The sequence below is a fragment of the Candidatus Poribacteria bacterium genome, assembly GCA_026706025.1.
GTDB lineage: Bacteria > Poribacteria > WGA-4E > WGA-4E > WGA-3G > WGA-3G.
Window position 1 is genome coordinate 1 of sequence record JAPOZO010000035.1, and the last position, 57,671, is coordinate 57,671.

General features: G+C 47.2%; 50 protein-coding genes (1 of these 50 running past the window's edge). 17 read left to right on the top strand and 33 right to left on the bottom strand.

What is annotated here, in order from left to right; all coding sequences use genetic code 11:
• Positions 1 to 335: 335 nt before the first annotated feature.
• Positions 336 to 578 (bottom strand): hypothetical protein, encoded by a 243-nt coding sequence (locus OXH00_08040; protein ID MCY3740956.1) that lies wholly within the window; start codon positions 576 to 578, stop codon positions 336 to 338.
• Positions 579 to 637: 59 nt separating this feature from the next.
• Between OXH00_08040 and OXH00_08045 the strand changes: the two genes are divergently transcribed.
• From OXH00_08045 to OXH00_08060, 4 genes are all read left to right on the top strand, one after another.
• The gene (locus OXH00_08045) at positions 638 to 1,141 is read left to right on the top strand and encodes an ankyrin repeat domain-containing protein (protein ID MCY3740957.1); all 504 of its coding nucleotides are present in this window, start codon (positions 638 to 640) and stop codon (positions 1,139 to 1,141) included.
• A gap of 72 nt (positions 1,142 to 1,213) precedes the next feature.
• Positions 1,214 to 1,702, top strand: coding sequence for a GNAT family N-acetyltransferase (locus OXH00_08050; protein ID MCY3740958.1), 489 nt, complete (start codon positions 1,214 to 1,216; stop codon positions 1,700 to 1,702).
• A 116-nt stretch (positions 1,703 to 1,818) separates the two neighbouring features.
• Entirely contained in the window at positions 1,819 to 2,835 is a 1,017-nt protein-coding gene (trpD, locus tag OXH00_08055) for an anthranilate phosphoribosyltransferase (protein MCY3740959.1), read from the top strand.
• 3 nt (positions 2,836 to 2,838) lie between these two features.
• Positions 2,839 to 3,633 (top strand): methyltransferase domain-containing protein, encoded by a 795-nt coding sequence (locus OXH00_08060; protein MCY3740960.1) that lies wholly within the window; start codon positions 2,839 to 2,841, stop codon positions 3,631 to 3,633.
• 30 nt (positions 3,634 to 3,663) lie between these two features.
• Here OXH00_08060 and OXH00_08065 read toward each other — a convergent pair whose 3' ends face one another.
• Complete coding sequence (locus OXH00_08065; GenBank protein ID MCY3740961.1) at positions 3,664 to 5,790, bottom strand: hypothetical protein; 2,127 nt, start codon at positions 5,788 to 5,790, stop codon at positions 3,664 to 3,666.
• Positions 5,791 to 6,045: 255 nt separating this feature from the next.
• On the opposite strand from OXH00_08065, the gene OXH00_08070 reads away from it, so the two are divergent.
• The 5 genes from OXH00_08070 (at position 6,046) to OXH00_08090 (ending at position 10,852) form a co-directional block, all read left to right on the top strand.
• Complete coding sequence (locus tag OXH00_08070; GenBank protein MCY3740962.1) at positions 6,046 to 6,999, top strand: hypothetical protein; 954 nt, start codon at positions 6,046 to 6,048, stop codon at positions 6,997 to 6,999.
• Between the two features lie 92 nt (positions 7,000 to 7,091).
• Positions 7,092 to 7,685, top strand: a complete 594-nt coding sequence (locus tag OXH00_08075) for a DUF123 domain-containing protein (protein MCY3740963.1) — start codon at positions 7,092 to 7,094, stop codon at positions 7,683 to 7,685.
• 65 nt (positions 7,686 to 7,750) lie between these two features.
• Positions 7,751 to 8,863 carry an aminopeptidase gene (locus OXH00_08080; protein ID MCY3740964.1) on the top strand — a complete coding sequence of 371 codons (1,113 nt, stop codon included), beginning with the start codon at positions 7,751 to 7,753 and terminating at the stop codon, positions 8,861 to 8,863.
• Positions 8,860 to 9,345 carry a hypothetical protein gene (locus tag OXH00_08085; protein MCY3740965.1) on the top strand — a complete coding sequence of 162 codons (486 nt, stop codon included), beginning with the start codon at positions 8,860 to 8,862 and terminating at the stop codon, positions 9,343 to 9,345. The genes OXH00_08080 and OXH00_08085 overlap by 4 nt, the downstream gene beginning before the upstream one ends.
• A gap of 70 nt (positions 9,346 to 9,415) precedes the next feature.
• Positions 9,416 to 10,852, top strand: a complete 1,437-nt coding sequence (locus tag OXH00_08090) for a sulfatase-like hydrolase/transferase (GenBank protein ID MCY3740966.1) — start codon at positions 9,416 to 9,418, stop codon at positions 10,850 to 10,852.
• A gap of 64 nt (positions 10,853 to 10,916) precedes the next feature.
• Here the strand turns inward: OXH00_08090 and OXH00_08095 are convergent, their stop codons facing one another.
• Together OXH00_08095 and OXH00_08100 are read right to left on the bottom strand one after the other, a co-directional pair.
• A complete protein-coding gene (locus OXH00_08095) occupies positions 10,917 to 11,903 on the bottom strand; it encodes a hypothetical protein (protein ID MCY3740967.1) in 987 nt (328 codons plus the stop codon).
• Positions 11,904 to 11,993: 90 nt separating this feature from the next.
• Positions 11,994 to 13,010, bottom strand: a complete 1,017-nt coding sequence (locus tag OXH00_08100) for a hypothetical protein (GenBank protein ID MCY3740968.1) — start codon at positions 13,008 to 13,010, stop codon at positions 11,994 to 11,996.
• A 191-nt stretch (positions 13,011 to 13,201) separates the two neighbouring features.
• On the opposite strand from OXH00_08100, the gene OXH00_08105 reads away from it, so the two are divergent.
• From OXH00_08105 to OXH00_08130, 6 genes are all read left to right on the top strand, one after another.
• Positions 13,202 to 15,388 carry a hypothetical protein gene (locus OXH00_08105; GenBank protein MCY3740969.1) on the top strand — a complete coding sequence of 729 codons (2,187 nt, stop codon included), beginning with the start codon at positions 13,202 to 13,204 and terminating at the stop codon, positions 15,386 to 15,388.
• 166 nt (positions 15,389 to 15,554) lie between these two features.
• Positions 15,555 to 16,640 (top strand): YCF48-related protein, encoded by a 1,086-nt coding sequence (locus tag OXH00_08110; GenBank protein ID MCY3740970.1) that lies wholly within the window; start codon positions 15,555 to 15,557, stop codon positions 16,638 to 16,640.
• A gap of 149 nt (positions 16,641 to 16,789) precedes the next feature.
• Positions 16,790 to 18,001, top strand: coding sequence for a Gfo/Idh/MocA family oxidoreductase (locus OXH00_08115; GenBank protein MCY3740971.1), 1,212 nt, complete (start codon positions 16,790 to 16,792; stop codon positions 17,999 to 18,001).
• Between the two features lie 84 nt (positions 18,002 to 18,085).
• Positions 18,086 to 18,844, top strand: a complete 759-nt coding sequence (locus OXH00_08120) for a LamG domain-containing protein (protein MCY3740972.1) — start codon at positions 18,086 to 18,088, stop codon at positions 18,842 to 18,844.
• Positions 18,845 to 18,918: 74 nt separating this feature from the next.
• Positions 18,919 to 19,680 carry a LamG domain-containing protein gene (locus OXH00_08125; protein ID MCY3740973.1) on the top strand — a complete coding sequence of 254 codons (762 nt, stop codon included), beginning with the start codon at positions 18,919 to 18,921 and terminating at the stop codon, positions 19,678 to 19,680.
• 18 nt (positions 19,681 to 19,698) lie between these two features.
• On the top strand, positions 19,699 to 20,550 hold the full coding sequence (locus OXH00_08130; protein MCY3740974.1) for a phytanoyl-CoA dioxygenase family protein: 852 nt from the start codon (positions 19,699 to 19,701) through the stop codon (positions 20,548 to 20,550).
• Positions 20,551 to 20,636: 86 nt separating this feature from the next.
• Here the strand turns inward: OXH00_08130 and OXH00_08135 are convergent, their stop codons facing one another.
• The 8 genes from OXH00_08135 to thiE all read right to left on the bottom strand — a co-directional run bounded on the left by OXH00_08135 (position 20,637) and on the right by thiE (position 27,219).
• The gene (locus tag OXH00_08135; GenBank protein ID MCY3740975.1) at positions 20,637 to 21,116 is read right to left on the bottom strand and encodes a GNAT family N-acetyltransferase; all 480 of its coding nucleotides are present in this window, start codon (positions 21,114 to 21,116) and stop codon (positions 20,637 to 20,639) included.
• A gap of 41 nt (positions 21,117 to 21,157) precedes the next feature.
• Positions 21,158 to 21,394 (bottom strand): hypothetical protein, encoded by a 237-nt coding sequence (locus tag OXH00_08140; protein ID MCY3740976.1) that lies wholly within the window; start codon positions 21,392 to 21,394, stop codon positions 21,158 to 21,160.
• Positions 21,395 to 21,436: 42 nt separating this feature from the next.
• Positions 21,437 to 22,165, bottom strand: coding sequence for a type II toxin-antitoxin system VapC family toxin (locus OXH00_08145; GenBank protein MCY3740977.1), 729 nt, complete (start codon positions 22,163 to 22,165; stop codon positions 21,437 to 21,439).
• Positions 22,166 to 22,180: 15 nt separating this feature from the next.
• Positions 22,181 to 23,245 (bottom strand): sialidase family protein, encoded by a 1,065-nt coding sequence (locus OXH00_08150; protein MCY3740978.1) that lies wholly within the window; start codon positions 23,243 to 23,245, stop codon positions 22,181 to 22,183.
• A 194-nt stretch (positions 23,246 to 23,439) separates the two neighbouring features.
• The gene (locus tag OXH00_08155; protein MCY3740979.1) at positions 23,440 to 24,159 is read right to left on the bottom strand and encodes a hypothetical protein; all 720 of its coding nucleotides are present in this window, start codon (positions 24,157 to 24,159) and stop codon (positions 23,440 to 23,442) included.
• Between the two features lie 155 nt (positions 24,160 to 24,314).
• Entirely contained in the window at positions 24,315 to 25,112 is a 798-nt protein-coding gene (locus OXH00_08160; GenBank protein ID MCY3740980.1) for a methyltransferase domain-containing protein, read from the bottom strand.
• A 1-nt stretch (position 25,113) separates the two neighbouring features.
• Positions 25,114 to 26,568 (bottom strand): DUF2851 family protein, encoded by a 1,455-nt coding sequence (locus tag OXH00_08165; GenBank protein ID MCY3740981.1) that lies wholly within the window; start codon positions 26,566 to 26,568, stop codon positions 25,114 to 25,116.
• 21 nt (positions 26,569 to 26,589) lie between these two features.
• Positions 26,590 to 27,219, bottom strand: a complete 630-nt coding sequence (gene thiE / locus OXH00_08170) for a thiamine phosphate synthase (protein MCY3740982.1) — start codon at positions 27,217 to 27,219, stop codon at positions 26,590 to 26,592.
• 77 nt (positions 27,220 to 27,296) lie between these two features.
• Between thiE and OXH00_08175 the strand changes: the two genes are divergently transcribed.
• Positions 27,297 to 27,932, top strand: a complete 636-nt coding sequence (locus tag OXH00_08175; GenBank protein MCY3740983.1) for an SGNH/GDSL hydrolase family protein — start codon at positions 27,297 to 27,299, stop codon at positions 27,930 to 27,932.
• 25 nt (positions 27,933 to 27,957) lie between these two features.
• Here OXH00_08175 and OXH00_08180 read toward each other — a convergent pair whose 3' ends face one another.
• A complete protein-coding gene (locus OXH00_08180; protein ID MCY3740984.1) occupies positions 27,958 to 28,824 on the bottom strand; it encodes a tetratricopeptide repeat protein in 867 nt (288 codons plus the stop codon).
• A 250-nt stretch (positions 28,825 to 29,074) separates the two neighbouring features.
• Here OXH00_08180 and OXH00_08185 point away from each other — a divergent pair, with 250 nt between their 5' ends.
• Positions 29,075 to 30,235, top strand: a complete 1,161-nt coding sequence (locus tag OXH00_08185; GenBank protein MCY3740985.1) for a transposase — start codon at positions 29,075 to 29,077, stop codon at positions 30,233 to 30,235.
• A 216-nt stretch (positions 30,236 to 30,451) separates the two neighbouring features.
• On the opposite strand, the gene OXH00_08190 is transcribed toward OXH00_08185, so the two are convergent.
• The 20 genes from OXH00_08190 to OXH00_08285 all read right to left on the bottom strand — a co-directional run.
• Entirely contained in the window at positions 30,452 to 31,855 is a 1,404-nt protein-coding gene (locus OXH00_08190; GenBank protein MCY3740986.1) for an ABC transporter permease subunit, read from the bottom strand.
• A 279-nt stretch (positions 31,856 to 32,134) separates the two neighbouring features.
• Positions 32,135 to 33,670: an ABC transporter permease subunit gene (locus OXH00_08195; GenBank protein ID MCY3740987.1), complete on the bottom strand. Its 1,536-nt coding sequence runs from the start codon at positions 33,668 to 33,670 to the stop codon at positions 32,135 to 32,137.
• Positions 33,671 to 33,790: 120 nt separating this feature from the next.
• A complete protein-coding gene (locus tag OXH00_08200; GenBank protein MCY3740988.1) occupies positions 33,791 to 35,599 on the bottom strand; it encodes an ABC transporter ATP-binding protein in 1,809 nt (602 codons plus the stop codon).
• A gap of 38 nt (positions 35,600 to 35,637) precedes the next feature.
• Positions 35,638 to 38,445 carry a sigma-70 family RNA polymerase sigma factor gene (locus tag OXH00_08205; GenBank protein ID MCY3740989.1) on the bottom strand — a complete coding sequence of 936 codons (2,808 nt, stop codon included), beginning with the start codon at positions 38,443 to 38,445 and terminating at the stop codon, positions 35,638 to 35,640.
• A 347-nt stretch (positions 38,446 to 38,792) separates the two neighbouring features.
• Entirely contained in the window at positions 38,793 to 39,737 is a 945-nt protein-coding gene (locus tag OXH00_08210) for a tetratricopeptide repeat protein (protein MCY3740990.1), read from the bottom strand.
• Positions 39,734 to 40,228 (bottom strand): CvpA family protein, encoded by a 495-nt coding sequence (locus tag OXH00_08215; protein MCY3740991.1) that lies wholly within the window; start codon positions 40,226 to 40,228, stop codon positions 39,734 to 39,736. Before OXH00_08215 ends, OXH00_08210 begins: the two co-directional genes overlap by 4 nt.
• 38 nt (positions 40,229 to 40,266) lie before the next feature.
• Positions 40,267 to 41,346: a peptidase MA family metallohydrolase gene (locus OXH00_08220; protein MCY3740992.1), complete on the bottom strand. Its 1,080-nt coding sequence runs from the start codon at positions 41,344 to 41,346 to the stop codon at positions 40,267 to 40,269.
• 27 nt (positions 41,347 to 41,373) lie between these two features.
• Positions 41,374 to 42,030: an FHA domain-containing protein gene (locus tag OXH00_08225; protein MCY3740993.1), complete on the bottom strand. Its 657-nt coding sequence runs from the start codon at positions 42,028 to 42,030 to the stop codon at positions 41,374 to 41,376.
• A 16-nt stretch (positions 42,031 to 42,046) separates the two neighbouring features.
• A complete protein-coding gene (locus tag OXH00_08230) occupies positions 42,047 to 42,667 on the bottom strand; it encodes an RNA polymerase sigma factor (GenBank protein MCY3740994.1) in 621 nt (206 codons plus the stop codon).
• Positions 42,668 to 42,976: 309 nt separating this feature from the next.
• The gene (gene prmC / locus OXH00_08235) at positions 42,977 to 43,855 is read right to left on the bottom strand and encodes a peptide chain release factor N(5)-glutamine methyltransferase (protein ID MCY3740995.1); all 879 of its coding nucleotides are present in this window, start codon (positions 43,853 to 43,855) and stop codon (positions 42,977 to 42,979) included.
• 25 nt (positions 43,856 to 43,880) lie between these two features.
• On the bottom strand, positions 43,881 to 44,948 hold the full coding sequence (gene prfA, locus OXH00_08240; GenBank protein MCY3740996.1) for a peptide chain release factor 1: 1,068 nt from the start codon (positions 44,946 to 44,948) through the stop codon (positions 43,881 to 43,883).
• 163 nt (positions 44,949 to 45,111) lie between these two features.
• The gene (gene rpmE, locus OXH00_08245) at positions 45,112 to 45,339 is read right to left on the bottom strand and encodes a 50S ribosomal protein L31 (GenBank protein ID MCY3740997.1); all 228 of its coding nucleotides are present in this window, start codon (positions 45,337 to 45,339) and stop codon (positions 45,112 to 45,114) included.
• 126 nt (positions 45,340 to 45,465) lie between these two features.
• Positions 45,466 to 46,800 carry a transcription termination factor Rho gene (gene rho / locus OXH00_08250; protein ID MCY3740998.1) on the bottom strand — a complete coding sequence of 445 codons (1,335 nt, stop codon included), beginning with the start codon at positions 46,798 to 46,800 and terminating at the stop codon, positions 45,466 to 45,468.
• A gap of 1,096 nt (positions 46,801 to 47,896) precedes the next feature.
• Positions 47,897 to 49,873 (bottom strand): tetratricopeptide repeat protein, encoded by a 1,977-nt coding sequence (locus OXH00_08255; protein MCY3740999.1) that lies wholly within the window; start codon positions 49,871 to 49,873, stop codon positions 47,897 to 47,899.
• 196 nt (positions 49,874 to 50,069) lie between these two features.
• Complete coding sequence (locus OXH00_08260) at positions 50,070 to 51,206, bottom strand: Gfo/Idh/MocA family oxidoreductase (GenBank protein MCY3741000.1); 1,137 nt, start codon at positions 51,204 to 51,206, stop codon at positions 50,070 to 50,072.
• Positions 51,207 to 51,413: 207 nt separating this feature from the next.
• Positions 51,414 to 52,154 carry a succinate dehydrogenase/fumarate reductase iron-sulfur subunit gene (locus OXH00_08265; protein ID MCY3741001.1) on the bottom strand — a complete coding sequence of 247 codons (741 nt, stop codon included), beginning with the start codon at positions 52,152 to 52,154 and terminating at the stop codon, positions 51,414 to 51,416.
• Between the two features lie 211 nt (positions 52,155 to 52,365).
• On the bottom strand, positions 52,366 to 54,198 hold the full coding sequence (locus tag OXH00_08270; protein MCY3741002.1) for a fumarate reductase/succinate dehydrogenase flavoprotein subunit: 1,833 nt from the start codon (positions 54,196 to 54,198) through the stop codon (positions 52,366 to 52,368).
• 38 nt (positions 54,199 to 54,236) lie between these two features.
• Positions 54,237 to 55,055, bottom strand: coding sequence for a succinate dehydrogenase (locus OXH00_08275; protein ID MCY3741003.1), 819 nt, complete (start codon positions 55,053 to 55,055; stop codon positions 54,237 to 54,239).
• Positions 55,056 to 55,284: 229 nt separating this feature from the next.
• Positions 55,285 to 55,929, bottom strand: a complete 645-nt coding sequence (locus OXH00_08280; GenBank protein ID MCY3741004.1) for a type II toxin-antitoxin system VapC family toxin — start codon at positions 55,927 to 55,929, stop codon at positions 55,285 to 55,287.
• 210 nt (positions 55,930 to 56,139) lie between these two features.
• A protein-coding gene (locus tag OXH00_08285) for a WD40 repeat domain-containing protein (protein MCY3741005.1) crosses the window boundary here: on the bottom strand, positions 56,140 to 57,671 show its 3' portion. It continues 436 nt past the right edge of the window; only the last 1,532 of its 1,968 coding nucleotides appear in the window; its start codon lies off the right edge, out of view; the stop codon is at positions 56,140 to 56,142.

Sequence of the window (57,671 nt, forward strand, 5' to 3'; positions counted from 1 at the left end):
CGGGTGCCTGCACGAGCAAGTGTGTCCAGCGTCGGTGTTTGGATGGCTGGATGCCTGACAGGAAGTGCGTGAACGCCAGGACATCTGCTCCGGACTCACCCAGCACCTAGCAGTACGGTCCCCCAGAGGACGCTCCAAGAAGCTGTCCTCCACACGGTCGAGCTCTCCATAGATACGCGATACCTGACCCTTTGAGATGCTATCGCTCTCCAGGGCTTGACCAGACCGTCCACTCCACGCAGGTCTGCTGCACCGCCGCCAACAGTGCCTTCTCGTTCAGGCGTAGCAATTTCGGCTTGCAAAGAAGACCAAAATCCTCTGCGTTGCATGGTTAGTCAGGAAGCAAATAGGGACACTGCGTTGTCTTTCCAGAGTTCGATGTCACTCTGCCTCTCCGAATAGTAGCTCGTTTCGCGACGGTAACCATCGTCTACCTCGCCACGATAGGACAGCCAGTTAAAACTCCCCCACGCGCAGAAGATTTCGTCGCATATTACGTATTTTTCGTGGGTCTCGGCACGCATGGTCTCCAACTGACCCTTGAAGGCTGCAGGTATTTTCTTTCTTAACTCTGACAACGCTTCGTTCGCCTGCTGCCGGTTGCGGGAGTAAATATCTAATAGACTGTGGTGCTGATTTGGCAGCGCATGACGGTTACGCGATTCACTATGCTGGAGAAGTACCAGACAATAAGGAAGTCGTGTCATTACTCATTGCGTATGGAGGCTTGGATGCACATGCCAAGCCATCGAGCGAAACGGCGCGTCAGTTTATATACGCCGTTTTCTTAGCCAATGTACAACGAGTCAACGCAATGCTCCGTGACGAGCCAATGTTAGTGCAGGAGCGTTACGCCCGTGGTGATACAGCCTTGCACCATGCTGCGCGAAACGGTGACCAAGAAATTGTAGAACAGTTGGTCGGCAGTGGGGCGGATATCAATGTAACATCAGATCACGCGCATTTTCCCCTGTACTGCGCAGCCGGTCATGGACATGTAGAAACGACGCGGTATCTTGTAGAACATGGCGCGGATTTGCAAGCCAGACTTACGGATGGCAAAACAGTCGTTGAGTGGCTAAAACAATATGCCGATCATGATCGTCGCTTGAAATCTTGTCTTGATGTCTTGGAGAAATGATGTCTCAAATGCTGCACAACGATTGTATCGTATCACTGTTTCTACAAAGCCTTCAAAACAAGGAAAACCCTAATGAAAGTCCAGATCGCTACACGCGCTGATGTTCCGAGTTGGCTTGAATTGGCATTGGAGGTCGAATTTCTCTTCGGACCGATGGTTGACCAGCCTGATTTTCAGAACGCCCTACGCAAAAACATAGATCGAGGAAGTGCATATTGTGTTCGGGAACAAGATCGATCTGCTGGAGCACCGTTGATGGGAGGTTTGTTTCTGTCCTTCAGACAGCCTGAGTATCATATTCGTTGGCTGTCCGTGGCAGAGCAATGGCGTCGCAGGGGTATCGGCACAGTTCTCTTAGAACATGTATTTGATTTGATCAAACCACCTGCTGAGTTATTCGTTACAACATTCGGCGAGGATAATCTGGAAGGTCAGCCAGCGCGTCGATTTTACAAGAAGATGGGTTTTGAACCTTTTGCAAAGGCATCTCCAGGACCTGAAGGAGGATCCAGAGAAATCTTTCAAAAATCCTTTCTGTCAGATCCTGTTTGTTCTATTTGAGTCAATTGCCTGTTTATTGGATTCAGTTTCCAGTAATATCTACGCCAAAATCGGTTATGTGCCTGTTGGTGATGCATTGGCATTTGATTTCCTAACTTCAGCGCGGAAGGAAAATCGTGATCTCAGAATACATTGACAAAGTCAAAGTCGGTGGATCTCTACAAGTCAGTGAAGCCGAGCAATGTTTGAATACAATACTCGAAAAAGATGTACCGGACAAACAGATAGCAGAACTGCTTATAGCACTCTCTGAAAAAGGCGAAACTGCTGATGAGATTCTTGGGTTTTCAAGGGCATTGTTGGCGAAGTCGAGACCCGTTCCTCTGACTTCCAACGCCATTGATTCATGCGGCACGGGGGGTAGCGGTTTGGATCGGTTCAATGTATCCACCACCGCTGCATTTGTTCTGTCTGCTGGTGGCGTTCCAGTTATCAAACATGGCAATAAAGGTTCAAAGCGACCGAATGGAAGTTTTGATTTGCTGGAAAAACTTGGCTGTGAATTCGATTTTGAAGATAACCGATTAGCGGACATTTTCACCAAAACGAAAGTCTGTTTTCTCTTTGCTCGTACATATCATCCGGTGATGAAAGAGGTTGTAGCTGCCAGACAAATGGCAAATAGGAGAACCATTTTTAATCTCAGTGCACCGCTATGTAACCCCGCAAATCCGCAATATCAAATCCTCGGGACGATTGATGTAGGTATGGGCAGACAGTTGGCAGAAGTACTCCGCCAACTTGGGCGGAAACGGTTCTTAATTGTTGTTGGTGAACCTGGAATTGACGAGGTTTCAATTTCTGGAGCCACGCATATATTTGAACTCACTGACGGTGTTGTCAAAGAATATAACATTAAACCTTCGGACTTCGGGATTACTGAACGAGACTACAGCACCATTCCAGGCGGTGATAACGACGAGAATGCGGAAATCTTCCTATCTCTTTTACAAAACCAAGCACCCGAATCAGTCTTGGATCTGGTCTGTCTGAATGCGGGTGCAGCCTTCTACTGTTTTGGACGGACGGACTCGATCGGGGAAGGTTTTGATCTGAGCAAAAGCCTCTTCAGCAAAGGTTTCGTTCAAGAGAAGTTTCTTGAATATAAGCGTTTATCCGATGGAATGGATTGAAACATGGAAATCACAAGACCGCGACAATACTGGGACGATTACGCATCACGATTCAAAAACCGAAGCTTAGCAGAAACATACGAACTCCGACCTCCGTATCCAGATGAAACCTATGAGATACTTCTAAATTTGCTCGGAGAACCTCGCGGGAGAGTTCTGGATGTCGGATGTGGTCCAGGAAAGATTGCACGGGTACTCGTGGATCATGTAGAAGGCGTTGATGCGGTTGACTTCTCACAGGAAATGATCCGAGTAGGAAAGTCCCTCATCAACGGCTATCACCCAAACCTCCGATGGATCGTTGGACCTATCGAGGAGGTGCAGCTGTCCCCGCCCTACGATATGGTAACGGCTGGTGCCAGTATCCATTGGATGGAGTGGAATGTGGTTTTTCCAAGATTCAAGGAGGTGCTGACGACGGATGGGTATCTCGTAATCATTGATGGGGATCGTCCTATTGAATCACCTTGGCATGACGCAGAACTTTCACTAATCCATAAGTATTCCACTAATAGACATCATGAGCAGATCGATCTGATTCAAGAACTTGTGAATAGGGGGCATCTGGAATTGGTTGGAGATAAACGGACGACACCGGTGAGTTTCTCACAATCGCTTACAGACTATGTTCAGTCTTTTCATTCAAGGGAAAGTATGTCCAAAGAGCACATGGGAGAGGAAAACGTCAAAGCATTTGACACCGAACTGTCGCATATCTTGTCTGACTTTGTTGATGATGAAGGTTTCCTCAGTTTCCAGTTAGAAGCGAGGGTTACTTGGGGAAGACCACTGACATAAAACGTAAAGACTAAACATTCCACCGAATCATTATTCATCGGTTTCTTCAGGAAGACGAAAGTTCGGTCCGCCATCGGTTGATTGAATACTAAAGCCACTCCACCCCCACCTTTTGTATTTTCCTTTTCCACGGGTATATATCACCTGCGTTAGGTGTTCATCTGTAATCGTGATACTGTAACGCCTCTCAATCGTCTCATTTCCAACAGGAATCTGTAATCGTTGAATCTGCTTCTCACCGCCCGCAATCAGGTTTATCTCTAACGGCTCAGATTCGCTTGCACTGAAATAGCATGTCACTTCGTATACGCCGTTCGGAAGTGCCACTCGGAAAACGCCATCTGCTGTCCCCCAAATGCTATCCTCGTAGGGGTGTGGAACTTCAGACTCGTTTTCAAAGACCTCCCGTTCTGACTCCGTCAACCAACCGTATTGCCCATCGGTGTAAACCGTATCCACATATACGCCGATGTGTTCCGGTGCCGTCTGTCCATCATCCGGTTGCAAATCAAAGGCAACGGTGGTTCCACCACCCCACATTTCGGTATCCGGTGCTGCGCGTTTGCGGCGATAGAGGCGGTTATAGTCGTTGGAATCAAGGAGTTCATACTCTTCCTCCAAGCCAGCAACATCGCCATACTCCGTCCGCCAAATGATGGCATAATCAGCAGGCAATTCTTTTGCCGTGTATTGTTCTGTTTCCTTGTATTGCAGTGGAAAATGATCCGTATTTGCCTCGTAGTTATTGAGGTAACCGATCCCCTTATGCGTTGCCAATAGACACTCAATGTGCCCAAACGGTTCAACGTATTTCGGTTGAAAACCGAGCGAATCTGAAAAACCGCCCCACTCTCCCGGTGTGCTCATGAGGATCGTATCCTTTTCATCCATACCTTCTAATGAGAGCGCGTTGGCAATATCCCGATTCAGTAGGGTGTATGTGTGAACATTATAGCCAAGATGCCATAAGGATAGGACGATGATGATCCCCGCAACTCCATAGTTTATGTAGCGATGCCCGTTGACGGCGAAAAACGGGAGCAACACAAGGAATATGTACAGATGAAACCGGTCGTTTATCCAACCGCCGCTGTAACCCGACCATGGGGCTATGAAATACATCGCAGTGATGAGGACTGCCATGATCAAAAACCCATCCATTTGCGTCACAACGCGTGTCCAGACCCGTTCGCCAGTCTCTTTCCATTCCTCTGATTCGCGGAATTGATAATAATGCCGGATTCTATCGATAACTGTGAGGACAAAGGCGATAGCAAAAAAGACCAGTAACACACGTCCGATTAGTATGTGATCGTCTCGGAAGGATACAAGAGATTTCATACCGAAGAAATAGTCGTTTAGCCATTCAAAACCTTTATGGTTACCATCACCCCCGTGAGCGTTGATAAGGTAGAAATAGTAGGAGAACAAGATAAAGTAAGCAGGTATGAGACTCCCTATGAAAGTCAGGGCAGGTTTAAGTTTTGTCAGCCCCTCCTTGAAACGCTCTGCCAGTGGCTGTGATGTCTCCTTATAACCCCACATCCCGCGCAGGGCATCGTACGCCGCCCCGTAAAGAGAAAAGAACGTCAGCGACATGATCAGTAACGCATAAGAGTGGTAGTGCGTGAGGTAGGTCACCAACAGCAATATGTATATGACCACGATGTTTGTCAATCCGAGTTTATCTTTCACCCTCCACCAGTAGCCGAGTGTGAAGAAAAACAGAGACATGCTCAGGACAAAGTTGTAGAACCCCATGTGGAGTAGGTAGTTGTAGGCGAAGAGAAACCCAAGCAGCCCGAAGACCGTATTTCTCTTTTCGACACCGTTGAGGAAATACAAGAGTGAGAGCGGTAGGAGACTGATGCAGAGGGTAAGTACGATCTTTTCGCAAACGAGCGGTGGAAAGATGTATAACAATAGTAGCAGAAGCGCGTGGGAGGTCCAGTTCGGAAAGACAGTCGCATTCAGGTCGTAGACTTCGCGTAACCGGTAGTTTTCGTGGTTGTGATATTCTTTCACAACGTAAGCGTTATAGATATGACTTGCCCCGTCCTGGGTCGGGAAGTACTTGAAACCCCAAACCGGCAGAAGATGTAGTACTAACATCACAGTAACCGTGACATATCCGATAGATAATCGACCTATTTTCATTCTTGTAATTTTCCTTGCGGTTCGTTGAGGTAGGTATGGCAATAAAGTGCCGTTCCGTTTATTCAGCTCGCCGAAGTTGGGCTTAAGTGCGCTTGCTGTCGTAGGCGCGAGTGTTTTTGCTTGGGTGTTTTCCCACGCTCGCGATTCCGATGGGTAGTTTCCTCTTTTGCAATTCTAATAGATTTTCGTTTTTGTTTCAATACCCAAATTCTAAAAAAGTTGACATTCATCAACAAATAGGGGTATAATCTGGATATGGAAGATGTCTTAAACCAACGCCTTGAAGAATTACCGCACAATCGATACGATATTGTCAGCAAACATATCTTTGGAACGTTCACCGAAGATTTATTGCGGACCCTGACCAAAATACCAGGGCTGAAGTTCCTTGAGCAACTTGAGACTGAACTTCCCACCGTTGAGATACGCCGTATGGACGTTTTGGCGAAGACGCTTATTGAAGCGCAAGAAGTCTTAGTACATATTGAGTTCCAAGTTAGCAGGGAGACGAGGGCAGAGATACTCCAACGCAAGGTTGGCTATTTCGGGCGATGCTTTGAAAGATACGGGTTGCCGATTTTGTCTTACATCATCTATTTGAGTCCCGATGCGGGTCAGAATGACCCGGGCGGGTATAACCAAACGTTTCCGGGACACAAGATTGAGATAGAGTATCAAGCGATCCGCCTCAGTGAACTTGAGGGTCAGTCGATTTTTGAGATGGATCAGATTTCTCTGATGGCATTTGCTCCGTTGATGCGGCCGCGGGCAGGGGTATCAGCGGTTGAATGGGTTGAGGAATGTCATCAAATCACACGGGCACTGTCGTTGGAGCCAGAACTTCAGAAGGATTTATTACTATGGCAATGGGTTTTGAGTGGTTTAATCGTTGACCCTGCCGACATCCAACATCTAATGGAGGGACCTATGTTAGAATCATCGACTTACCAGTATATTCTACAACAAGGTATCGAACAAGGTATCGAACAGGGTATCGAACAAGGTATCGAACAAGGCAAAAAACAGTACGCAGTTGAAGCAATACTCACAGTGTTAGATGTCCGATTTGAAACGGAGGTCGCAGAAAAGTTAAAGCCTTTTCTGGGTGCCATTGACGATCTACAACGTCTGGATCAGTTACACCGTGTTGCCGCGCAAGCATCAAGCATTGATGAGTTTACGCATGCCCTCTTGAACCTTGAAGATTGAATGTGCCTTGTAGCGGAGTCTTCCTGTTACTGAAAAATATGAAGATGAACATGTCCCGGAGTTGAAAGAAATATAGTTTATAGGTTGGATTGATGGAAATTCCGAGCATCCATATCATCGGCGATGATTCACAGGCAGGAACATACATCTTGGGAATCCGCCTTAAAGAGAACACCACATTACAATTCGGACGGTTCAAGAAAGGCAAACGGATTTCATTGCCCGTTGGTGATTATGTTTATGTCGGTTCCGCGCTATCAGAAAAAGGCGAGACTTCGTTGGCACGACGGCTCATTCGGCACGCAACGCGGAGCGGTGATAAACCGCCACATGCTATCCGAGAAAAAATGGTAAACCAATTCCATGGTTGTGGCTTGGGACCGCCTGACCCATTCCCAAAAAACGGAAAAAAATTGTTCTGGAACGTTGACTTTCTGTTGGATTTACAATTAACTGAAATTGTCAATGTCATCGCAATTCGTTCGCCTGAACGCTTGGAATATACACTTGCAGAATTACTGGAACGCGACACAGACACACAGATAATTGAAAAAGGTTTAGGCGCGAATGATGCACCCCGCAACACCCATCTACTGCGTGTTCCCACAGATGAAACGTGGTGGACATCGCTCGCTGATAGTATACAAGAAAATTTTGTATATCAAGCGGACAACGTTGAAAGTTGAAACTTTTCACAAAATTCGATTTTGGATTTTTACATATTCTAACAACAATTGCTTTTGAGGTAAATATGCACGACCCACGACTTGATGAACTCGCAAACGTTCTCACGACCCATTCCACCAAAGTCCAACCCGGCGAATTTGTACTCATCGAAGGCATTGATATTCCACAAGAGATGGTTATTGCCCTCATTCGCGCCGTGCGGAAAGCGGGTGGGATTCCACTTGTTGAACTCAAGCAAAACCGTATCCAACGTGAGATCATTCTTGGCGGAGACGATGCTGGCATAAAATTGATGGGTGAATACGAAATATATCGTATGAGAAAGGTACAGGCGTATATAGGGATTCGTGGGAGCCATAATATCACGGAGATGTCGGATGTCCCGTCAGAGGCAATACAACGCTATCAAAAATATTGGCTCCGGCCCCTTAATGATATCCGTGTACCCCAGACAAAATGGGTTGTGCTACGATGGCCCCACCCCGCAATGGCACAGCAGGCGAAGATGAGCACGGAGGCGTTTGAGGATTACTACTTTGACGTTTGCACGCTCGACTACAGTCGAATGGAACGCGCCATGGCACCCCTCAAGGTTCTAATGGAGGAAACGGATGAAGTCCATATTGTCGGGGAGGGTACCGATTTACGGTTCAGTATTAAGGACATCCCTGTTATTCCTTGTGCGGGTGAATATAATATACCTGACGGAGAATGCTTCACCTCTCCTGTCCGCGATTCTGTCAACGGAACGATCCATTTTAATACACCCACAATCTATCAGGGGACAACCTTTACGGATATTCGACTCCGTTTTGAAAAGGGTAAAATCGTTGAAGCAACGGCGAATAGTACCGAAAGGCTGAACGCCATCCTTGATACGGACGAAGGCGCACGTTATATCGGCGAGTTTGCTATTGCCTTCAACCCGTACATCACAAATCCGATGCTCGATATTCTGTTCGATGAGAAGATCGCAGGCTCTTTTCATTTCACACCCGGTCAGGCTTATGAGGAAGCAGACAACGGGAATCGATCCGCTGTCCATTGGGATATGGTGATGATTCAGGCACCGGAACACGGTGGTGGGGAAATGTCCTTTGACGGAAACCTGATTCGGAAAGACGGACGATTTGTCCATCCAGCACTGGAAGCATTAAACCCGGAGAATTTAAAATGAGCAGAGCACAACATCGGGTACATGGCGATCCACAACGGTTTGAAGTTGTCGCAGATTTCGTTGCTGCGCACTATCGCAATACGATCCATAGTGTCGCTGATGTCGCTGGTGGAAAGGGGATATTGACGCGACTTCTCACGAAAAAGAAAAATTTCGCATGCGAACTCATTGACCCGCGCCGCACAGTGCTCAAAGGCATAGAGCATCGTCCTGAACAATTTGAACCCGGAATGGCTGATTATTATGATCTGTTGGTTGGACTCCATCCCGATGGCGCATTACGTCAATTGGGAGAAGCAGCACTCGTTCGGCCCGCCGTGATAATCCCGTGCTGCAACTTCTGGGATGCGCAGCGTCGCGGGCAATATGAGTTGTTGACGGCAATAGAAGATTTTTATCGGCGGCATTCAGTCCACTTTGAGCGTATTGAACTCGACTTCAAAGGCCCCAAAAATATTGCTATTGTATCCGAACCCACCTGAACCTTGAAGCACGTGCTGACTCCAATACTCTGATAACTACAATTCGCTTTAGAAAAAAGGAATAATAATCATGGCACAATCTCCTAATATTCTCTTTCTTCTTACCGACCAACAACGTTTCGATTCACTCGGTTGCAACGGTGCGCCAATTTGCCGAACACCTGCTGTTGACGAGATCGCTGCGACAGGTATGCGGTTCACAAACGCCTATACGCCTATAGCACTCTGCTCTCCTGCGCGCGGTTCACTGCTCACCGGACTCTATCCGCATAACCACGGGCAGCTGTCGAACATGGGGAATTTCAACGGCGTATTTGCAAACCAGATTCTCGACAAACCCGCATATCCAAAACTTCTAACAGAAACAGGTTATCGCGTAAGTTGCATAGGTAAATGGCATCTCGCCAAGCAAGGCGACACGGAGTTCTGGGGCTATGACAAATGGCATCCTTATAATGAGTGGCATCAGTGGCTCCGTGACGACGGCATTGACTTCCGAATTGATAGAGACGCTGTCCAACCCTTTGAATGGGGTGGTGAGGCACCTTTCTATGGCAGACTTCCGCTCCCTGTTGAACGGACGATGGAAGCGTGGACAGCTGATAAAGCAATTGAATTAATCGATGGTTATTCGGATTCTGAGCAACCCTTTATGATTGCTGCGAACTTCTTCGGACCTCATTTCCCGTACGCCGTGCCAGCACCTTATGATACGATGTACGATCCGGACACCGTTGAACGGTGGGGCAACTTTGATGAACAGTTCATCAACAAACCCCTCATCCAGCAGAAGGAGATGCTCCGATGGAACGCCAGCCACCTCACCTGGCCCGATTGGCAGAAGGTTATCGCTGCGTATTGGGGATTCTGTACCTTCATTGACGATCAGGTGCGACGAATTCTCGACTGCCTTGAAGCCAGTGGTATGGCGGAAAATACCGTCGTCGTCTTTTCAACTGACCACGGGGATATGCTCGGCAGCCATCGGCTTTTCAATAAAGGTTTTCACATGTACGAGGAGACGCACCACATTCCGCTCGTGATCCGTTGGCCCGGCGCAACATCACCCGGCACAACGTGTGATGAATTTGTGAATCTTGTAGATCTCATGCCCACGTTTTTGGAACTCGGTGGTGCAGAAACCCCTGATAATCTTGATGGTAGATCAATTGTTCCACTTTTGAGAGGTGAAACGGTAGCGGACTGGCCCGATGATGTGTTCGCCGAATTTCACGGGTACGAGCCGACACTTGCTACTGTCAGGATGGTGCGGACGGATTCATGGAAGTACGTCTACAATCCGTACAGCGAGGATGAACTCTACGACATGAAGAGCGATCCGCACGAACTCCATAACTTAGCGAACCAACTCGGTTACAAGCATGTGCTCCGTCGAATGAAGGCGCGTATGGTCGATCGTTTACGTGAGACAAAGGACAACATCGTCACGGACGGCGGATGGCAGAGCAATTCCTTTGACCTGCTCATTTCAGGGCGGGAGCGGTAGTTCTTAAATACGTTTGTGGTTTGTAATTGGGAAGCGCAGCTGCTTAGGGGGTTTGCCGGAAAGATTATTGCCGTTTCACGTGTCCCCACGTCGTCGTTAGGAAATTCGGCTGTGGTGAAACCGGCAATGCAAACGCAGGATCGAACCAATCCCCTACAAAATTTATGAAGTGAGGATTGCTCAGCTGCACTGGCTCGCCGCCATTCAACGTAACTTTGAAGATTTGCTGCATATCATTCTTATCCAATTGACTATAAATCAGCGCGTCTCCCCCTGGAGACCACTCCGGTGCTACGGCTCGCTTCCCTTCTTCAATAATTTGTTGAAGTCCTGTGCCATCGCGATTGACAATATAGATCGTCTCCAGTTTAAACTCTTCTACATTAAACTCAACACGGTTGTACCAAGCAAATGTCAGCCTATCGCCCTCTGGAGACCATGCAGGATGCCGAACCCACGCGGGCCCCTTCTGTGGGAAGAAGAACTTGTGTTTACGCGTTCGCATATCTAACATACTAATCCGCTTGGGGTCTCTGGGTGTCCCTTCAATAAAGACTATCTCCGTGCCCTCTGGAGACCATACGGGTTGACTGCCAAGTGCGATACGCTCCTCTTTTTTACCATCTATTGGCGCAATATAGATATAAAACTTCCCCTGCTCCCAACGGGTATAAGCAATCTGTTCGCCATCCGGCGACCATGTTGGAATGGTCCTTACCGCCTCCTTCTTGAACACGCGTCGCACATTAGAGCCATCGGCATCCATCAGATAGAGATCCCAGTCTCCTGGTGCACCGTCTCGGTCAGAATTAAAAAGAATGTATTCGCCGCTCGGAGACCATTTCGGACCACTATCCCTTGCGAGATGGTTGGTGAGCCGCTCCTCCCCGCTGCCATCCGGATTCATCAGATAGATGTCCAGATTCCGATCACGCCACGATGAGAACGCTATCTTCGCAGTCGTCGGAGCCTCTGCCGACACCTCATAAACACTTATGTCTAACCCAACTACACTTAGCAGAAAAAATAGGAGAAAACACTTACATCTCATGTATACCTCCTTACAAGAAAATTATAATTCGGAGTGTTGCCCGTCAATCTAACGACAAACCTTCGGAAGCATTATATTCGCAAACAGCAGTTACTTCGTTTTTATTTTTACCCATTGTGTTGTTAACAATTGGGGTTGCGGTGCAACTGGCAATGCGAACGCTGGATCAAACCAGTCCCCCGAACTATTTGCTTGAAAAAAATCTCCAAATACCTTTGGTATAAAAGTATCTGTGAGTTGTTCCGAAACATCGCTGCCCAATGTTATTTTGTAGATTTGCAAACGATTGTTCTTATCGGCCTTGTCATAAAGAAGCGTATCTCCTTGAGGTGACCAAACCGGCGAAGTCTCTCTCGGGGCAGCCTCACTCGTAATTCGTTTAAGCCCGGTACCGTCGCTATTTAGCGTATAGATCGTTTCCATGTCAACGTTTTTCTGTTCCGCTTCCTGATTCCAAGAAAAAGCCAGTTTATCCGCTGTTAAAGACCACGTTAAATCGCCGTTTATCCATGAAGGTTTTGCCTCGGGTGGAAAAAGCACTTTCTGTTTTTTTGTGCGCACGTTAAGTATATTGATTTGCACCCGCTTGTTCTCAAATCCAGAGAGAAAGGCTATCTCAGTACCATCGGGAGACCACGTCGGGCTACTTCCGATTGCCACGCGTTCTTCTTTTTTCCCATCTATTGTTCCAATATAAACATACGTTCCTCTGGGTTCTCGTCTTCTGTAAGCAATCTGTTTCCCGTCTGGAGACCAGACCGCGCTGGATCTATCTCTCGACTTGCCGAACACTCGACGCACGTTTTTGCCATCAGCATCCATTAGATACAAGTCCCAGCTTCGCTGAAACCGATCGCGATCGGAGGCGAAAAGAATTTGTTCACCCGTCGGTGACCAAGTCGGACTGACATCATCGGCACGGTGATGGGTGAGTCTCATCTGCCCACTTCCATCCGGGTTCATGATATAAATTTCGCGATTATTATCACGAGACGACCTAAACACAATTTTCGCAGTGACAGGGGCTTTGGCAAAAACAGAAGAAATGCTCACACACAACAAGGCTGCGCTTGCTACGAAAAGTAGGAAGGAACTCTTATGTTTCATGAAAGATCTCCCAAAAAAATGGCGGCTATATTCGTAAAAAAAGCGGGAACTTGGGTTAATTATACGGAAATTGTGGAGAAAATCAACTATCTTTTTCTCCACAAAGGATTCTGAATTCTCTTTTTTTCAAAAAAAAATATAAAGATGTGATAGAATGTTTATAAATCTTTAATCCTGCAAGGAGGGTGTTGATGATTATCAGGATTGACGAAAGTTATCGGCATAAACGGGATCGTACCGAGCAACAGCTCTTCGCTGTTGTTGAGCAAAATACGCCGGATTCTATCAAAACACCCCTTTTTCCACAAGATGAATCAGAGGCGTTCACATTCCATCTCGATAAGGCGTTAATTGAGCGTTTGAACCTTTGGGAATGGTTTCGCAATTATGCGAAGGAAGCACAAGTCTCGACGGCTGGCATCCGCGGTCCACAAAATATCCTATACCCGTGGGATACCCGATTTCCGATTAACCAGATCGGAATTATCTTGGCAACACTCGGAAAAAGTCTTGTCGCTAAGGAGTCCGCAGATGGAAGGTTAGTTGAGAAACTTGCAGGATGCGAGGTGCGTTACAACTCACAGAAATATGTCGAATACCTCGCTCGGATCCAAGCCGCACAAGGGATTCGTACGTATGTCCCGAAAGGGTTCGGTACACTGCCTATCTGGATGGCATCGTTTCTGATTTTCATGCTTGATCTTGATGGTGGTGAGCATGTTACATCAAGCCACTCTGTTAGCACGAAGAACGCGACCAAAGATCTCAACAATCAAGGCAGTCAATACCTACCCGAAGAATCCATGCGGTTCGTCAACAAGATTGAAGAAATTCTTAAAACTGCTGAAGCAGACGGATACCCAATTCGGTTCAGTGCGGTCACCAACGAACATATAGATTTTGAAAGACTGGATGAACTCCACGACGGCGTGCAGCTTTATGTCGGTTACCTCAAAGGCGGTGTCGCTACAGATGCGAATCTCAAACTCATTCGCGAGGTAAAACCCCCGATTGTCGTCGATTGTGTCGGCGGGTGTATGTATCGTCCGATGCGTGCTATCTTTGAGCGATTAGGCATTGCTAATTCTGTCCGTTGGCTCCACGTTGAGGCGGATCCGCTCTATCACAACATTGGGAAACTTGATCAGAATCCGAAGACAGGTGCGGCTGAATTTTACGACCTCGGATGTGATTTTAGTATCCTTGATGTCGTCAAATCCACGGATTATGCGACGAAACTTAAATCACAACCCGTCGGTACCATTATTGAAGCAACCGATCCAGATGGCGATCGGCTTATCGTCTGTGAAATAGAGGATACGTCGCGAGCAGAAACACTCGAACGCCTCGGTGTCGATTTTCTCGATCTTGGTGATAACCGGCTTTTGACGATTTACACGCCGAATCAAGCATTTCTTATGTTGATGGATTTCTACGCCAAGCAACTCAAAACCGACGGACTCTGGGAGCATCATCCGCGGTTCATGATTAAGACAACGCCTTCGGCACTCGCTTGGGATCAGTGGGGTGCTGCGAACGATGTTAAGGTTATTAACGTACCCGTCGGTTTCAAAGAAATCGCTGCGATTATGAAAAAGATAGAACGGCAGATCGCTGATGTACCAGACGCACCGGTCGTTATCCAAGATGTCTATGGCGAGACAATTTCACTCGGTGTGCAGCCGCGACTCATCTTTGCGGGTGAAGAGAGCGGTGGCATGATTACCGGTCCTGAAGCACTTATTCAAAGTCAAGGCGGTAGAACTGCTATTGCGATGCGCGAAAAGTCGGCAGGTGAATCTATGGTGCTTGTCACCGCGCTCGCAGCGCACTGCAAACAGGCGAATATGCGTTTGTCTGATTATCTTGCTGGCGTTTTTACTGAAAGTCAAATCACTGCAACCTGCGACGTGAGAGAGGACATTACCTATTACAATGAATCTGAACCGAACCCTGAAAAACTCCGTGCAGCAAAATTGGAAGGCGAAGCGAAACGCGACAAAAACGACCTATTTTTCCTCGGCATCGCCATTGCTCTCCGCGACGAAAAAATAGATATAGAACAAGCACGTGTTGTCCTTTCAGATGCGCTGCCAACCCTTGATTTTACAGCACTTGAGGATGTCCAATTTGTTGGTGACGGGAGTTATCTCAGGTTCCGTGATAAGTTCGTTGAAGTCCGAAAATCCGGCACAGATGCGAAGACCAAAGCCTACGCCTCTGGCGGTGATAAAGAGGAGTGTCGGAAATTTGCCAAAGCCTTCGGTGAAGCAAACGGCGACTTAACCGAACTTTACATTGAGCAGATTGGTCAAAATTACTTAAGGAATGTTGAAAACAGAGCACGGCAATTTTATGACGCATTTCAGTCAGAATAGTCGTCAGTTATCGGTTAACAGTTTTCAGTTAAGAGCCTTTCATAACGAATAACTCCACCTTCGCAGTCTTCAGGAAGATGAGGATTGTTACAGAAAGCCTCTTGTCTGATAACTCTCACTACGAGGCAAACTGAAAACTGAAAACCATTAGAAAAAGGAGAATATCATGGTCAGAACAATTATCAGTCTCTTTGGGGTGTTTATTGGACTTGCACTCCTCTTTTCTTTTATTCGAGTATCCGATGCGGATTGGACCGTCCTGCGGGAAGATGATATCCTCCGTGGCGACGGTATTGAAGGTATGCTACAGGATGTCTATTTCATGGATGATCAGAACGGTTTGGTCGTTGGAGACGGTGGACTCATGTTGAAGACATCGGATGGCGGTAAAACGTGGGAGAAAGTGGAAATTGATATGCGTCCCCCGGGTGCTGGACAAAGACCCGGTGGTGGAGGCGGCGGACCTCCGGGTGGTGGCTTCGGTCGCGGCGGTCCTGCTCCCCTCTATAATATCTACTTCGTAAATGAAAACGTTGGGTATATCACAGGCGGTAGAGGCACCATCCTGAAAACTGAAGATGGTGGTAAAACCTGGGCACGGAAAATGGCGACGAGTGATACCCCTGGACGTGGCGGAAGACGAGGCGGTATTCGCGCCAATTTGATGGGTATCCAGATGATTAGTGAAACAATCGGTTTCATCGCCGGATCGGAGAATACGATTCTCAAAACAACCGATGGCGGCGAAACTTGGGTCGGCAGCTCAGAGCGAGCACGCGTCGGTGAGACGCGAAACAACCTTGAGAATATCTGGTTCGTTTCGCCTACAACTGGCTGGGTTATCGGCTCATTCGGTACACTCCTACATACCGCTGATGGCGGTGAAAATTGGGAAAAACGCGATCCAGGCTTTGATAATAACCTCTTCGGTATCCATTTCCTTGATGAAAACACAGGTTGGATTTGTGGGCAGGAGGGCTTAATCCTGCATACCGCCGATGGTGGTGCCACATGGAGTCAACAGAAAGCGGAATCCTTTGACGATCTCCACGATATTATCTTCGTTGATGCGATGGTCGGTTGGGCAGTCGGCGGTTACAACTCTATTTTACATACCACCGATGGCGGTAAAACATGGGCAGTATCGAATATACCCGGCGGCGCGACCTTCAAAGGCGTTCATGCCACAGATCAGAATCACTGTTGGACAATTAACGATTGGGGCGTCATCGCCGGATACAAAGCAGAATAGTTATCAGTTATCAGTTGTCAGTTATCAGTTAAGAGTGTTCTTGTAACAAATCACTATCTCCTGACATATTCCAAATAGGAGTTCTATTACCTGCAAACTCTTGTCCAATAGTTGACTGCCGATAACCACACGGAGAGAAAGGAAAGAGAATGTCAGAACTGAAGGGTCATAAAGTTACAATGCTCGGCACAGGGCTCATCGGTATGTTCTACACGATGACGCTCCACAACCAGCGGGGCGCAGACCGTGTCCATGCTGTCTACTCTCGGCGTGAGGAACGCGCAACCGCGTTCGCCGAAGAGTGGAACATCCCTCATGCAACAACCGATTTGGCAGAAGCCATCAACCATCCTGAGACGGATACTGTTGTCATTGGATTGCCCAACAACTTACACCTGAAAGCCGTTGAACTCGCTGCAGAGGCAGGCAAAGGTATCCTCTGCACGAAACCCCTCGGACGCACCGCCGAAGAGGCGAAAGCGATGTTAGACATCGTTGAAAACACAGGGGTGTTTGGCGGCTACCTTGAAGACTTGGTGTATCCCCCGAAAACTCTGAAAGCATTGGAATCTGTCCAAAATGGCGCGCTCGGCAAAATTCTGTGGGTGCGTTCCCGCGAGACACATCCCGGGCCCCATAGCGATTGGTTCTGGGATTTGGAGCAAGCAGGCGGTGGGGCTATCGTTGATATGGGATGCCACTGCATCGAGATCATCCGAAACTTCGTTGGAAAAAACAACAAACCGCTTGAGGTAATGTGTTGGGCGGATACCCTTGTGCATCCGATTGATGCTGAGGATCACGGCATCGCACTCATCCGATTTGAAAGCGGAGCGATGGGACAGTTTGAAGTCGGGTGGGCGTTCCGAGGTGGGATGGATTTACGCGATGAAGTCTCTGGCAGTGAAGGGACTATCTGGCTCAACCACTGGCTCCGTACAGGGTATGAGATGTTCACGGCTGTCGGGCAAGGCGGTTATGTCGCTGAAAAAGCGGAGAGCGATACCGGTTGGCTTTTCCCTGTCGGTGATGAGGTCGCAGAACTCGGTTACCGCGATATGTTCCTCGATATGTTCAACGCAATCGACGAGGGGCGCGAACCGATGGAAACCTTCTATGATGGCTACGTCGTGAACGCTATCATTGATGCCTGCTATAAATCCGCGAAATCCAAGCAGTGGGAAGCCGTTGAAATCGAAGATTGGCGGGGCACCACGGAAACCACTGATGCACAAGCAGACCAATCAGATACTGATGAACGATATGCACATCTCAAAGACGAACGGATGCCGGATGGCAGAATGAAACGCATTTTCAGAGATCGCCAGACTGGAGAGATCATTGAACGGGTAGAGGATTAAGGGCTGCTGTTAAGTTAATAGTAGGGACCCTTATAGCACAGATGCCTTCACGTTCTCTCTATATTGAATACCGGGGTAGTTCAAATGACTCGAATTCTAACAACTATTACACTCGTACTCTGTTTTGGAGCAAGTAGTTTCGCAGCGTTTGAAGAAAATACGGTGTTGCTATATCTCTTTGATGAAGAAGTAGCCAATGAAGCGATAGACCTTTCAGAGTTTGAGAATCATGGAGAGGTCACCGATGCTGAATGGACAAAAGATGGAAAACGCGGTGGGGCGTTGATCTTTGATGGCGCAAGTAGCCTTATTGAAGTGCCACACCACGACAGTCTTCACGCCGGCAGTGATGAGGTGACAATTGAGGCGTGGTTTAAACCAGCGAAATTTCCGAATGGATATCCATCGATTGCGAGAAAGGGTCTCGTCGGTGACAGCGGCTGGGGACTTGACACACCCGGTGGAAGCGTCCGTGGCTTCATCTATAACGCACCCGGCGACTTCGCTGTCGCACAAGGTGAAACAATTATGAAGTTGGACACATGGCATCATCTCGCTATGGTCTACAACGGCAGAGAGGTTCGCGTCTATCTGGACGGTGAACTGGATGGGAAAGTCGACCGCGGAGGGGACATGCACCGAAATCAGGCTTCGGTCTGGATCGGCGCACGCCAGAACAGCCACTGGCTTCATGGAACACTTGATGAACTCCGTATTCTCAATATCGCACTCACGCAAAAACAGATTCAAAAGGACATGGTGGAAGGTGTCGGACTTACTGTGGAAGTTACAGGAAAACTCACAACAACGTGGGGACGGATTAAATCTGAAGTCCGCCGTTAGCAGCTGATAGTGCATAATACATCCAGTCTTATGGAAAAATCGAGTAAAGCCTACATAAAGAGGAGGGTTTTCAAATGACTCAAATGCTGACCGTCTTTACGCTTTTGCTTTGTTTTGGACTGTGTTGTTTCGCTGCGTTTGAAGAGGAAACTGTGTTGCTATACCTCTTTGACGAAGAGACTGACGATGAAGCGACAGATCTATCTGAGTTTGAAAATCATGGAGAGATTACTGATGCCGAGTGGACAGAGGATGGAAAGATTGGTGGTGCATTGGTCTTTGACGGTGCAAGCAGCTTGATTGAAGTACCGCATCACGACAGCCTCCTTCCGGGAGGCGATGAGTTGACAATAGAAGCATGGTTCAAACCCGCTTCTTTTCCGGGCGGGCATCCAGTGATCGCGAGAAAAGGTTCCGTTGCTGAAAGTGGTTGGGGATTTGATACACCGGGTGGAAAAATCCGCGGATTCGTCTATACCGCACCCGGTGCTGCTGCTGTTGCAAACGGGACGACACCGATGGAGGTGGACACGTGGCATCATCTCGCTATGGTCTATGATGGGAAAGAAATCCGTATCTATCTCGACGGTGAATTGGACGGAGAGGTCGCACGAGAAGGAGACATCAACGAAAACGAAGCCTCAGTCTGGATAGGCAAAAAAGCGAATGAAAGCATTTGGCTTGATGGCACGCTTGATGAACTCCGTATTCTCAATGTTGCAATCTCAGAAGAACAGATTCAGGCGGATATGGAGGATGGCATCGCGTTTGCGGTGGAAGTCACGGGGAAACTCACAACGACATGGGGACGGATTAAATCTGAAATCCGCCGTTAGCGGTTGGAGGAAATGACCATGGACACAAGTTGGCTGGAATACTGTGCTACAGACGAACAACTCAAAGCGTTCAACGACGAGGGTTACCTCATTGTTGAGGACGCTATAAGCCCTGAGATGGTGGACGCATTGGAGGTAGTCGCGGATCGGCTTGATGCGGAGGAACGCGCCAAAACGGGGTTGGCACCGCACGCATTGATGTCAAAATTCCGCACCGTCATTGAGGACGACATATTGCTGGAACTGCTTGATAACAAAAAGGTTTTCCCGCTGCTCTGGGACATCCTCGGATGGAACATCCAACTTTACATCTCGCACCTCATCATGTATCCGCCAGAATCGCCTGATACACAGCGTATCCGCAAAGGCGCGCATTGGCATCAAGACGGCGGCAGACCTGTACCAGAGATGGAACGTCCACATCCCCGACTTTCGTTGAAAGTCAGTTACTGGCTGACCGACGTTACTGATCGTGACAACGGTGCGATGCGGATTGTTCCGTGTAGCCACAAACTCGACACCCGTCCACCAAACGGCGACAACGATCCGGATGGTGATCCTGAAGGCGCGATAGATCTGCTCGTCAAGCGTGGCACAGCGGTGCTCTTTGATCGACGGATGTGGCATTCACGCGGTTGGAATTTCTCGGATGTGACGCGGAAAGTTCTGTTTATGGGGTATAGTTATCGTTGGTTGCGTGGCTTGGATTACAACCTCATGCCACCAGAGATTCTTGAGAAATGCGACCCAATTCGTCGGCAACTCTTAGGTGATGGCGTGGACATCAAAGGCTGGTGGCAACCCACAGATGCAGATGTCCCGCTGAAGACATGGATCGCAGAGCATCGCGGAGAGGAATATCTGCGGTAGGCAGTGAAACTATCCAGTAGCCGGAGACATGGTGTGTACAAGTTATCAAAACGCAGCGGGCATTGGTTGTTAAAGGGTATATTTCGCTAAGTGGATGTCGGTGTTTTGTCGAGAAATAAAGAAAGTGACCATATCTCAAAGCCAAGTTCGCGATAGAAATTAAAAGTTCGCTGCCAGTCTTTGTTTGCTGAGTATGTGGTGAAACGATGAATACCGCGAGTTTCGCCTGATTGCAAGATAGCAGTTACGAGGACAGAGCCAACCCCTTGTCCACGGCTATCAGGGGTGACATATAGATCGTGCAAAACCAGATAGTTCTCACCGCGGGGGAAAATGCAAAGATGCTCCGAAGACACCTCAGCAATGGCAAATCCCACGATACGACCATCTTTACCTGTTGCGAGGATGAAATGAGGTCCAAGTCGACATAGTAGATCGTCAGCCGTGTCAGCGACAAGTCCATGGGTTGATGCTTCGGATACCCAATCTCGGTATAGGGCAGCCACTTTATCTAAATCATGCGTTGTTGCGTTCCTAAGCATGTACTTTTCCGGAACTTCTTTCATCTGAATATCCTCCGCCGGTTCTGCCGGAGTTCCCGCTGAGGTTAGTCGTCGTCATCAGATTTTTCTATCGGTAGACGCTTGGACGGATCATAGTATGAGACATATTTTACCCCATTGCGCTTGCCTTCTTCCTGTCTTGCTTTCAAATACGCATAGAGTTCACCCGGGTTTTTGAATTGTGCACTGATCTCTGCTTTAATACGATAGCATTCTTCGAGGATGGGATCGGTATAAGTTTCAGGGTCGAATTCCGGTTGCTTTTCTGGTGCTTCTTTCATCTGAGTATCCTCCATCAGTTCTACCGGGGTTCTCGCTGACGATTAGTCATCGTCTTCAGGTTTTTCTGGTGGTGTGTGTTTGGATGGATCATACGGTACATATTTGACCCCGTTCCGTTTGTCCTCTTCTTGTATTGCTTTGAAATAGGCGTAAAGTTCGTCCATGGAATTGAATTGTGCACTAATTTCTGCCTTGATACGGTAGCATTCTTCAAGGATAGGATTCGTGTAAGTTTCAGGATCGAACTCAGGCTGCTTTTCAGGAGTTTCTTTCATCTGAATATCCTCCATTAATTCTATAGGTGTGCAGAGGGTTATCGGTTGGGAGCCTGCCTCTTGACATACACTGTTAATATGTTCACGCTTGTTTTCATTCACAATATGTTTATGGTTCCATGACACCAAGTAATCAACACCGTGTCCTGTTGCAATGGCAATATGCTGGGCATCCAACTCCGAATTGCGTGGCACTGCCCCAGCATCTATCAATTTCTGCGCAAGGACATTTGCCTCTGGTAATACCTCTAATACCGTTAACTGTGATACCACTTCAAGTCTTTGCCGTGCTACTATGAGATCCCCTTGCTGGATTTCGGCGCGAACTATTGGTGAAATAACAAACTCAAATTTATCTGCATAGTCTTCCGACAACTGTCGACTTGCTCTTTGCCAAGATGCTAATATGGGATCATTACTGGGACGCGCTACTAAGTGACTAATAACCGTTGGTTCAATATAGACTCTCGGTTTTATTGTTCCATATTTTAACATGAAAAACGGCTTCTTTCAAATCGAATCTGCCCCATCCGTCAGCCACGCCAAGTCGAATTTTGCGAACGATAGCGTCTCATACGCACCATTCTCACCGCGTTCATAGAGACAACAGATATTCATGTCCGAGTCAATACAGAGATCCGAATACGCCGCGGGCCCTGCGTGTAGCACTTTGCCACTGCTCCAACTTTGACACTCGTCATAACTGATGCGGATCGTCATCTGTTCACGACTCGTGCTGGCAGGGTTGGAGAACAAAATGCGATTCTTGTCGTGCTGATTGGCATCCGTATACCGCACCATACTCGCCTGACAGATTGGTTCGATGAGGTCTTCCTCGTAACCGAATTCTGTAAATGTATCGCCGCTATCACTGCTTCGCGCATAGGCACGTCGTTTCGGTGCGACATAATTCCGGCAGTTGAAATAGAGTCTGCCATCCGCCGTTTCAACAACAACCGATTCATTGGTTCCGGGTTGTGCTTTGCCAGCCATCCGCCATGTCTCTCCGTGGTCGTCGCTGACGATCAGGTGTGAATAGCCGTATTGGGCATAGTCCCGTTCGTTTCCGAGCACATGGTCGCACGGGATTACCAATCTACCGTTTGCCATCTGAATCCCGTGGCAGGGACCGGTTGCATACCACGTCCAGTCTTCGTCTTTTGTCGTGGCTGTGATTTCTTTCGGTTCCGCCCAAGTTTCGCCATCGTTAGTGCTGGAAGTTACCCAGACTGTCCGTGGTGCTTCACCCGCAACAATTTTCCCTTCCGCGCCGTCAGCAAGATTTTTGCAGAAAAGGAGCCAGATGGTGCCTGAATCGCGATCGACCACCGGTGCAGGGTTACCGTCCGTATCGGTGCCTGTGGAGACAGCGATTTGCATCGGTTGCCAACTCTCGCCGTTGTCAAAACTCCGTTTCAGAACAATATCGATATCCCCGGAGTCTCCACCGCCGCTCCGTCTCCCTTCACAGAACGCCAGCAGCGTTCCCACATTTGATCGGACAAGCGCAGGTATTCGGAACGTGTGGTATCCTTCCGTCCCTGCCGTGAAAAGTGGACGCTCTGTTTTGTACATGCTTACAGACTCCCTTGGATAAGGACGGATGTTAACTAACAACCGTCCCGCGGTGCTTATTATACCAAATCTAAGAATACATTCGCATTTCAGAGATTTTGAAACTCACAGGAACTTGAATATGAGAGGCGCAATACATTGCGCTACTACGAACCGGCTTTTTGCTAATGAGAAGCCATTATTCAGAAATGGTATTACTTGGTGCGCTTGAGCTGTGCCCAGGTTGTTGTTAATTTGCCGATAGGTTGGACATCTGCCGGATCATCCATTACAAATTCATCGGGTTCTTTCTGATGATCAGAGAGTCGAAGTCCATCAACGACACAATTCGTTGGGAACCGTGGATCCGGTGGAGAAGCGTTATTAATTTCAAAGGTTTCTGCGAACACGGTGGGTCCCTTTTTGAAATCAGCCTCACCTTCAAGTCTACCATCTAAGTAGAGTTTTAAGCCGTCAGGTCCCCATGTCCCTGCCATGTGGTGATGCTCACCTTTTGTCCAGTTGAGTGGAGCACTATCAGCATTATGCCATGAACCCGCGCTTTTAATTCGCATTCGTGCTTTTCCACCGTTGTCAAACTGAACGAACACGGCATCGGTCCCGCGTTTGTAAGTCATGAACATGAAAAGTTCACCTGTAACCTCGTTGGCATCAAATCCCATCGTTACCCATAACTCAACGGTGCCTTCATCAAGATTAACGAAGCGGTCTTCCACGGGGAAGTGGATCACATCGCCAGCCTCTTTACTGACAAAACCGTTGCCAAATTTACCTGGCTCGAAGCTGCCACCATCAACGATGCCACCTTCTTTTTCGACTTCCGCTTTGCTCTCTAAGGCAGAAAAGAAGGTCTCCTCTGCGGTAGCAACAGAGACGCAAAGCAGCATAATCGTCAATAAACATAAGGTTTTCATAAAAGATTCTCCTATTTCTGTTAGATTGTGGAGGCGAACATTTTGTTCACTCCACAGACTATGAACCAAACGATTTAACGTGAACTAAATCTTGGATGTTGACAACACTACTTCTATTTCTTAGTGTGACGAATGAATGTTGTTTTTCGATTATTTCAATTAGGTTTTGTGCACAGGGCATATACATAGGGCGAAGTCAACTGCTGGTTTGGCACCTGAAGAGCTGTTAACAGGTTACCAACAACAATATCTGTCAGATTGACACATTTACAAAGTGCTTCGTGTCCCCATTTACCGATAACTGCTCGCCACGGCGAATAATCGACGACGCTCAATTTCAATGGACCGCCTGTGTACCCATATTCTGTAACGTGAAATCCTGTCTCTCGCAACACTGTAGCAAGTTCTATTGGCAGAATTACCTTGTGTGTCGCAAGGAGTTTCGGACTCGCGACGCGTGCTATTGGTGTATACATACCACGTAGATTCGGCGTTACCGTGAACATTGTTCCGCCGGGTTTGAGGAGGCTGTGCATCTCTTTCAAGATCGCGTGCGGTGTACTGAAATGCTCAATCAGTCCCATCGAATAGACAAAATCGAAAGTCGCACGATGTTCTTTGGCAAAGGCAAACACATCTTCACAAATAATAGTCCCTTCGGCACCGACGAGGCTGAGATTCCGTTGTGCGAGTTGACACCCCAGTTCAGAAAAATCAACGCCATAACAGTCGCTGTCATAGTTCTGGGCAAGATAGGGGAGCCACAGCGAATCGGCACATCCCAGTTCAAGCAGTGTCGGATGTTTAAAGTTTGCGAGTGCGTGGTGAAATAGTTTAGCAAGTTGACGGTTTGCCACGTACGCCCATCGTAGGTGGCGAACCTTGTACTGCTGCCCATCCCAAAGCCTTGTCCAATAGGATTCGTCTGTCAAGGGTTTAGCTTGTGAACCCATACTAATTTTCCTCCGGGAGAACTGCATCGTGTTCCAAGATTGGACAGAGGTCACAGAGCCAATCGGCACAATAGTTTTTGTACAAGCGGATGACCCCTTGCTCAATCTTGGCGGTCGGTTTTAAATGACGCATCTGCTGTGCCTCAGTGAAAATCTGTTCGTCAACTTTACGAATAATCTTGTTCCCTGTTGATTTGGAACCGACGCTGTAGAGTCGTAGCACCCCTTCCTGCAATTTCTGACTTCCGGCTTCGACTGCCCAGATATAGGCGACTGGTAAGATTTTATTGATAATAATGTCCACAGCCCGATTATTGCCAATGAGTCCTGCTTTGCGACTGTTAATCCCAAAGTTAGAATGTGTTTCCCAATAGCCCGTGGTTTCAAGTGTCAGCAGTGAGCGGAGTTCTTTTTCGATAGTTTTCAGTGCCTTTGGTGTATCGGCAGCAGCTGCTTTTTCACAGGTAGGCAGAAAGTACATCATCAAGCTGCCTTGACAGTGATGAATTAACTGGCTCATTGCCGCGATACGTCGAGTCGGGTGATTCAGGGGTCTGCCAGTAAAACTCCAACGTGCCTCAGTCATACGTGGCGGAAGTTCCGCGTATGCCGATGCACACCACAACTTTTCTAATGCGATGACGCTTGGATCGTCTGTCACTTCGGAGGATAGCGGTTTCTCCCGTTGTGATGGCAAAAGACCGGCAACGCCAAAGAGCGTCGCTTGGATTTCTAACTCAGATTTTTGATCGAAGTCGGCAAAAGGGACCTGCTGCGCTAACTCGCGTAACACCTTGCTATTGTGTTCATATCCGAGTGCCTCCATGATACCTTCATAGAGGAGTTGCTCGAAATCGAGGCGTGTTCTAAGTAGACGCATTGACTCCGTCTTTTCTAAAAATCGTTCGCGTCCGAGCGATTCAAAAACGCCTTTCAAGGTTTCTATATTCAGCTGCTTTCCCGTTATCCGACACAAACCGTCGGTTGTTGTGTCTTTGGCATCGTCGTACAGGTCGCCGGTATCTACAGCGACCCATTTCAGCAATTCTACGGTTGGGATCCGCTTTCCGTTCTGAAGCCGTGTGCGTAGGTTGAAATCGTCATTAAAAAGCACCGCATGCACAATAACGCGATTATATCTGGAATTGAGATGGTGTTTATGTGCGTACCACTCTGAAGATCGGACGTGAATTTCGACATCGCCGACATGAAGTTTGCCATCAATCTCAATTTCGGCGTGCATAAAATCGGGGCCTTCGTTATGGTTCCAGATGCCAGGCTTTAGCACGCGAATTGCCCGTCTATCAATTGCCTCCATATTGGTATCAAAGAAGTGTTTCTCACGCCACCATTTTTGAACACGTGCCTCGTCGATTCTGTCAAGGTCTGGTTTGTAAGTCTCGTCAATCTCTCTGAATTTTTTAGGGGCATGTTCGGTTTTAACCAGATCGTTCATATATGTTTCCATTTGTTTGATTTACTTTGCTTGCTGAATTTCACTCAGGAGTGCTTGTGTTGCAACATCCGGTTCGGGATGCGCACAAACAGCAGAAATCACAGCGATACCGTGTGCACCGGCTCGGATTACGTCACCCGCGGTCTGAACAGTAATACCGCCAATCGCTATAACTGGACACGCAGCGATGTCGCACATCCGGCGGAGTCGATCTAATCCCTTAGCCATTTCCGCGTCCGGTTTTGAAGTGGTACCATAGATAGGACCGAATCCAATGTAGTCGGCACCTTCCGAAATAGCTGCAAGTATTTTTTCCTCAGTTCGAGCGGATGCCCCGATGATGGCTTTCGTAGAGAGGATTTGTCTCCCGATAGAGACGGGCATGTCGTCTTGTCCGAAGTGTGCGCCTGTTGCCGCGACAGCGAGTGCGATATCTGCTCTATCGTTTACAATCAACGGCACATTGTGCTGCTTGCATACTGCCTGCATGCGTTGTACCATTGTTATCAGTTCTCGCGTCGTCCCCTGTTTCTGTCGAAATTGCACTGTGTCCGCACCGCCCGCGATTGCGAGTGCCGCGAGTTCCGCGTGTGTGAACCGGGATTGTAGCGTCGTATCCGTGATAACGTGAAGAACACCGATATTTTTCATGTTGGTTTGTTACGTGGGATGTGATAAATTATAGTCATCGATTCCTAATTTAGTATACCACATACAGGAGATGCTTTGTGAATAATTTATTGTTTCAATCTGGAGATAAGGTGCTTTTTATTGGTGATAGTATTACGGATTGCGGACGACGAAATGAACACGCGCCCTTCGGACACGGGTACGTCCGTAAAATAACAGAACTCATCACTGCAAAATACCCCGACCGTGACATCGCTTATGTTAACAAAGGCATCGGCGGGGATATCGTTGAAGGTTTGGAAGAGCGGTGGGACACCGATGTGATTACCGAAAAACCGAATTGGCTCTCGGTGAAAATTGGGATTAACAATGCCAGTCGGCAGTATGCAAACGATGTGTCCACGGGAGAATATTTACCGATTTGGGAGGCGTGCTATCGACGGATTCTCACGCGTGTGAAAACTGAATTAGACGCGCCTCTTTTTCTTTTTGAGATATTCTATATTGAGGAAGATGTTGACGAGCCGCGCCCGTTGGCTGTGGACGCTTACAACGAAAGTATACATACGCTCGCGGAAGAATTTGATGCGAGATTGATACCGACGAATGCCGCGTTCGATAAGGCAGTTGCTGCCCGTCCCGGTGCGCTTTGGACAACCCAAGATGGCGTTCATCCAAATCCAGAGGGTCATACCTTGATGGCATTGGAATTTCTAAAGCAGGCAGAATGGTAAATTGTCCTCGTATTCTCCAGTATTGCTAAGGCACGGACACTTCAGTCTGACGGTTCAACGTTTCGATTAGTGCCTGCTCGTGGTGTGCGTTATACTCGGTGGTAAATCGCCGCGCATCGGTTCGATTGCCCCAGTAAAATCGCCATCCAATTAGAGAGATGCCGACGCAATCAACATATCGGCGTTCACGTATAGCGTCCACTGCAAGATAGATGAACGTTCCGTTGAGTGCTGCCGCGAGGAGTCCCTCTCTGATTTTTCCAGCATAAAGCTGCCCGCTCCCCGGAACAACTGTCGAAAGCAAATCTGCCACCTGCGGTGATTTCGCCGGTAGTGGTGTCTTTTCGAGAAGTATGTCGGCTAATTCACGCGCCTTTTTTCCGCGGTGTTCACCCGTTTGAGATATACCTACTTGCCGTAATTCCGAGATCGCTTTGTTCCAATCGGTGGTGTGGATGTAGCACCAACCGCGTAGGTAGTGTGCTGCTTCTACAACTTCCGGATCACTCGTCGTGTGCAAGAGTTCAAAGAGGGTTCTCCGCGCCAGCGAGTACGCACCCGCATCAAAATGGAGCTGCCCAAGCATCAATTGACTCTGAAAACGCAATGGTGAATTCGGGTGGATGGCTGAAAACTTGCGAAACAACCCCTCGGCACGTGTCGCCTCGTTCTGGTAATAATAACTTTGCGCGATCCGATAATCCGCTATATCTCTGAATTCTGTATCGGGATCATAAAACTGCAGCCGTTTATACGCAAGTCGTGCCGCTCGGTAATCCCCCGATTCAAACAGTTGCTCTGCATAACGGTATTGCAGATCTGCTGTCTCAGCAAGGATACTTGTTGTAAAAGCCGTAATGGAGATTAATAGACAATATAGTGATTTAATCAAAATATGTTTCATAGGTCCAAGGTCGGAAGTTTAACCGTTATCAAACGTTTCCGAGTCTAAAACCCCCTTGCTTTAACTGGGGGATACAGACTCGCCCTTGTGAATTAGGCCAAAGCGTTTTTTGAAAAAAAACTTGACATTTTTTGTAAATTGTGGTTTAATATTCGGACATGGTGGCGGTGGACTTCGCCTCTCGCTTGAGAGTGCCACCGCCCTGATCGAAGTCGGTATCACCATGTAAAGGAATACCATGTATACCACAAACTACAAACTTTTTCGTGCACCACGCAATCGGAATCTGAAGCGAAAGACGTGGATCGCACACGATATTTGGAACTATTTTCTCGCATGGCAACGCACGCGCTATTCGCTTCGACTGCCGTATATGTCCTATCGTGAGATGTCTCGTGAGTTTACGATATTGCGTAAATCGCATCCCGAAGTGTTTGCACACTGGCGCGAGTTGGATTCTTGGGCTGCGCGCCAAATCCTTGAACGCCTTGATGAAGGTTACCAGCGGTTCTTTACGAAAAGCGCCAAACGTCCGCCAAGGTTCCGATCATTTCGTAAGCCTTACTCGTTCACGATGTGTCCCTCTGGATATAAGTTCGCAGCCCCTGTTGCTGGTGATAAAGGATGTGGTATCTACACCGACCGCGTGACGATCATGGGTAAAACCTATCGGTTTAATCTCAGCCGTCCTATCTTTGGGAACATCAAAACTGTCACGATCAAAGAAGATTCGCTTGGCGATTTCTATATGTCAGTTGTTACAGATCACGTCGAATCCCATCTCAAGCCAATGACGGGTAATGCTGCAGGGTTTGATATGGGCGTGAAAATGATGTTGACCTGTTCTAATGGCAAACGATACCCATCGTCTCACTTTTACACCGAGTCGATTGATAACGTCCGAACCGCGAATCGCGACCTTTCGAGAAAAAAGCGTGGAAGTAACAACAGAGAACGTGCGCGCCAACATCATGCGCGTATGCACCGCAAGGTTGCGAGACAACGCGAAGATCAGCATTGGAAACTCGCCCTTGAACTTGTGCGTCGTTTTGATGTGTTGTTCTTTGAGACCCTTAACCTTGAAGGCATGAAACGCCTCTGGGGTCGGAAAGTCTCTGATATAGGCTTCTACGCATTTCTCCAGAAAGTCAAGTGGCAAGCCAAGAAACGTGGCAAGCGGGTAGAGACCATCGGCCGTTGGGAATCGACAACGTCTGTTTGCCATCAATGCGGACAAAAGCATTTGTTCATAGACTTGTCTGTTCGGGATTGGTATTGCCAAAGTTGTAAAATCCATCATGACCGCGATGTGAACGCGGCGATAAACATTCTCAAGGTTGGGGCATCAACCTTTGGAGTAGAGGACGTTAGACTTGCGATCGCAAGCAGCCCTTGTTGATCCCAGAATCCGCCCCGCACAGGAGGACTTCAAGAATCCCCTGCTTTAGCGGGGGAGTATGTCAAGATTTAGAGATTTAAATCAGTTATAGAGTAATGGCGATCAGTTTTTACTTGAAAAACCTGTGTTAAAACTTTTAGAATCCATTGGGTAGCAATTTGGGTTAAAAATACTATATAGGAAATCCCATGGATTTACAAGTGGTAACTTGGGTTATTATATTTCGACGCGGACGAACACCATGTATGCTCCTGACAATAGAACAACAAAAAACAGAGCCAACAAGAGTAAATCTATAGCCGCAGCATTGAAATCACGACTCAGACTGAGTGTATCTTCAAACTTTGGGATAGCCTCCGGGCTAACAGACTCCTGGGACATTCCCTCACGAACCCCAATGATATGAAGACTATTGGGATCTGCTCTATCCATATCCGTGACAAATTCTCTGTATTCGCGAGCGTAACGCTGCGCGTTCTCCACAAATTGTTGATGCCGTTCAAACCCTGTGCCAGCAAAAACCTCAAGAAGGTACTGCACAATCGCCACCGGTGAGATGCGGGTGACGGAACGTCCGAGTTGGATTTGGGCGTGCTGTTGGTGTAAAAATTCTTGGCTCAAACGTTCCCGCGCTGCTGCGTCTTTAAGGACATATTCACCCGCTAACGCTATTCTTTTCGCTGGACGCTCACGCGCCTCTTGCAAACGAGTATCGTATTCATCCCTGAGTTCAATATTAAGTTGTTGTCGACGTTCATGGAATTCATCATAAGTCATCGGTGTTGAAAATCCGCTTGCAATGGAGGCGAGTGTACTCGGCATAAAAGCGACAAAAGTAACCCATGTCAACAGAAGTATTACAAGACTCGCTGCACTCTGCCGCACACGCGACGACACTAACAATCCTAATGCAAGAAACAGGCACATATACAGGAGTGCAATAAAAAAAACAATGCCTAAACGGCTCCACGCCTCAGTGCCAAGTTGGACATCGCTGGACGTGGAGATCACTAATAGGTTCATCAACAGGGCGAGTGTAAACGGGACGCTGATACTTACCAATGCACCTAAAAATTTGCCAATCAACACAGTATGGCGCGGTATTGAGTTCGCCAACATCAAACGTAGTGTGCCGTGCTCGCGTTCGCCGGAAATCGAGTCAAAGGTGAATAGGATCGCTATGAGGCTCAAGACGTACCCGATCACAAATTCCCAGTCTACTATGATAGTGTCCGGTCGAATATTTCTTGAATTGTGGGTCGCCGGACGATAATACAATTGCCAGAAACCTCTTAAGTCATCGGTAGACCAGGCATAGAATCCACCGTTGACCTGATCTGACAAAAAGGGATCACCGCCATCTGCACAGAAATGGAGAGATGACGGTTTTTTGTAAAGATATCCGGGTCCCCGTTGCGCAATGTCATACAAATTCGTCCGAGATTTTAAGCGATTCTGCGATTCTGTGACGGCATCGTGATATTTCTGCATCCGTACAGGGTGTTCTCGGAGATGGATAACCGCATTAGCCAACATTAAACCCAAAAGCAACACGGTTGCAAGTGCAAACCGGAGGCTATTGAGATTATCATAGAGTTCACGTTTTGTAATATGCCACATTGGTTATCAGTTATCAGTTATCAGTTCGGTTTTTCTGCGAAAAACCTTTCAGTTTTAACAGTTGTCAGTGGTCAGTACGATTTTTCTGCGAAAAATCTGTCAGTTGTCAGAAAGAATAGCCGTCAGCAATCAGCAATAGGCAGTCAGTTTTAAGAGTTATCAGTCTGACTTATAGTGAGAAAAAGAGGCTTTCGGATTATCAAAAACCTCTTATAACTGACAACTGACAACTGATAACTGATAACTGATAACTATTCCCTCTGATAACTGACAACTACCCTATACTTCACTTCTTTGGAAAACCAGAAATATTATGATAAAAAGAAAAAGGTTCATCACTATCAGCAGGAGTAAATCTGGCAATGCCCGCGCTGCATTTATTCTGACATCGCTTTTCTGAAAAGAAAACTGAGGCAAACTATCCCAGTCCACCGCGCCCTTATCGGCAGAAAACCATTGTTGAGACGCGAAAGCATTCTTATCGTAGTAATAATCGATCAGGGTCCGTCGGTACCTTCGGGCCGCTTGAAAAAAATCTCTGAGTCCGTGCAGATCTGTTCCTGCCCACGCTTGCGTCGCAGCATCGTACATCCCGACTGGCGAGCACCTCAAAAGGATGCGGTCAATTATTGCTGGCTGAACAAAGATAGTTTCGAGTGCCTGTTTTCGGACAAGCCACGCCCGTTCTGCAGTGTTGATAGTTTTCGGTCCGAGGTAGCGGTAGTAGTTCTGCGCATGTGGCACCTGAGGTTTGGATGCTTCAGTAAGTTTCCCGATGTTTGAACCAGCGAGGTAGAAATACTCAAGTGTTGATGGCCTGTTATAAAAGTATGCGTAGTTGAAACCGGATCCGCCTGTTATCCCAAAATGTGGGCCTTCTCCTACCATGCCAAAATGTGGGTCTTCTCCTGGAACAGCATCGTTTGCCAAGAAATGTTTGCGCTCTCTGTCGAATTCATCCCAGATCTGTTTAATTTCGTCGTAAGTGGAAACCATACGTTCTTGAGAGGTCTGAGGAGGCGCAATCGCGGCGAGGATCACATTTGGGTACACCAACACCCAAAACCCCCAAATAAACATAGCAAGCATTAACGCTGTGCCGGTTCTGCGGGTTACTGCTGAAATTAGCATACCGATGAAATAGAATAGCGACAGGTAGACAATTGAGCTCAAGATAATCCCGCCGATGCGGAGGAAATCGCCGATGCTCAGAGAAATAGCAGTTGATGTTGTCAGCAAAATCGCCGCAAGGAGCAGACTTATCAGCAGTGGAACAAGCAAGCAGCTCATTGCACTGATGTATTTCGCAAGCAGAATATGCCCGCGGCGGACTGGATGTGTTAGCACCAGACGCAATGTACCGCGCTCGCGTTCCCCCGCAATGGCATCGTAGGCGAAAATCAGTGCGATTAGGCTCAGGACGACCTCAAAGATAAAAACAATATCAATCGCAGAGAAGAGGTTGAGAAGTGGATTCGTCGTCCCTTGCATCCGTGCATCCCACAACGTCGGCACAAAAGCGTAAGATATCCAAATTTCGTTCCCCAGCCGTTTATCCAACCCAACGTTGAAGATACTCAGCGGATTTGGCGGGCGAGCAACGTCCAAGGCTCCTGACGAATAGGTTTTCCGTTCCTGCAATTGCTGACGTTCTGTTTTGAGAGCAGTGTTGTAAGCTGCCAAGCGTCGCTCGTAATCTTTAATCAGCACAGCGGAATTCGCAACGACGAGGAGTAACATAATGAAGACTGCTGCCGCAAATCGAAATGTCATTAGATTGTCAAGGAGTTCTCGACGAATGAGTGTGATTATCATTTTTATTTTTCACCTGTCCGATAAAATGCGCGATGCGCGCTTTAGCTTCCATATTTCGGATAACACACAGTTAATCGTTCTATTTCTGGCTCCGCGCTCCTCCTAAAATCCACCATAGATTCACTCCCAGGTAGCCTCCTGCATCAAACTGGCTTGAAGATTGAAGAGTTGCGCGTAAAGTCCGTCAGATTTCATTAACTGCTCATGCTTACCTTGCTCTGTTATCTTGCCATTGTCTAATACAATAATCCAATCGGCGTTGATGGTTGCGGCTAATCGGTGCGTAACGAAAAGTGTTGTCACACCGGACATCATTCCTTTTAGCTTCATGAATAATTCATACTCTGCTCTCGGATCAAGCGCAGCCGAGGGTTCGTCGAGCATGAAGAAACTTCCGTGCTTTGCCAGTGCTCTGGCGAGCCCAACTTTTTTCCATTGTCCGCCGGAAAGCTCGGTACCCCCAAACTCTTTTGACAAAATCTCAGTAAGTGTATTCGCATCAATTTCTGCTGATGGCGCGTAACCCGCCTCGTCCAAAACTCGCACGACATCCCTATCAGGGCCTTGACCGAGTAGCACATTCTCAGCAAGCGTCAAGGCATACTGGCTCGAATCTTGAAATAAGACTTTCGTATGTTTGAACCATTCTGAAGTGTTCGCAGGAGAAAGGGTCACCCCATTAACGAGGATTTGCCCTTCCGTTGGTGGATATAATCCGACTGCCATCTTCGCGATTGTGCTTTTACCCGCAGCATTCTCGCCAACAAGTGCTGTCATCTTGCCGGGCTGCAACTCTATGTTGATATCTTTCACAGCGAACACATCCGATCCTGGATACTTAAATGAAACCCCTTGAAAAGTAATCGTCGGTAGTTTTCCATTCTTCAGAAGATCGGGCATTTGTGAGACACTGCTTTCGCTTTCTACCACTGGAACTTCCATTTTCAGAACCCTTCGGATGCTCAATATATACAATCCATGCTCGAACAGCGAAGAAACCCCAACAAAAACCTGATACGCAGCGCCCTGCGTGCTATTAACAGCCTGAATGTACATGGCTATTTTACCAACGGTCACGGTTCCAGTTTCAATCGATTGCAAAGTCATGAACAGCACAAGCACAAAACCTGCTGCCATACACAACCCGCCTACAATTTGATAAACCATTCGCTTACGGCTTTGACGATGCTCCTCGGTGAACCAAGTTCTAAAAACTTCACTGTATTTTTCAAAAAGCCAATTCATCGCATTCCAAATACGGAGTTCTCTGCAGGTTGTTCTACCCGACCAAATCCCTGATAAAAACCCCATCTTTCTTCGGAGAATTGACAATCTCTCGGTCAGTTCCCAACTCTGTTTGATAATGTGTTGATCCAAAAGGATATATGGGAGCATAATCGCAACGACGGCTACCGCTAACCAAGGGCTTAACTGACTCAGTAGCACGAACATCGACCCAAACATGACTAAATTGCTGCCTAAGCCAATAGTCGCCATAAAGATTTGTGGGATCCGGTCTTTTGTGCCGTTAGCCATCTCCAAATTATTATAGATCTCCTTCGATTCAAGCGAAATATAGGGCAGTTTTGAGGTTTTTTCCATCAGATCCATCGTAATATCATTCAGGAGATGGTTCGACAGGACACCGCCAATCCAAGCCTGAACGGGTGTAATAATCCGCTGCACCGCAAAGAGACCCCCTTGGAGCGCAAACACAAGACCAACCTCTCTAAGTGTTGCTGTTCCTTGAACATAGTCAACCGACCGGTCAACAACTTTACTGAAAATGTAGAGGGTCGCAACCGGTTCAAGGCTTGAAATCAAAGCCGCGAAGATCATAGATATCGCCAAGAAAAAATGTCTGCGCAACACGATCCCTAATACCCAGAAAATCGCTATGAGTCGCTGGAAGATATTGGTACTTTCCATGAGCACGTTCCTTCTCTTTAGATCGGAGTGCCAGTTCTTTAATTCAGATGTTTTTCAAACCAGTCTATAATACGTTCCCAGCAATCAGCGCGGTGTTCAGGTCGCCAATGCCTCACGAGATGCCCTTCACCACGATACCACGCAAAAGTCGCTTTCTTTTTTAGTCTGCGTAATCCGGAGAAAAGCTCCCCAGATTGCGTGTAATCAAAACCATCATACCCTTCACCACAATAGACCAGAACGGGGGTTTCCACCTTATCTAAGTGAAATAGTGGTGAATTATCAATATATCGTTGGCGTTTTTCCCAGAGCGACCCCCCTATATCCATCTGATTCTTGCCTTCCACCCAATTAATACCACGACTTCTTCCCCGCTTCGTAAGATTCCCGTAGATTCTGGTCAAATTATAAAAACCGCCACCGCAAACTGCGGCTTTGAAACGGTTGGTTTGTGTAATCAATCCCGCAGTGAAGTATCCACCGGAACCGTATCCTGTTATTCCCAAACGATCCGCATCGGCGATACCCATTTCAATGACTTTGTCTACTGCTGGTAACACGTATCCGGGCAATTCTTTCGGCGATTTGCTAGATCTTGACGGCACATCGACACCAAGCACAGCAAAACCACGTGCAGCAAGGAGTTGAAAGTTCATGATATATTTATCGAACCCAAAACTATAAATATGCATTGATAGGTGACTGCCCGGATAGACCCACGTAACTAAAGGATACTGTTTGCCTTCCTCATAGTTGGTGGGTAGCATCAAAACACCCCGTAAACATTCACCTTCCTCTGTTTCTGATTCAACGAAACGGGTGTTACCAAATTTTAAGTCACGCAAATGTGGATTGAGATCCGTCACCTGCTGTCGTTCTTCAGCGTCGGCATCAAACATCCAGACTTCCTCTGGATGTGTCGCATCTTGCGCTCTGTAGACAATCTGTGTGTCGTTACTGACAACCTTTAAATCGTATTCGTCTGCTATATGACGGGTTATGCTAATTGGTTCTTCAAACAAGCAAGTCGCATGTGCCTCCGCAGTATTTATCAAATGGAAGCCATCTTTCTTTGTTTCTGGGTCATGTGTCTGGACACAGATAGACTTTGCATCGTTTGACTGCCAGATGATGTCGGTATTCACTTTCGCGACCATACCCATGATGTGTTTCTTCAATTCTTCTGTTAGTTTTCGGGCATCGCTGCCGTCTGCTGCGAATTCCCAAATATTTCCGTCGATGCCGCAGAAAAACGAGTCTCCTGATGGTCGCCATAACGGACGTGCGTAAAATCGCAGTTTCTCTGTAAGGTCTGCCGTCAGGTTCTTCTGTTTACCATCTTGAACTGAAACAACGAACAAACCCTCCGGTTGTGCATATATGAGGTGTTTACTGTCTGGTGACCAACTTACGAATAGTGCGCTTTCCCTGATATTTGTAGCCAAACTTCGGATTGGCGTTCCGTCTAAAGGGACTAATAACAATTCAAACAGGATTTCTTGAGATGTTAACGCCTCTTCTCGTATTACATTGAGCACAGCAACTGCAGTATTATCCGGAGAGAGTGTAATGTTTCTCGTAAACAACCCTTGTGTGAGAACTTGCACATCACCTGTGTTAACGTTGAAAACACCTAAATCCCCTTTGACCCACACGAATTGGTCTAATTCTTCATCTAAAGAAGACGCTTCATCCGTATCAGTGTGCCAAACGTTTATCGATTGTGGAATCGTTTTAGCTGAGATAATTGTGGAAAGGTCCATATCTTCGGGACGTAACTTTGTGATGATATGTTTTCCATCTGAAGTCCACTGCGGTACTTCAAGACCGTGTGTTGCAGTAATCGGTTTTTCGCTCACTTGGCGTAGTTTATTTTTTCCCCTATCCCAAATCCAAAGATGCGGTGCCCCTATTCGGTCAGAACAGAACGCTAAGAGGTTTCCATCTGGAGACCAACGAGGTGCCCAGTCAACCCCTTCATCTGCTCCGAGTTTATGCGTTTCCTTCGTTTTGATGTTGGTAACCCATACCTCCTGACTATGATTTTCTATCAATGCGCCTGTTAGTTGATGCACTGAAAATTCATCGGTCTGTTGTTCAAACGATGCTATTCGGTCGGGGTCTACTACTACATAGGCAAGCCACTCTCCATCTGAGGAAAGTTGCATTTGGGAACGGTCTGATAAAGACTTAATTTTGAGTATTGCCGAACTCATTCTATCTGCCATACTAATTTCTCCTTGTAACGGAAGTAGAGCACTGTCTCCCTTTCTAATAGAACTATCTATTGTCTCTTGAATCGATGGATCGTATTGTCTTAACCTTTGTCGCGCGCGTTGAAGTCGGCTCTTAATCGTATTTTGGGATACGCCTAAATAGTTACTTATCTCAGCAGATGTCATCTCTTGAAAATAATGGAGTCTGATAAGTTGGCGATCACTTTCCTTTAGTTTTGAAAGCAGCTCTTGGACCAATTCGCGTTGTGCTTCAACGGCGTCCCTCTCATTTTCCAAAGCCACATACAGTGAATATGTATCTGTCTCTGTATTTATTGTGTAGTTCTCACGTAACAATTTAGACCTTGATTGATTTTTTCGGAACCACGCTATACAGAGATAATTAGCAATCGCAAGAAGCCATGTTGAAAACTTCGCCGAGTCTCGCAGCTTTTCCAAATTTCGATACGCTTCAAAGAATGTTTCCTGTGTAATGTCTTCAGCAATGTGGAAATCTCCAGTTTGCCGATACGCATAAGCGTGAACCTGCTTCTGGTATTTACTCACCAAACTCGCAAAGGCATCTTCATCACCCGCAAGTGTAAATTGAATCAACACAACATCGTCCATTTTCATATCTCCAGAAAGGTTTTATTCGTTAGAATTATAGCAAAATTTGTGAAAAGTGCATACACATTACCTTGTATGCACTGACCGAATACTTGACGCACATCGACGTTGACTTACTGTATTGTAAGCGCGTTGTCAATTGTCTTCAGATAATTGTTGGTTTTAATAACTGGATAATACGTTTCAGGGTAGGCGTGCTTAAAGGTACGCAGGAATGTCTGAGTGATTATTTCACTTTTCGCTATATAGTCGCGAATGAGTTGAAAAAAGGTGCATAATTTTACTCGAATGCCATTCTATAAGGCACCGAACGATATTTTGCGTTTAATAGACCCACAATTAACATCTTAAAACTTTGATTTCCATAACACCAATTTCACTTCATCTGTCGGCGGTGGTATTGCCCCGAATAGGCCAGAATCTCGAATTTCCTGTTGGAGTTTATTACGAAACAGTCTTTCATGCTGTAGGTTAAAGGTTCGGGCAGTCTGGATTCCCTGATAAATGCTATTCCCGTAGAAAAACGCACCCAGTATTCCAACAGGTACAGCGACTTCGTAACGTCCTTGGTCAGCGTAATAGAAACTCGCGCCTCCCAACACTGCGACGCTAACAAAAGCGTAGAGCCCATCAACAGTTCGTCCTGTATAAATTTGTCCACTGCCCGGTACCAACGCTGAAAGCACGCCTGCAACCGTCGGAGAACGGCGCGGCAAATTCTCGGCATCTTTTACCTGTCGCGCTAATCTATTGCTAACCCCAGCGAAAGGACTTTCTGGATACGTTAAAGAGACATCGTTCCACACTTGACGCGCTTGTATCCATTCTCTTTTATCTATGTGTACCATTCCAATTGTAAAATGTGCGCGTGGTGCCAAGTCGCTCTCTGCATGTTCCGCAAGAAATTGTTTTAGCGATGAAAGTCCGTGCTCACTATCGTCTAACAGGATGTGGCATTGTGCAATATTGTTCTTACAGCGCGCAACAAGACGGCTTTCCGGATAGGTGTCAATCAGAAATTGGTAGGCGGGAATTGCTTTTTTCAATTTGCCTGCGTTCTGGTAGGATGCGGCAACGCGAAAGGCAATAAAATCGCTTTGAGTGGTATCGGGATGTAGAAAGAGGAGTCGTTTATATTCGTGAGCAGCGTTGAGATAGTCGCCTTCTTGGAAGAGTGAGTCTGCGAAGGCGGATTCTGCAGCCGTAGACAGCGGAACCGTGCTAAAAAAAATAAAATATAGGGTGCAGCTTACAAGGACATATTGCACTGGGGTAGGGGAGAAAGTTTTCATTCGGTGTCGAATTGTCTTTGTACATGCTCTTTGCTGACTGCCCAAACGTTATTGCCAATATCTATGAGTTGTGGGGCAAAACGTGAGTCTGAAATCTCGTTTTTGAAGCCGTTACCGCCATAGGTGTTTAGTAGGATGAGTGCGCAAGCGATAACAAGCCCACCTGAAGCGATACCGAAGCAGAATCCTAATAGGCGGTTTGCCCAACCCAAGACCCCTTTTTCGAGGATACGCTGGATACGCTCAAAGAGCGAGTCAACGAGAATAGAGACGACAATTACAATAGCAACAATGCTCAGCCATTTCGTCCAAGCGGGGTTTGCTATGAGTTTCTGAAGGAATGCCGCGAGTTGATGCCAAAATTGGCATGCCACGAAAAACCCCGCGCCAATTACAAATACACCCCAAACACTTCGGGTGAAGCCCGCACGGCAACAACTTATGCCTGCGAGTCCAACAAGGATGAGGATACCGATATCAAGTTTCGTCATTGTTGGTATTTTTGTATGAGAAGTTTGCGATCCACGCGCTAAGCGGTGCCTACGAAGGGAATTTCCTTCAGAGTTAGACCGAAAGTCTGTTCAAGTGCTGTCTCTGTAGGAATATCGTTACCCAATTGGTGAAGCAGCACGCGAATTTGCGGGAGACCGAATTGCTGAATAAGATATTCAACGATTGCTGTGGATTGGATGTATGCTAATTTCCGATATTTCGCAGGAAGTTGGCTAAACGGTTCGCTGAGTGCAGTAAAGGGGAGCAATCGCTTTGTTTCAACGGCTTGTTGCAAATTGAGCCGTTCGGACTGGAACATAGGACGTGCAACACTTTGTGCCAATCCTTCATCGAGCCATATAGGACACTGTCGGTTCGTTAGATGATGGACCAATAGATGAGTCCATTCATGCCGAAGCAGCGCATATAAAATGCCCAAAACCGGTTCACTAACTGCGCAGTATACCAGTTGGATACTACCATTGTAGCAGCCACTTGCCCAGTTCGGCAGCAAACGTTGCGATAGTTCGGTCCCGTTTGTATTTGTAACTGAGATAGGTACGGCGGATAGGGGATAGTACCCGAACATTTCGCCGAGTTCCCGATAAGTTCGATGAATCAGTCGACAAATATTCCACACTGTCTGTGAGTGCATCGCGGAATGGCAGGTCAGCGTGAAAAATTCGGCATTCATAGCGTATTTGGGCGGGACTGTAGCGTTCAGCTGCAGCTGTTCAAGGAATCCTTGAGGTGGTGGTTCTTGCAAATCATCCAAACAGACCAACGCGTCATAACAGGCTTTCTCATCAAGGATGCGTGCTTTACGTCTAAGGGCTGTCGGTGAATCTGGACACAACTGAAGTGCAATATCAAGGCATGCCAATGCTGTATCCCATTCTCCAACCATCTCGTATGCTTTCGCAAGATCGGCATAGATATAGTGATGCTGGGCTGCACCCAATTTCAAGCCGGCGAGGTAGTGTTGGATGGCTTCAACATAGCAAGCTTGTCCGTAACTAACCGTTGCTTGTCGGAAATGTGACAATGCTAATGAATTGGTATGCCTTAGATGCACTACTTCCATAAGGAGCAGGGGCATTAAATGTTCTGCTTTCAATGCACACCTGATCCTTCTCCCATATAGTTATGAACGTTCAATGTCAACGACTTTGAAGCTAATTTTTCCACACTTCAGGGTAGAACCATGTTGAACGGGGGTAGACGTTTCGACACGTTCGTTATCAACGTAAGTCGCGTTAGAACTGCCTAAGTCTGTGACGTATACCTCGTCATCCTTCTGCTCAAACCGGACGTGCAAACGGGAAAGTGTCCGGATAGCATCGTAACGTTTCAACATTTCTGGGGATGCGGATGATTGTTCGGTGTCCCACTGTTGCAGTGCGTCCGCGTTCGGTAGAGAAGCGTCTACCTGCATAATTTCAGTGGTTTCGTTACCCATACCTTGTGGACTATAACCGAATTGCGGCTGCATCCCGTCAGTGGAGACGTTGGTCTCCGGTGCCTCGCCCCGAATTTCTGCCATGACTCGTTCGCCGACGCGTTGTTGGCTGCCCGGCGGTAACATGACGTTCTCTCTTTCCTCAAAGCGATAGTGTGTAAAATCGATTAATTGTTTCAACGGCTGAAGTTCCGGGAAGCTGTTAATTTCCTTCAAAAGACCTTTCTGCTTACGAGATAGCTTTTCGTTTTTCAGCCAACGCGTATAAGCTTCCAGCATCTCTGCCTTCTTAAGGTCGTCTGCTGATATCCCAGCCTTCCGCCATTTCTTCCAGAAGCGCATTAGTGAGTCCTCCAAATTAATAAATCCACTGGATGCCTTTAGCAACCAGAATTTTCCGCAATTCTTCTGTACACCGAAAGATCCAGATCTTCACGGTTCCTTCTTTTCGGTTAAGAATGCGGGCAATCTCTGCAATACTGTACCCTTCTAAGTGCCGCAACATCCACGCGATCCGATGGTTGGATTTAGTGACCTGTTCAAGGGCACTCTCCAAAATCTGTTGTGCTTCTACGGCTTCTAATTCTTGTTCGGGGCCTGAGTAGGGATCCTCATATTTACTCAGCGGCTGTTCATCTTCGTCAGGTGAACCGCTGAGCGGATGTTCCCGAATCCGGTTCCGTTTTCGTATTGCATCGATAATAGTGTTTCGAGCCACCATATTTAACCATGCTTGAAAACTACCTTTTTCTGGGTCCCATTTGTTTTTGTTTAGCTTCTGCCAAACCTTAATGAATACATCCGAGGCAACCTCTTCTGTATCCTGGTAATTTCCAAGCATTCGGTAGGCTTTATTATAAACCCATTTATAATGCTTGTCGAACAATTGCCTAAACGCGGCATCATTGCCTGCTTTCGCTTGCGTTGCGAGATAGGTGTCTTCGACAGCAGATAAATCATTAGGTGTTTGGCGCGCCATTATAATCTGCTCCTTCGCCTATAAATATCCTTCATATAGCAGGCTACACGATATAACGTTAACATAGCCTATCGCGTTTCAAAAAAGACGAAAAAAGTGGCACGCCTTGGAAAACTAATGCGCTACCAACATTTCTTGCAATTATTGTAACAAATTGTCGCAAAATATGTCAAGAAAAATAATCTTTTTCAGAATTTCTGGGGTGCCTGTAGGTTGTGCAGGCAGTGGTATAACAGCGGATATTGTCAATCTTTAAATTGAACTCGCTATGCAAGGATCTTACTTACGCGAGAAAATCTTGGTGCGTGCTTAGTGGACACTTGCAAGAACAATCCGTTCTTTCTCCGCATAGTCCTTGAGTAGTTTGTATGTACAGTAGGCGGGTTCAGCATCGATAAGTGGTCGAACGGTATCAGCTTGTGTATCACCGATTTCAAAGAGGAGTTTTCCGTGTGAGGCGAGGTATTCAGGGGCTTCAGCAATTAATCGACGGATCACGGCGAGTCCATCGTCACCAGCAAAAAGGGCGATCTCTGGTTCATAATCGCGGACATCCGGACTCAAGGTATCCCATTCTGTCTTTTTGACATACGGCGGATTGCAAACTATCCAATCGAATCGAATTTCTCCAGTCGGGTCTGTCGCTTTTATGGGTTCAAATAGATCACCGGACAGAAATTTGATTTGTCCCGTGCAGGCGTGTGTTTCAGCGTTTTTCTGCGCAACTGCCAGGGCAGGTTCAGAGATGTCTGTAGCAATAATATCCCATTCCGGTTGGTGCACTGCGAGACTCGTAGCGATAATCCCACTCCCTGTACCGAGTTCCAGTAAACTTTCAGAATTCCCTCTTTTTTCTCTGAGAATCGTTTCGACGAGCTGCTCTGTCTCTGGTCTCGGAATGAGAACCCGCTCATCTACGTAGAAGTCTAACGCCATGAACTCTTTTCGATTTGTTAAGTAACTAACAGGTGTGCGCTCAATGCGCTTTTTTATGAGTTCACGGTACGGCGTGAGATGTTCTTGGAAGACAGGCATTTCAAAGTGCAGATAGAGCTGCAGGCGACTTTTCTCGAGTAAGTGTCCAAGCAATACCTCTGCGTCTAACCTCGGATTTGGGATACCGTGCTGTTCAAAATACCGCGTCGTCCAATCGAGTAAATCTACCACACGCCACATTTTATTAGACATAGTCTGTGTCCCTTAGTCGACGTGCTTAAGTCTCTTTCAACTTTTCTGCTTGATCGGCAGTTGTCAGCTGCTCGATGAAAACTGCTAAATCACCATCGACAACGGCATCAAGTTGGTAGGAACTAAATTGGATACGGTGATCAGTTACACGAGATTGTGGGAAGTTATAAGTGCGAATTTTCTCGCTTCTGTCGCCACTTCCAACCATGGAGCGTCGCGTTTCGGCTCTCTCGCTGTTAAGCTCAGCTTGTTTCTGCTCTTGGAGGCGTGCTCGGAGAATTTTCATCGCCTTGGAACGGTTCTTATGCTGGGATTTCTCGTCTTGGCAGGTTACGACGAGTCCCGTTGGAATGTGCGTGATTCGGATAGCGGAGTCAGTTGTGTTAACGCTTTGCCCACCGGGCCCCGAGGAGCGGTAGGTGTCGATTCGCAATTCAGCCGCTTCATCGATTGCTAAATCGAGTTCTTCGGCTTCGGGAAGTACTGCTACCGTTGCGGCAGAAGTGTGAATACGTCCGCTCGTCTCTGTCGTGGGAATTCGTTGGACCCGATGTATACCGCCTTCATATTTCAAGTGACTATAGGCACGCGTCCCTTCAATTGAGAAAATAACTTCTTTAAAGCCTTTTAATCCCGTTGGGTTTGCGCTGAGGAGTTCAACTTTCCAATTCTGCCGTTCCGCGTAGCGGGTATACATCCGAAACAGTTCAGCTGCAAAGAGACTGGCTTCTTCACCACCAGTGCCTGCCCGAATTTCGATGATGACATTTTTTTCATCGTTCGGATCTTTCGGGATCAGGAGTAATTTGAGTTCTTCAGTCAATGCGTCTTTTTTCGCAGTAAGGCTATCCAATTCCTCCTGTGCCAATCCAATCATGTCAGCATCGGTTTCTGATGCTATCAGGAGGCGCGTCTCCTCAAGCGCGGATTCTAACTGCTGGTATTCCTGATAGGTTGACACAATTGGGGTGAGTTCCGCGTGGGTTTTGGATAGCTCCATCAATCGTTGCTGATTTGAAATTTGCGCTGGATCTCCAAGTGCCTTTTCAACTTCAGCATATTTAGTTTCGATGTCCTTAAGTTTTTCAAACATTTTGGTACCACTTGCAAGTTAGCACTTACTGTTAGCCCTTAAAAGTACGGGGTAATTCACATTTCGACTCTAAGCGCGTTCCCAGCGTCTGGCTTTTGTAAGTTAGATCATGAGACTGTTAAGACACGGGAGTCTTCCTTGGAATTCGGGTCGAATTATGTGGCTACTTATCGTCTTCGGTCTTTTCTTCGGTTAGCCCGTAACGTCGGCGGAAGCTTTCAACACGTCCAGCAGTGTCAATAAACCGCGCTTGTTGTCCAGTGTAGAATGGGTGGCATTTTCCACAAATATCTACCCGCATTTCGGGTTGGATGGCGAGTGTGTTGTGGGTTGCACCACAAACGCATGTGATAACACATTCTACCATTGCAGGATGAATTTCAGGTTTCATAATGTCCTTCCTTAAATTTTTAAAAATTTCCGAATTGCGAGTTGCTATTCGGCTGATATTCTCTATTATCGTTGTAACCACGCTTCTGAGACCCGAAGAAGTAGGGTGTGGGAATTCTTCATACACCTACCGCTTCGGACGAGCGTTGGTTTTCCCAGATGTAGTGCTGTTGCTGTAAGTAGCATTATCTACCATTCGTTCGAGAAACTCAGCATTTGTGCCATTTTTGCCGAATTGCTCAATGAGCATTTCGAGTGATTCCGCGTTGTCCATTTGGCTTGTGAATTTTCGCAGTACCCAGACTTTGTTAAGTACATCTGGTGCTAACAAAAGTTCTTCACGCCGTGTTTTTGATTTTTCAATGTCAATTGGTGGATAAATGCGGAGATCTAACAAGGCGCGTTCCATGTGAATTTCCATGTTGGCGGTACCTTTAAACTCTTCATAAATATATTCATCTTGGCGGCTTTCGGTATCAACCAGGACGGTTGCGATGACCGTCAGACTCCCGCCTTCTTCAAATTTTCGGGCTGCGCCGCAGAACTGGCGCGGCTTCACGAATGCCATGGCATCTAAACCGCCACTCAATGTTTTGCCGCTGTGAGGTGCCATAACATTGTGGGCGCGTGCCAATCGGGTCATACTATCTAATAGAACGACGACATCTTTTCCATATTCAGCCCACCGTTTTGCCTTTTCAATCGCCATTTCTGCGACTTGAATGTGGCGTTCAGGGTGTTCGTCGAAGGTGGAACTAATAACTTCGCCTTTGACGGAGCGTGCGACATCCGTAACTTCCTCAGGGCGCTCATCAATTAGGAGAAAGATGAGAGAGACTTCTGGATGGTTCGCTTCAATACCGGCGGCAATATTCTTCAGGAGTGTGGTTTTGCCGCTATAAGGGGGCGCGACGATCAATCCGCGTTGCCCTTTCCCGATTGGTGCTATTAGATCCATCATCCGCGTCCCGAATTCTGACTCGTTGTGCTCCAGTTTCAATTGTTCATAGGGATGGATAGGGGTGAGATTATTGAAAAGGATTTTCTGTTTGACAGCTTCCGGGGGTTCGCCGTTGACTTTCTCAATTTGTAACATTGCGAAGTAACGTTCTGCCTTGTTTTCTGTCTTCTTAGGCGGTCGGATTATACCTTCAACAACATGCCCGGTCTGTAAATCAAAGCGCCGAATTTGCGATGAGGACACGTAAATATCCTCGTTGCTCTGCAAATAGTTAGAGCGCGATGAACGGAGAAAACCGTAGTGTTGATCCCGATCATCTAAGATTTCCAAGACACCACCGCCATAAAATTGGATGTCCTCCTCAGATTTAGCCTCTATGATTTCGTTGATCAATTCCTCTTTTCGAGACCCGGTGTATTCGTCCACTCCGAGAGTCTGCGCAAAATCTTTGAGTTCCGAGAACTCCATTTCTTGGAGCTTGCCAATGTCCAAGCTCTCCATAGTTTCTAATACTCCTCGTTGTGCCCGGTTCCAAGGTAATCATTTCACCGTGGTGTTCATCTAACAACCTAAGCGAATTCTTAGTTCCCACTCAAATATGCGATATGTCAAGATGCCTTCGCAAAAAGCAGGATACGCAGAGAAGGTTAAGATGGAATCGGGGCTGATTCTGTAGAATAATTTACTAATGTTGGTTTCTATCATTTTCGGTGCACGGCTGAAACCGCATTCACCGAGTTCTCCAAAAATGCTCTTTTAATAAAGCAGCATAGGGAGACTAAGGCACGAAGACCGGATTTTCTACAAAGCCGGTTAAACTGGTATGATACCCAAACCGAGTGCATGAGATATTGCCGTTGAGATACACAATAAGGCAAAATGCAAGGTATAAAAGGGTATCGGTGGAGTAGGTGCAATGTTGCCCGCGGGAATGTTTCTCGTATAGTTGCGTTGCAATGTATGCTGGCAGATGGTTTCAATCTAAGAATACCGCTCCTCTGTTTCCATATTGTTAGGGAACATATTGAAGCGAAGGGTACACACATTACCTTGCAGCCAGTGACTCGTTTTCTTCAAAGTACGCATTTCTCAGGAGTTTACACTATTTCGTCAGCGGAAAAGCGTGCTTGCGCGAGGAAGTTAAGAACTTTAAGTATTAATTATACACAATTGGCTGTAAAAGTCAAGTTTTTTTCAAAAAAGGTCCGTTATTTGAAAAAATCGCAGGATATAGAGATAGTTTTCAGACCTACACTATTCCACAATTTGACTTATAAAGGTAGTCAAAAAGTGTTAGTGTTCAATACCACTATAAAAGTATGTTGAGCAGTTAACGCGTAATTGCACGAAAGTGTGAATCGGTGCAGAGGTAAAAGTCTGCACGTTGTATGACTGCTCTCTATTTCAACTTTTTCTATTGGCTTCGGATAGAGGCAAGCGGGGGTAGCCAAGAACCTTCTGCCTTGATATGCCTGTAGGGATTTTTTCGCCCTTCAGGGAATCGCTTGCTGGTGGAGACGGATTAAGACGGTTGCCTCTTTGAGAAAACCGCCCTATCTACGAAGCCGAAGCCCCAACCTTTAGGTTGGGGGTGCTATCACTCTTCAGTCTTTTCGGCATCCCCTTTCAACTTTTTAAGGCTGCGCTGGACGTTCTGGTTGTACTGGTTATTCGCGAGGAAACCTTCCCAAAGGGCGATTGCATCGTCATTATAGCCTTGTGACACATAATAATCCCCAAGGGCGATGACTGCAATATCAGAGTGTGGATTTTTCTCAATTGCCGCTTTGAATTCGGCAACGGCGGTTTCGGCATCTCCATTGAGAAGTGCCAGTTCACCTCTACCGTAAGGGACCAACGCGTGTTCTGGGTATTCCGCCGCGAGTTCGTCTATAATCTTTTGCGCGTCTTCCGGTTTCTTGAGTTGGTAAGTTGCGCGTGCCGAAAGGATCGTTGCATAGACGATCTGGTTGCGAAGTTCTCGCTTTTCGGCTTCAATTTCTGATTTATCAAACAACCGTTTTGCTATTCGAGCGGCAGCTTTATACCTCGCACGGGCTTGGACGTAATTTCCGTACTTATAGGTGAGATCACCGAGCGTTTTCGCACCGATGTACGAATCCCCTTTCTGATCGACAAGGTCTTGGAAGACTGCAGCGGTTTTCCGATCCTTCAACCGATAGTGGAGTACTTCGGCAAGACTTTGCAACGCGTCTGTATTCTGCGTGTTCGCGGCAATAGAACGTTCGAGAACCTCTCGTTCCTTCTCAGGTTCGCCTAATTTTTTGTGTGCCAGCGAGATTAGCCAGTAAATCTCAGAATCTTTACTCCGACTCATTCCGATGACAGAATTATAGGTTTCTATCGCGTTTTCATATGCTTCGGAAGTATAGTGATTTCGACCGGTGTTAATAACAGCATCAACGACATTCCCATCTCGACTTGCGGCTTTTCTGAGTACCTCTTTCGCGCGTTGATGCATCCCGACCTTTCGGTAACAAATCGAGAGTTTGAGGTAGGTGTACGGATCGATTTTCACTTTTTCGGCTTCCGCGCGCGCAATCGCGTCAAAGTATAACGCGCCCGCATCACGATAACTTTCATCGCCGTAGAAGAAGTTAGCAATCATGAGTTCAGCATCGTGGTAACTGCCTTGGTCATCGCCTGCGATACCGCCCTGTCCACCAAAGTTCCGCATAACCTCTGCGGCACCGATCCCAAATCCAGAGTCGGGGATTTCGACGTTGGTATTGCCCATTGCTGGACTTCTCTCAACGCCGCCGCGCGGGCGATCGCGTTCACGTCGGGCTTCAGACTGTGCCAACGCTCTTCCCTGCTGCGTTGCCAGCGGGTCGTCGGGTTCTGGGATAGTGGCGTTGAAGTCTCTGAGTTCTTGCTTCGCCTTTTCGACCGAATCTTCAGCACCTTCTACCTTTCCATATCTCTTAACGAGTAATTGGTTGGTGCGTTTCGCTTCCTCTTCGTCATCGAGGTGTTGGCGTTGAATGCGTGCCTTATTCTCAAGTGCCAGTGCTGCTCGCTTGCTTCTCGGATTGCGATTCGCGAAACTATCAAAAGCCTCTGCCGCCTGCTCAAAGTTCTTGCTTTCCTCAAAACTTTTCGCCAACATTAGATGCGCATTGTGGCTTAATTCCAATTGTGGGAAATTATTAACGATTGCGTCAAATTGCGTTTGTGAGGCTTTATAATCCTTTTCTCTGTAATAGTACATGCCAAGTTCATAGTACGCTTCGGCGGCTTCGTCACTTTTGGGTGCAGCAGCGATAACTGCTTCGTAGGCTTTGATACCTTCTGCTGGTCGGTTCATCTGTTTAATTGACAGTTTACCTATAGCGAGTTGTGCTTGAAGTGCTTCCGGTGTGCCGGGTTGGGTATCTACAATACTTTGGTAAGCCTCAATCGCACCATAGTAATCTTTGTTTTCTGCCAGTGTTTCTGCCTTGCTTAAGGCACTTCCAGGTAAGCATCCGATTTGCGATGCTGCTACCAATATAACAGCAGTAAATGCGAAACACTTCATACTTTTAACAGCGAGTTGTGCCAGAAATTTCACGGTTTTTCTCCTTTCTTCATAGCCAATCCATCGGAGTAGGCAACCCTACTTTAACCCAAGTTGTTACTTACAAGATTTTAGACAAACGTACACCATTTTGATTGGAAATGCCAGAATTTTCTCTAATTCTGGTATTTTATGGTGTCCTGCTCTCTAATTCTTGCTTATTTCATAAAACGTGGCAACTTAGATTACTTTAGTAGTACGATTTGGACGCGCTTTCATCAATTAGTGCTAAAACTTCTTGCCGGGTGTACCCTTCTTTTTCGATGAGTTCGTCGCAATCTACTCTATTTTTCGCGTCGGGCCCCCTACCCGCTTCAAGGATTGAATTTGTCAACCAACTGGTGCGTACGCCGTTGATGCCGGAGGTATAGTTTGCCTCGTAGTTGCCTTTCACTAAGCCAACGAGTTGATCGACTTTGTTGCGCGGGTATCCTTCGGGGCGCGGGTAAGCAAGAGGTTCTGCTTCGCCGTCTTTGGGTGTGTACCGAATCCCGTTTTTGATTTCAATCGTGCCTTCGTCACCTTCAAGAATTACCCATTCTTCAAACCCGACGCGTGTGTTACCGAGGATGGTGATTGTCCCTTCAGCACCATTATCTAAGGTTACATCGGAATAGGAATTAATTTCGACGAACTTCGGGACGAGGTTTCCGTCGTCGTCCTCAAACTTCATGTCGGTTGTTCCGTAGACTTCACTCGGCAATGCCCCGGTCATCCACAGGAATATATCTTGGAGATGGCTACCAGAGTCGTTAGGTTGACCACCACCGGAGAAGCGGGGATCCCCTCGCCATCCACCTGCTCCCCACCGTTGTGCCATGTAAACCTCAAACTTCTGTAGATTTCCGATGCGTCCTTCAGCGATTGCACGCCTACCTGCCATATAGGTATCTTCATAATGGCGTTGATACCCGCCAACAAGGTGTAGCCCACTGCCCATCGCAATTTTGGTAATGGAGATCGCATCGCCGACGATGTTCGCCATCGGTTTTTCGACGATGACATGACAACCCGCGCGGAGTGCGTATTTGACATGAATATCGTGCAGGGAGTGCGGTGAGAAAACGCCGACAATATCCAGATCTTCGTGATTAAGCATCTCAATGAATTCATGTTCACCGAGGTACCGGTTAAGACTATTCGCTTTGTAGCCATCAACCCGTTCTTGGAGGGCATTCTCTAAAGCGTCTAAACTGCCTTCATGTGTATCGGCTGCGGCGACAACTTCTGCATCAGGGTGTGTTGCGAAACCGAGTGTGTTACCACGTCCTGCGCCACCGGGGCCAATCACGCCGACTCTTAAAGTATCATTCTTGCTGGTTCCCATGATTCTAACATCTCCGAATTGTATGTGTCAAGAGAAATTTTGTGCTAAAAAAGTTACCAATCTTCTTAAAAAGTTACCAAATGGTAACTTTTTTCGTTTTTTGGTGATTTTCCAAATATGGTTGAGAACATAGTCACTGTATGGGTTCGTAAGCGTTTTTCTCTGATGTTTCGCTGTAAAAAAATGTTACCACGGCAACGGTAACTGTCAACGGCTAAAGACGCGGAAGAGTTTTTTGATTGGATCGTAGAACTCGTCAACCACGCGTTCTTTGAGAGGGATGATGGCGTTATCCGTAATTGTGATATGCTCTGGACATACCTTTGTGCAACACTTTGTGATATTGCAGTACCCGATGCCGTCTGAATCCTTCAGTTCTTCCAACCGGTTTTCGGTGTCGATCGGGTGCATCTCCAAAGATGCAGCATAAACAAAGAATCTCGGTCCAATGAATTCGTCGTGAAGATCGTGTTCGCGAAGGACATGGCAGACATCTTGGCAGAGGAAACACTCAATGCACTTCCGAAATTCTTGGACATGGTCGATATCTTCCTGTTCCATCCGCCAAGTACCGTCTTCAGCATCGGGTGGACGTGGCGTAAAAGGTTTCATCTTCTCTTTGACTTTGAAGTTCCACGACACGTCTGTAACGAGGTCTTTGATGAGTGGGAAGGCGCGCATAGGTTCAACTGTAACGGGTTCGTCGAGCGATAGGTCATTGAGACGTGTCATGCACATCAATTTCGGTTGCCCGTTGACTTCGGCGGAACAGGAGCCACATTTCCCCGCCTTGCAGTTCCATCGGACAGCCATATCGTTTGCCTGTTCGGCTTGGATACGGTGGACAGCGTCTAAAACCACCATGCCTTCGGAGACCTCGGTATCGTAATCGACAAATTCGGCTCCATCTGCATTGCCGCGCCAAATTCTAAAAGTTGCTTTCGCCATTTTTTTAATTTTCCTTGCGGTTCGGTCAAGTCAGTTTGATGAATGAAGTGCCTCTCCGTAGATCCGCCCTCCACTACGTTACGGGCTACGGCTTCTAATTTTACCCAAGACAACAGCCTGCAACAACGGCGCAGGCGGATATGAGCAGAACCCTTTGATAAACAAAACACCTGATTTAACGCCTTGCGACGCCTTGCGAATAATTAAAATGCTATCCCACCTCGTCTATGATTTCTTGCAGATCGGCTTGGAGTTCATCAACCGGTTGTCGGTAGATATCCATTGTGCCATCATCTGTTTTTTTGATGATCGTGTTATATTTGCCTGCACCCGGTTCCTCTTTCTCTGGATGATCGTCTCGTGAATGTGCCCCGATGCTTGCCCTGCGTTCTAATGCTGCAAGCGCAATCGCCTCGGAAACCGTGAGTAGGCAGTCAAGATCAAGCGCAGTATGCCACCCAGCATTGTATTCTCGATTGCCGATAGCGTGGACGATCTCCGCTTTTTCGCGTAGGTCTTGGATCTCCGCCAAGGCTTGTGTGAGACTTTCTTGGCTTCGGGCAATTCCTACGAGTTCCTGCATTTTTTCTTGGAGTTGTGCTTGGATGTCGTAGGGACCCATTTGGTTGCCATTGCTATTGTTTGGCGGGTTCTCGAACGGTTTTAGTGTATGCCCGGCGATTGTATCAATTTCTGCTGCATCAAGTGGAACTGCTTCATTTTCCATTGCAAACCGCGCGGCGTACTCACCAGCACGCTTGCCGAAGACGAGCAAGTCAGATAAGGAATTACCGCCAAGTCTGTTCGCACCGTGTAAACCCGCAGCGCATTCGCCTGCCGCGAAAAGTCCTGGAACCGCTGTCATCTGTGAGTCTGCATCGACGCGGATACCGCCCATGATGTAGTGCGTCGTCGGACCGACTTCCATCGGTTCTTGTGTGATGTCGATGTCAGCGAGTTCTTTGAACTGGTGGTACATACTCGGCAGTTTCCTACGGATATGTTCAGGCGCGTTCGGAATTTTTTCCTTAATCCACGCTATATCCAAGAAGACACCGCCGTGTGGGCTGCCCCTGCCTTCTTGCACTTCCCGAACAATACAGCGGGCAACGTGATCGCGTGTTAAAAGTTCAGGTGGACGGCGCGCTTCTCGATCACCTTGCGTATACAGCCATCCTTCTTCGGGGTTATCCGCCGTTTGGTTCACATAAAGTTCAGGGATGTCGTCAAACATGAAGCGTCTGCCTTCGCTGTTTGTAAGGGTACCGCCTTCACCACGGACGCCCTCTGTAACCAAAATACCTCGGACACTGGGGGGCCACACCATACCCGTCGGGTGGAATTGGACGAATTCCATGTCAATAAGTTCCGCCCCAGCGTGGTATGCGAGGGAATGTCCATCACCGGTATATTCCCAACTATTGCTTGTAATTTTGTATGCCTTCCCGACACCACCTGTTGCCAAGACAACGGCTTTCGCAGCGAAAACTTTGAAACGTCCTTTTTCACGCTCGTAACCGAAAGCACCCGATACCCTGTCCCCTGTTTTCAGAAGCGAAACGACGGTATTTTCCATGTGCACTTCAATGCCTTGATGGATGCCGTGATCCTGTAAAGCGCGGATCATTTCCAATCCTGTCCGGTCTCCGACGTGTGCGAGGCGTGGGTATTGATGTCCACCGAAGTTCCGCTGAAGGATACCACCTTCTTGTGTCCTGTCAAAGAGTGCACCCCATGCTTCAAGTTCACGGACGCGGTCAGGGGATTCCTGTGCATGGAGTTCTGCCATGCGTGCGTTGGAGAGATATTGTCCACCGCGCATGGTGTCGGCAAAGTGGACGCGCCAGCTGTCTCTTTCATCAACATTCGCCAAAGCAGCAGCGACTCCGCCTTCTGCCATGACAGTGTGTGCTTTACCAAGCAGAGATTTGCACACAAGTCCTACTTTAAGGTCGCCTACAGCGGCTTCAATGGCAGCGCGAAGTCCCGCGCCACCTGCTCCGATTATTAATACATCATATTCATGCGTTTCGTAAGATGCCACGTTAATGTTTCCTCTTTCTTCTCAATTATAAACACTTCTTAAAATGTAATCCAGTCCTGACCCACTGCCGGTGCTATAAAGCGGACGTATACATCCGAAAAACCGACCCAGCAGAGACTCATCCATGCCCAGAGCATGTGCCGACGATTTAAGCAGCTGACACAATTGTATGCTTGCCGACGGACCGGTGCTTTGGAGAGCAAGTCAACAGCACCGCCGACCAAGTGTCGTAAAGAGTGACATCCGAGCGTATAACCGCCTAAAAGGACGACGTTACCTGCCAAAATGATGGTACCTACGCCGATGCCAAAGGTTGTCCCACCATTACCATCGTCGAACCAAAGTGCTTTCCATACATCGTAAGCGAGAATACCGATAAAGACGATTGCGAGATAAAGGAAATATCTATGGATATTCTGTATAATCAATGGAAACGAATGTTCGCCCCTGTAGTTATTACGAGGTTCTGACACTGTGCAAGAGGGTGGGTCTGCCCAAAATGCTTTGTAATACGCGCCGCGATAGTAGTAGCATGTAAAGCGAAATCCAAGTGGTGCCCACATAATCAGGACTGCCGGGGTAATGAAACCTGGTATCCAAGACGGCATCGGACCAAACCAACTGTGGTCAAGACTATGCGCCACCCCTTCAGTACCGAAAAGCACCGGTGAGTAGAGAGGTGATAGGTAGGGGCCGTGAATGAAATGATCCCCTTCAAAAACGCGAAAGAGTCCGTAAAGGACGAAGATTCCCAACCCGAGAAATACCGCTAAAGGCTGTAGCCACCACGCGTCTCGGCGTTGGGTTTGGAACGGACGGGGTTCCATTGTTAACGTGAGTTCTGGATGTTGGGTCATAGACGATTTTTCCTTACATTACATTAAAATTTCTTATCTTAAGAACATTCGGGAGTCGTGTCATCAATAACTTGTAAAGTTTTTGCTCAGATGCCTCGTACAACAATAGTATATTTATGAAAGATATTTGGATTATTCTGTGCCATTTTTAGTTTTGTGGGAACAGAAACCTTACCCACCGGACGCAGCGGGGAAACTATGTCTGTCTAAAAATCTCTATGTGAGTGGATCAGTCTTTTTTATTTTCGTTGCTTCGAGCCGGCGGTGGCGGAAGGTATTTCCAACCGAGGGCTTTATTTTTTTCTGTTTCTGCCACTAAATAGTCATAAAGTTCCTGCATAGAGTTGAATTTAGCAGCAAATGCTTCTTTCATCCGATAGCATTCTTCTAAGACAGGATCCATGCGGGTGTCAATTTTTTCTTTCACTTGAATTTCCTCAATAAGTTCTATAGGTGTGCAGAGAGTTGTGGGTTGAAATCCAGCTGCGTGACAAACTTCGTTTATCAGCTGCCGTTTGGTTTCATTCACAATGTGCTTATAGTTCCAAGAAATTAAGTATTCAATGCTGTTCACCGCGGCAACAGCGATATGTTGTGCATCCGGCATCAAGTTTTGTGGGACAGCACCAGCATCTATAAGGTCTTGGGCAAGCATATTCGCCGCTGGTGACATATCCAATACGGTTAAACCCGCCAACACCTCACGCCTTCGTTGGGCTGCTATTGGATCACCTTCCCTGATTTCACTGACAACTATGTTTGAAATAATAAACTCAAAGTTATCGGCATATTCTGTCCACAGTTGTTGCGTTGCTTGTTGCCGGGCGGCCAATGTTACATCGTGGCTTGGTCTTGCGACTAAATAACTGACCACAGTTGTTTCGACGTAGACTTTTGGTTTGATTATATTATATTGTATCATGCAATGCGGTTTTTGTCAAATTACAGAGTTGTTCAGTCAGTATTAACGCAGCCTCCACAGCAACACCGTGCAATCATTACTTCCGCTGGCGAGTATCTGCCCAAGTGTTTTCTTCATTACCAACTTTCCTTTTTGATAAAACGGATCAACAATACCAAACATTCACTGTCGATTTTGTGATGTTGAAGGTGCCAGGTCCCACAGAAGGACTGAACAGTCCAGACTTCCACTGACAAGCATTTTTCCGTCAGGACTAAACGCCACACTATTGACCAAAGACGTGTGCCCTCTGAATGTTTTCTTGTGTTTGCCTGTTTCAAGGTCCCATAGATGGATGTTGCCTTCCGCTCCACCGCTTGCGAGTGTGTTTCCACTGGGACTAAATGCTACACTAATGACCCATAGTGTATGTCCAAAGAGCGTTCGCTTGAGTTCACCTGTTGCGGTGTTCCACAAACGGATCTCACTATCTCCACCACCACTGACAATTGTATTTCCATCGGGACTAAATGCTACGCACTTAACCGGTTTTGGATGTTCCATGAGCGTTACCTTAGCTGTACCTACATCCCACAGTCGGATGGTACCGTCCGGACTCCCACTGACAATAGTTTTCCCATCCGGACTAAGCGCGATGCTGTTGATGACATCTATATGTCTAAGTTGTCCGGGGACCGTGAGCGGGGGCGTGAGCGTCTGTTTGTGTTTACCGGTATGTGCATCCCAAAGATGAATTCTTTCCATGCCACTGCCAGAAGCGATCGTTTTTCCATCGGGACTGAACGCCAAGCATTCAGCATAGACTCTTCGTTCTATGGGTGGAATTCTGGGTGTCTCTGTGTCTAAATCCCATAAATGAATACCCTCACGACTCCCACTGGCAAGTGTTTTTCCATCGGGACTGAACGCCAAATCATTGGTCCAAGCCGTGGATTCAGAAATTGTTTTCTTGTGTCTCTTTGTTTGTACGTCCCATAGGTAGATGTTGCCTCTAAAACTATCGTTAGCAATTGTTTTTCCATCAGGGCTGAACGCGACACAATCGACCGAAGACAAGTACCCCGCAATTGTTTTCTGGATCTCCCATGTTTCAACGTTCCATAGATAGATACCAGCTCTGCTGCCAGTTGCGAGTGTTTTTCCGTCCGGACTGAATGCTACACGCCTAACTCCAGGATACATTTTAGTGAGCATTTTCTTCAGGGTTCCGGTTTTTACATCCCAAAGGAGAATGGGGCCGTCAAAACTTCCACTAACAAGGGTGTTACCATCCGGACTAAACGTAATAACACTCCAGACATCCTCATGCTCAGTAAAGGCCATCTTTTGTTTCCCTGTATCAGCATCCCACAAGCCGATAGCGTATTTCCAATTTCCAGCAGCAATGGTTGCCTTTACAGCAGCAATGGTTTTCCCGTCTGGGCTGAAGACTACGCTTAAGACCGAACCCCTCTCGTCGGGAAAAGTCATCTTATGTTTGCCTGTTGGCATATCCCACAAGCGGATGCTGCCATCTGCGCTGCCACTCGCAAGGCTGCTGCCATCGGGACTGAAAACCACGCTCCGGACCTCATCTGTGTGTCCGATGAGCGTTTGCTTGAGCTCAACCGTATCTGCATCCCATAAGCGGATGTTACCATCATCACTACTAACAAGCGTTTTTCCATCGGGACTGAATACAAGCGTATTAATTC

Bases quoted from the DNA above. Each gene is read 5' to 3' on its own strand.
- OXH00_08050 (MCY3740958.1), top strand. From the start codon at position 1,214: ATGAAAGTCCAGATCGCTACACGCGCTGATGTTCCGAGTTGGCTTGAA.
- OXH00_08060 (MCY3740960.1), top strand. From the start codon at position 2,839: ATGGAAATCACAAGACCGCGACAATACTGGGACGATTACGCATCACGA.
- OXH00_08065 (MCY3740961.1), bottom strand. From the start codon at position 5,790: ATGAAAATAGGTCGATTATCTATCGGATATGTCACGGTTACTGTGATG.
- OXH00_08070 (MCY3740962.1), top strand. From the start codon at position 6,046: ATGGAAGATGTCTTAAACCAACGCCTTGAAGAATTACCGCACAATCGA.
- OXH00_08075 (MCY3740963.1), top strand. From the start codon at position 7,092: ATGGAAATTCCGAGCATCCATATCATCGGCGATGATTCACAGGCAGGA.
- OXH00_08080 (MCY3740964.1), top strand. From the start codon at position 7,751: ATGCACGACCCACGACTTGATGAACTCGCAAACGTTCTCACGACCCAT.
- OXH00_08085 (MCY3740965.1), top strand. From the start codon at position 8,860: ATGAGCAGAGCACAACATCGGGTACATGGCGATCCACAACGGTTTGAA.
- OXH00_08090 (MCY3740966.1), top strand. From the start codon at position 9,416: ATGGCACAATCTCCTAATATTCTCTTTCTTCTTACCGACCAACAACGT.
- OXH00_08095 (MCY3740967.1), bottom strand. From the start codon at position 11,903: ATGAGATGTAAGTGTTTTCTCCTATTTTTTCTGCTAAGTGTAGTTGGG.
- OXH00_08100 (MCY3740968.1), bottom strand. From the start codon at position 13,010: ATGAAACATAAGAGTTCCTTCCTACTTTTCGTAGCAAGCGCAGCCTTG.
- OXH00_08105 (MCY3740969.1), top strand. From the start codon at position 13,202: ATGATTATCAGGATTGACGAAAGTTATCGGCATAAACGGGATCGTACC.
- OXH00_08110 (MCY3740970.1), top strand. From the start codon at position 15,555: ATGGTCAGAACAATTATCAGTCTCTTTGGGGTGTTTATTGGACTTGCA.
- OXH00_08115 (MCY3740971.1), top strand. From the start codon at position 16,790: ATGTCAGAACTGAAGGGTCATAAAGTTACAATGCTCGGCACAGGGCTC.
- OXH00_08120 (MCY3740972.1), top strand. From the start codon at position 18,086: ATGACTCGAATTCTAACAACTATTACACTCGTACTCTGTTTTGGAGCA.
- OXH00_08125 (MCY3740973.1), top strand. From the start codon at position 18,919: ATGACTCAAATGCTGACCGTCTTTACGCTTTTGCTTTGTTTTGGACTG.
- OXH00_08130 (MCY3740974.1), top strand. From the start codon at position 19,699: ATGGACACAAGTTGGCTGGAATACTGTGCTACAGACGAACAACTCAAA.
- OXH00_08135 (MCY3740975.1), bottom strand. From the start codon at position 21,116: ATGAAAGAAGTTCCGGAAAAGTACATGCTTAGGAACGCAACAACGCAT.
- OXH00_08140 (MCY3740976.1), bottom strand. From the start codon at position 21,394: ATGAAAGAAGCACCAGAAAAGCAACCGGAATTCGACCCTGAAACTTAT.
- OXH00_08145 (MCY3740977.1), bottom strand. From the start codon at position 22,165: ATGTTAAAATATGGAACAATAAAACCGAGAGTCTATATTGAACCAACG.
- OXH00_08150 (MCY3740978.1), bottom strand. From the start codon at position 23,245: ATGTACAAAACAGAGCGTCCACTTTTCACGGCAGGGACGGAAGGATAC.
- OXH00_08155 (MCY3740979.1), bottom strand. From the start codon at position 24,159: ATGAAAACCTTATGTTTATTGACGATTATGCTGCTTTGCGTCTCTGTT.
- OXH00_08160 (MCY3740980.1), bottom strand. From the start codon at position 25,112: ATGGGTTCACAAGCTAAACCCTTGACAGACGAATCCTATTGGACAAGG.
- OXH00_08165 (MCY3740981.1), bottom strand. From the start codon at position 26,568: ATGAACGATCTGGTTAAAACCGAACATGCCCCTAAAAAATTCAGAGAG.
- thiE (MCY3740982.1), bottom strand. From the start codon at position 27,219: ATGAAAAATATCGGTGTTCTTCACGTTATCACGGATACGACGCTACAA.
- OXH00_08185 (MCY3740985.1), top strand. From the start codon at position 29,075: ATGTATACCACAAACTACAAACTTTTTCGTGCACCACGCAATCGGAAT.
- OXH00_08190 (MCY3740986.1), bottom strand. From the start codon at position 31,855: ATGTGGCATATTACAAAACGTGAACTCTATGATAATCTCAATAGCCTC.
- OXH00_08195 (MCY3740987.1), bottom strand. From the start codon at position 33,670: ATGATAATCACACTCATTCGTCGAGAACTCCTTGACAATCTAATGACA.
- OXH00_08200 (MCY3740988.1), bottom strand. From the start codon at position 35,599: ATGGAAAGTACCAATATCTTCCAGCGACTCATAGCGATTTTCTGGGTA.
- OXH00_08205 (MCY3740989.1), bottom strand. From the start codon at position 38,445: ATGGACGATGTTGTGTTGATTCAATTTACACTTGCGGGTGATGAAGAT.
- OXH00_08210 (MCY3740990.1), bottom strand. From the start codon at position 39,737: ATGAAAACTTTCTCCCCTACCCCAGTGCAATATGTCCTTGTAAGCTGC.
- OXH00_08215 (MCY3740991.1), bottom strand. From the start codon at position 40,228: ATGACGAAACTTGATATCGGTATCCTCATCCTTGTTGGACTCGCAGGC.
- OXH00_08225 (MCY3740993.1), bottom strand. From the start codon at position 42,030: ATGCGCTTCTGGAAGAAATGGCGGAAGGCTGGGATATCAGCAGACGAC.
- OXH00_08230 (MCY3740994.1), bottom strand. From the start codon at position 42,667: ATGGCGCGCCAAACACCTAATGATTTATCTGCTGTCGAAGACACCTAT.
- prmC (MCY3740995.1), bottom strand. From the start codon at position 43,855: ATGTCTAATAAAATGTGGCGTGTGGTAGATTTACTCGATTGGACGACG.
- prfA (MCY3740996.1), bottom strand. From the start codon at position 44,948: ATGTTTGAAAAACTTAAGGACATCGAAACTAAATATGCTGAAGTTGAA.
- rpmE (MCY3740997.1), bottom strand. From the start codon at position 45,339: ATGAAACCTGAAATTCATCCTGCAATGGTAGAATGTGTTATCACATGC.
- rho (MCY3740998.1), bottom strand. From the start codon at position 46,800: ATGGAGAGCTTGGACATTGGCAAGCTCCAAGAAATGGAGTTCTCGGAA.
- OXH00_08260 (MCY3741000.1), bottom strand. From the start codon at position 51,206: ATGGGAACCAGCAAGAATGATACTTTAAGAGTCGGCGTGATTGGCCCC.
- OXH00_08265 (MCY3741001.1), bottom strand. From the start codon at position 52,154: ATGGCGAAAGCAACTTTTAGAATTTGGCGCGGCAATGCAGATGGAGCC.
- OXH00_08275 (MCY3741003.1), bottom strand. From the start codon at position 55,055: ATGACCCAACATCCAGAACTCACGTTAACAATGGAACCCCGTCCGTTC.